The organism is Nostoc sp. CALU 546 (assembly GCF_048836525.1).
In genome coordinates this window covers 1-42215 of sequence record NZ_JAWJTF010000086.1, presented here as the reverse complement: position 1 = coordinate 42215, position 42215 = coordinate 1, and the positions used below count along the sequence as shown (strand labels likewise).

The 42215-nt window shown below is 39.8% G+C and carries 17 protein-coding genes and 2 pseudogenes; 15 read left to right on the top strand and 4 right to left on the bottom strand.

Annotation, left to right across the window (positions count from 1 at the left end):
- The first annotated feature begins 634 nt into the window (after nucleotides 1-634).
- The 6 genes from RRG12_RS31115 (at nucleotide 635) to RRG12_RS31090 (ending at nucleotide 10761) form a co-directional block, all read left to right on the top strand.
- Nucleotides 635-1834 carry a response regulator gene (locus RRG12_RS31115; protein WP_420761865.1) on the top strand — a complete coding sequence of 400 codons (1200 nt, stop codon included), beginning with the start codon at nucleotides 635-637 and terminating at the stop codon, nucleotides 1832-1834.
- A 499-nt stretch (nucleotides 1835-2333) separates the two neighbouring features.
- Entirely contained in the window at nucleotides 2334-2696 is a 363-nt protein-coding gene (locus RRG12_RS31110) for a response regulator transcription factor (protein WP_069069929.1), read from the top strand.
- 125 nt (nucleotides 2697-2821) lie between these two features.
- Entirely contained in the window at nucleotides 2822-3295 is a 474-nt protein-coding gene (locus RRG12_RS31105; protein ID WP_420761864.1) for a chemotaxis protein CheW, read from the top strand.
- Nucleotides 3296-3421: 126 nt separating this feature from the next.
- Entirely contained in the window at nucleotides 3422-6730 is a 3309-nt protein-coding gene (locus tag RRG12_RS31100) for a GAF domain-containing protein (protein ID WP_420761863.1), read from the top strand.
- A gap of 31 nt (nucleotides 6731-6761) precedes the next feature.
- Entirely contained in the window at nucleotides 6762-7121 is a 360-nt protein-coding gene (locus RRG12_RS31095; protein ID WP_420761862.1) for a four helix bundle protein, read from the top strand.
- A 10-nt stretch (nucleotides 7122-7131) separates the two neighbouring features.
- Nucleotides 7132-10761: a response regulator gene (locus tag RRG12_RS31090; protein ID WP_420761861.1), complete on the top strand. Its 3630-nt coding sequence runs from the start codon at nucleotides 7132-7134 to the stop codon at nucleotides 10759-10761.
- A gap of 128 nt (nucleotides 10762-10889) precedes the next feature.
- Here the strand turns inward: RRG12_RS31090 and RRG12_RS31085 are convergent, their stop codons facing one another.
- The 3 genes from RRG12_RS31085 to RRG12_RS31075 are packed head-to-tail and all read right to left on the bottom strand — an operon-like array spanning nucleotide 10890 to nucleotide 13656.
- Complete coding sequence (locus RRG12_RS31085) at nucleotides 10890-11594, bottom strand: Uma2 family endonuclease (RefSeq protein WP_420761860.1); 705 nt, start codon at nucleotides 11592-11594, stop codon at nucleotides 10890-10892.
- A 54-nt stretch (nucleotides 11595-11648) separates the two neighbouring features.
- Entirely contained in the window at nucleotides 11649-12542 is an 894-nt protein-coding gene (locus RRG12_RS31080; RefSeq protein WP_420761866.1) for an ABC transporter permease, read from the bottom strand.
- A gap of 28 nt (nucleotides 12543-12570) precedes the next feature.
- Nucleotides 12571-13656: an ABC transporter substrate-binding protein gene (locus tag RRG12_RS31075; RefSeq protein ID WP_420761859.1), complete on the bottom strand. Its 1086-nt coding sequence runs from the start codon at nucleotides 13654-13656 to the stop codon at nucleotides 12571-12573.
- Between the two features lie 498 nt (nucleotides 13657-14154).
- On the opposite strand from RRG12_RS31075, the gene RRG12_RS31070 reads away from it, so the two are divergent.
- The 6 genes and pseudogenes from RRG12_RS31070 to RRG12_RS31045 form a co-directional block, all read left to right on the top strand.
- Nucleotides 14155-15714 (top strand): ABC transporter substrate-binding protein, encoded by a 1560-nt coding sequence (locus RRG12_RS31070; protein ID WP_420761858.1) that lies wholly within the window; start codon nucleotides 14155-14157, stop codon nucleotides 15712-15714.
- 188 nt (nucleotides 15715-15902) lie between these two features.
- On the top strand, nucleotides 15903-16268 hold the full coding sequence (locus tag RRG12_RS31065) for a hypothetical protein (protein WP_420761857.1): 366 nt from the start codon (nucleotides 15903-15905) through the stop codon (nucleotides 16266-16268).
- A 5-nt stretch (nucleotides 16269-16273) separates the two neighbouring features.
- Nucleotides 16274-17938 carry an ATP-binding protein gene (locus RRG12_RS31060; protein ID WP_420761856.1) on the top strand — a complete coding sequence of 555 codons (1665 nt, stop codon included), beginning with the start codon at nucleotides 16274-16276 and terminating at the stop codon, nucleotides 17936-17938.
- Nucleotides 17939-18014: 76 nt separating this feature from the next.
- Entirely contained in the window at nucleotides 18015-18185 is a 171-nt protein-coding gene (locus RRG12_RS31055; protein ID WP_176726978.1) for a hypothetical protein, read from the top strand.
- Between the two features lie 185 nt (nucleotides 18186-18370).
- Nucleotides 18371-23827, top strand: coding sequence for a trifunctional serine/threonine-protein kinase/ATP-binding protein/sensor histidine kinase (locus RRG12_RS31050; RefSeq protein WP_420761855.1), 5457 nt, complete (start codon nucleotides 18371-18373; stop codon nucleotides 23825-23827).
- 87 nt (nucleotides 23828-23914) lie between these two features.
- A pseudogene (locus tag RRG12_RS31045) lies at nucleotides 23915-27833 on the top strand (ATP-binding protein); the annotation flags it as partial.
- 329 nt (nucleotides 27834-28162) lie between these two features.
- On the opposite strand, the gene RRG12_RS31040 reads toward RRG12_RS31045, so the two are convergent.
- Entirely contained in the window at nucleotides 28163-29302 is a 1140-nt protein-coding gene (locus RRG12_RS31040; RefSeq protein ID WP_420761854.1) for an ISH3 family transposase, read from the bottom strand.
- Nucleotides 29303-29560: 258 nt separating this feature from the next.
- Here RRG12_RS31040 and RRG12_RS31035 point away from each other — a divergent pair.
- The 3 genes and pseudogenes from RRG12_RS31035 to RRG12_RS31025 form a co-directional block, all read left to right on the top strand.
- A pseudogene (locus tag RRG12_RS31035) lies at nucleotides 29561-30538 on the top strand (sensor histidine kinase); the annotation flags it as partial.
- Nucleotides 30539-30611: 73 nt separating this feature from the next.
- Complete coding sequence (locus tag RRG12_RS31030; protein WP_420761853.1) at nucleotides 30612-36065, top strand: trifunctional serine/threonine-protein kinase/ATP-binding protein/sensor histidine kinase; 5454 nt, start codon at nucleotides 30612-30614, stop codon at nucleotides 36063-36065.
- 119 nt (nucleotides 36066-36184) lie between these two features.
- The gene (locus tag RRG12_RS31025) at nucleotides 36185-41986 is read left to right on the top strand and encodes an AAA family ATPase (RefSeq protein ID WP_420761852.1); all 5802 of its coding nucleotides are present in this window, start codon (nucleotides 36185-36187) and stop codon (nucleotides 41984-41986) included.
- Nucleotides 41987-42215: the final 229 nt, after the last annotated feature.

Below are 42215 nucleotides of genomic sequence, written 5' to 3'. Positions count from 1 at the left end.
ACCAATCCCATCCAAGTCTCGAGATTTATCCATGGGCTTTCTTCTCTGAATTTTATGTTTTAACTGTGCTACTTCTCTTAGTAGCACGCCTTTTTTTAGAAAATATTCCCTATAAAACCTGATATAGCAGGAGGTAAAAGTATTACTATTCCTAGCCTTGGGGTTTTTAAAATGTCCTAACCTATGTGGCTACGGCTATATTAGCTATGGATAATTAAGAATAGTAAACTTAAATAACTATTTTTAATATTTATTGTCAATCTCAATAATGAAAGTAGAACTCTCTAGAGGATGCTAATCTTTTTTAAACAAAAATTCAGAACTTATACGGATATGATTCAGTATGAAAATTCTTAAAATGATATATCAATACTGCTTACATCACGATGAGGACTATGGCAACCCCCTTAAGTCATAAATATTAGCAGAAAACTAAAGTCTGCCAATAAAACTCTATGCTAAATAAATTATTTCATAGCATAGTTTTGCTATCTTCTCATCTTCCTTGCTTTTAATAATCTTGATTTAGACTGCTATATACCAAATGTATTTCCACTTATTCACATATCTGCTGACCACTATATAGCTAGCGTGGGTTTTTTGAGGGTTGGCTTTTTTACAAAAGGAACAAACTATGTCCCATCGGGAACTTATTTCAAATAATCTTGTAAATGAATTTAAAACTTGTACTCAGTTACAATATAATGGCAAATTAAATATTAAGAGTTCAAAGGGCAGCCAATGGACTTTTTACTATCGGCTGGGACGAATAGTTTGGGCAACAGGGGGAACTCATCCCTTTAGACGCTGGCGCAGGCATATAGCTCAAAATTGTCCCCAAATTGATGTTGATAAGTTGCAGTTACGTTTGCAAGACCTATCAATCGATTACTGGGATTATCGCCTTCTAGAAATCTTGTATAAAAAACAGAAAATCCAGCGAGATCAAATCAACACTATTGTCGATAATACGATAGCAGAACTATTATTTGACCTCGCTCTGCAAGGAAACTTTGCATCTATAAGTTGCAATCGCAGCCAAGAAGTTATCTTAGAAACTCCAATGAGTTTCACGAGTGCAGAAATGTCTGTAAAGCACATGCAAGACTCATGGAAAATTTGGTCAGAAGCTGGTTTAGCAAATTTTTCTCCTGACTTAGCACCAATTCTGCGGCGACCAGAGCAACTTGAGCAGATGGTAAGTCCATCTGTTTACAAAAACTTTGTGAATTTAATCAATGGCAAGTTCACTCTGCGAGATTTAGCCATGAAAATGAAGCAGAGTGTATTACCACTGACGCGTTCGTTGCTTCCCTATATCCTGAAAGGAATTATTGAATTGGTAGAAGTACCTGACTTGCCTTTAGGAATTACTGAAGTCAACAATAACTCTACCACCACACAAGGAAAAAAGCGGATTGCTCCATTAGTGGCTTGCGTTGATGATAGCCCTCAAGTATGTAAAATGCTAGAGGATATTCTCACTTCCAATGGATTGAGGTTTGTCAAGATTCAAGATGCTGTACAAGCTCTACCAATTCTCATTCAGGATAAACCAGACTTGATTTTCTTAGATTTGATTATGCCAGTTGCTAGTGGTTACGAAATTTGCACTCAGTTGCGACGAATATCTACCTTTTCCAATACGCCAATAATTATATTAACGGGCAGTGATGGTCTTTTAGATAGAGTTCGTGCCAAAGTAGTTGGCTCTACAGATTTTCTTACCAAACCTGTAGTGGCTGATAAGGTAATGGGTATAGTACGTAAATATTTACCTACACCGACTGTATCCACCGATAATAGTAAATCTAATTTAGAGGTTTGTAATTAGGAACAATTAGAGGCTATTTTTGTTCTGAATCCTTCTGCAAAATTTATAGTTTTTTCCACCTCAGTAAAAAATAACTTATTGAGGCAAAACTATTTTAGATTTACCCCAGTAATCAAGTCAGTGGCTCTGTTAATTATTTTAAAATTTGGATTTTAGATTGATTATCGCACTTAAATTCGCTTGCTTTCAGGTATTTTTAAATTTTTAATATTCAATCCTAAATCCAGAATTTTTTGATACAACTATTTGGTGATTCAAATATATATTAATTTATGTTGATTACGTACTTTTTCTGAGGTTGATACATAAAGATTGAACCAAAATTAGACAAATACAAAATTTTGTATTTATAACAGTCCTATTTGATTTGTGAAATATTGGTTAGGGCAAAGGGGTTAGGGCTAGTCTCTAGTCCCTTCCATGTCTTGTTTAGGAAATCATTTAGGATTTGTATATCTAATTTGTTTACATTTTGATAAAAATTTAACGAGTAATTAGCATGAATACTGTTTTAGTTGTTGAAGATGGCTTAACAGATATGGAAATAATCAGCCGTTACTTACAACAGGCAGGTTATTCTGTGATGAGCGCTACTAGCAGTGAAGAGGCTCAAGATAAAATAGATAAAAATAAGCCAGACCTAATATTTCTCGACGTAATTTTACCGGGTAAAAGTGGCTTTGAAATTTGCAGAGAACTGAAAAACAATCCCAACACTAGCAAAATACCTGTAGTTTTTTGCTCTACCAAAAATAGTGATGTAGATAAAATTTGGGGTAATATGTTAGGCGCTGATGGTTATCTCTCAAAACCAATTGATCGAGACGAGCTAGTGGTAATTTTAAAGCGATTACTTAATTAGCAAATAATGTCATAAATCAATAATCACTAGAAGTTACTATTTCTCAGGTATAACCTATATAAGAACAAACCATAACTGTAAATAGTGGCTAAAGATAAATAATCAAGGACAAAGGATTAATAACTTTGGAAACCAAGGAAAAGTTTTTAAGTTTTAATTTGGGAGTAAGTGATACAGCCGTAATTTCGTTACAACACATCACAGAGGTTTTGCAAGTGCCATTACCTGAAATATGTGCCGTTCCTCAAATGCCTAGTAGCGTTTTGGGTATTTATAACTGGCGTGGTGAAATGCTTTGGTTAGTGGATTTGGAGGCAATGTTAGGTTATCCTCCAATTTCGCAAGGATCAAATTTACTTTCAAGAATGATGGCGATTGTTCTGGAAAACAAGGGTAAATATTTGGGCTTATTGGTGCGACAGCTTATAGATATTGAATGGCTGGATACTAAGGAAATGAAACCCGCAACTGCTGAATTATTTTATCCGAAAATATCACCTTTTTTACAGGGATACTTTATTAATGATTCGGAGGACATGATTTTTAATTTAGATGCCACAACTATTATGCAAGCTCCCATCTGGGGGATTCATAATTGAACATTTGGCAATGGTTAATTAGGTAGAGGATTTTGACAATACTTAATCTTTAATGACCAAATACCAAATCATTTTTAGCTGTCACATATCAAATTATTATCCATCACAAGTTTTGAGGTTAATCAAATGACATTCTTGTATAACAGTAGCCAGGAAAATGAGCATCTAATCTCTGAATTAGAAAATCAGAATGGTAACGCTAATATAGCGAATATTGCTAGCAATGAAATAACTTTATTAAATGCGATCGCTCAGGAATTTAAAACTTGGCGGCGACAGTTGCAAGACATTGCTACTCACATGCGCCAAGCGCCAGACCTTGATACACTACTCAAAATCACTGTAGCGCAAATTAGAGAAAAGATTGGCTGCGATCGCGCCTTAATTTATCAGTTTACTTCGCGTGAATCAGGTAATGTTTTAGCCGAATCGAGAACACTAGGTTGGACACCAACTTTAGGTGAAAATATTCCCGGAATTATTTTTGGCTTATATACCAATCAAGACTATATAGAATCTGTAGTTATTGACGATATCAATCAAATACAACTTACACCTTATCAAAAGCAACTACTAGATAAATTTCAAATTAAAGCTAGTTTGAGTTTGCCGATTTTAGTAGAAGGTAAAGTATGGGGATTACTGTCAGTAAATAATTGCTACTCAATCCGGCAGTGGCAAGAAGTAGAAATTAGTCTACTATCTCAAATTACAACAGAACTGACTTACAAATTGCAGAGCTTTGAATTCCAAAAAGAACAGCAACAGCGGATACTAGCAAAAAAATCGGTAGCTAAAGTCATCGACAAAATTCTGCGAGTCTCAAATGTCGATAAGCTTTTTCAAACAACCACTCAAGAAGTACGTCAATTACTAAAATGCGATCGCGTCGGTGTTTATCGCTTCAAATCTGACTGGAGTGGCGAGTTTGTCGCTGAGTCTGTAGGTAATGGTTGGGTAAAAATGGTAGGCCCTGATTTTTACATGGTCTGGGAAGATAGCCACTTACAAGAAACTCAAGGAGGACGTTATGCCAAGGGTGAAAGTTTTGTGGTCGATGACATTTATCAAACGGGCCATGCTCAATGTCACATTGACATTTTAGAGCAGTATGAAATGAAGGCTTACATCATTGCACCGATATTTTCTGGAGAAAAATTATGGGGTTTGCTAGCAGCTTACCAAAATTCTGGGCCTCGTGATTGGCAACCTTGGGAAGAAACTTTTGTAACTCAAATTGGCCTGCAATTTGGTGTGGCTATCTCACAAGGGGAATATCTCGAACAAGTGCAGATGAAATCTGATCAACTAGCTCAAATAGTTGAACAAGAGAAAGTTTTCACTAAGATAGTCAACCGCATCCGACAATCTTCAGATGTAGAGAGTGTCTTCAAAACAACCACTCAAGAAGTGCGTCAATCACTACAATGCGATCGCGTCGCTGTCTATCGCTTTAACCCTGACTGGGGTGGCGAATTTGTGGCTGAGTCTGTGAGTACTGGTTGGACAAAACTGGTAGGCCCTGATATTAAAACCGTTTTGGATGATACCTACTTGCAAGAAACTAAGGGAGGTCGGTATGTCAGAGGTGAAAACTTTATCGTTAATAATATCTATGAAGTAGGTTTAGCTCCTTGTCATATTGAGATTTTAGAGCAGTTTGAAGCCAAAGCTTACATGATTGTTCCGATATTTTTCGGGGATAAATTGTGGGGATTGCTGGCAGCTTATCAAAATTCTAGCTCCCGTGAATGGCAAAGCTGGGAAGTAAACTTTTTGGTTCAGACTAGCTTGCAATTTAGCCTAGCTAAATCCCAAATAGATTATTTAGAATTAGTCCGGGTGAAATCTGAAAAATTAGCTCAGATAGCGGAACAAGAGAAAGCTGTCACCAAGATCAGTAACCGCATTCGGCAATCTCTAGATGTAGAAGAAATCTTCAAAACCACCACTCAAGAAGTAAGACAATTACTGCGGTGCGATCGCGTCGCTGTCTATCGTTTCAACCCTAACTGGAGTGGGGAATTTGTAGCGGAATCAGCAGGTCATCTTTGGGTAAAACTGGTAGGCCCCGACATCAAAACTGTCTGGGAAGATACCCACTTACAAGAAACTCAGGGAGGTCGATATGTCGAGGGTGAAAACTTTGTTGTAAATGACATCTATCAGGTAGGTCATTCTCCTTGCCACATTGAAATTTTAGAGCAATTTGAAGTCAAAGCTTATGTAATTGTTCCTGTATTTGCTGGGGAACAATTGTGGGGCTTGCTGGCAGCTTATCAAAATTCGGGAACTCGTGATTGGGAAGAATCGGAAGTCACTTTGTTATCACGCATTGGTAGCCAGTTAGGACTGGCATTACAACATACCGAGTATTTGCAACAAGTACAAGCGCAGTCAGCAAAATTAGCAGAAGCAGCAGCACGGGAAAAGGCAGCTAAGGAGTTACTACAACAACGATCTATTCAACTCCTAACAGCCCTTAGACCCGCTCTCAACGGCGACTTAACGGTACGCGCACCAATTACAGAAGACGAGCTAGGCACCATCGCAGATGCTTACAATAATACTCTGCAAGCGCTGCGGCAAATCGTTATTCAGGTACAGGGGGCTGCTCAACAAGTTGCCCAAACTTCTAGTAATAGCGACGCTTCACTGGCTGGACTAACCAATCTGGCGCAACAACAATCTGAGGAAATTACCGCAGCTTTAGGTGACATTCAACAGATGGTAGACTCCACTCAAGCTGTGGTGGCGAACGCAGAGTTAGTGCAACTAGCAGTGCAACAAGCCAATCAAACTGTAGAGTCTGGTGATACTGCGATGAACCTGACTGTAAAAGCAATCCAAGGAATTCGTGAAACCGTTGCTCAAACCAGCAAAAAGATTAAACGCCTCAGCGAATCTTCGCAAAAAATCTCCAAAGTGGTGAATTTGATTGGTAATTTTGCCACACAAACAAACGTACTGGCTCTGAATGCAGCCATTGAAGCCACCCGTGCAGGTGAATATGGCAAAGGCTTTGCAGTTGTAGCTGATGAAGTCCGTTCTTTATCTCGCCAATCAGCAGCAGCAACCATCGAAATAGAAAAATTAGTTCAGGAGATTCAAGCAGAAACCGGGGAAGTTGCAGTAGCAATGGAAACTGGTATTCAGCAGGTAGTGGAAGGTACGAATCTTGTTAGCGACACTCGCCAGAACTTAAATGCGATCGTTTCTGCAACCGCCGAAATTAGTCAGCTAATCGAGCGCATTACCGCCGCAACTCAAAAACAAATGGCGCAATCTGTAACAGTAACTAAATCAATGCAAGATGTAGCAGAAATTGCTAATAAAACCTTTGCTGAATCTCAAGAAATTGCTACTGTGTTCCAAGATTTATCAGGAATGGCGCAAGAGTTGTTAACAACTGCTAGCAAGTTTAAAGTCAAATGAATTTTAGATTTTAGATTTTAGATTTTGGATTATGAATGAGGAGGATTTTAAGCGGAGAACAAAGCAGCTAGCATTGCGAGTAATCCGCTTAGTAGAAGCTCTTCCGCAGAGCCGAACGGCAGATGTAATTGGCAAGCAACTAATCCGTTCAGCAACATCTGTGGGAGTTAACTATCGGTCAGCTTGTCGTGGTAAGTCAACCGCCGATGTCATTGCTAAACTCAGCTTGGTAGAGGAAGAAGCCGATGAAAGTCTTTATTGGATGGAACTTATTGTTGAAGTTGGTTTATTACCACTGGAAAAAGTTAGCAATTTGATGTCAGAAAACACCGAAATTATTGCAATGACAGTTGCATCAATTAAAACTTTACGTAACAAATCCAAAATTTAAAATCCAAAATATGATTACAGATAACGAAATTCGCGAACAAGGATACATCTACTTTCTGGCTGAAGCCCCGGAATTAGTCCAAATTATTGAACAAGAACTATTTAGCTTATCGGAAGGTTATAGCACTGCCAAAATTCACAACTTAATGCGGGCTACTCATACACTTAAAGGTGGTGCTGCTAATGTTGGATTAGAAGTAATTAAGATGATAGCCCATTTTTTAGAAGATGTATTTAAGGCTCTCTATAATCCAAATGTAGTAGTCGATGCTGAATTACAAACACTTTTGTTACAAGCTTATGAATGCCTGAGTATAGCATTAAATACTGAGCTAATCGGCAGTACTGTTAATGATGAAGAATTGCTTCATCGAGCAACTTCCGTCTTTGCACAGTTACAAGAAAAATTGGGTGATGCTTTTGGTGCTGAGTCTCATATTCCCACCTCTGAAGAATTGGGATTTGATATTGTGCAGTCAGTTTTTGAAGTGGGAGTAGAACAACGTCTAAACAGTATTGCTGATGCTGTTAATAATCCACCAAATGATGCCGAATTAATTGAATTTTTAAAATCTCAATCTGAAGTGTTTTTCGGATTGGCAGAATCTCTAAACTTACCTGGTTTAGGAGAAATTTCCCAAACGATTCTGTTGGCTTTGAAAACAAATCCCACCCAGGTGCAGAAAATTGCAGAAATTGCCCTTGCAGATTTACAACAAGCACAAAAATTAGTATTAGATGGCGATCGCACATCTGGTGGAAAACCTTCTCCAGGTTTACTAAAACTCACAATTGTGGAAAATCATGAGTTATTTGAAGAATTGCAAAATAATTCATCTACTGGCAGTTGTTTCACCCATGAAGAACAATTTTACCAGTTTATCACTACATCTGAGCACAATAAAAATGAATCGGTCAATCCAAAAACTGCCAAGTTTTATTTAAAGGTAATTCGCTATATTTTTGGCTGGTTCAATCACCAGATGCAAATACCGGAAGCAGAACTAAGTTTGAATTTACTAGTTCCCACATTAGAAAGAAAAAGTCTAATTAAGTATATCGAAAACTGGCTGAAAAAGTTTCTTGATTTTGTTCAAGATGAAGAAGATAGTCCAAGTCTTTATATTTATAGACGTGGTATGATCTTAATCATTCTATTTGCAGTTGCAAAATTTCAATATTCTCTTAAATCATCTGATACCTATCTCTCAGTAATTAAAATTCTACAAAACCAAATTTATAAATTAGCAAAAGAATATAAAAATTATCCTCCTGTTACTGGCGAAGAGAAAAATTGGCTTGATAGTCCCAGACTACAAACACTCTTAGTTATTAAAGAGATATCTGTATCACCCCAAACAACTGATAACTTCCTAGAAGCAATATGGGGAGAAGAAGCTAGTCAAAATATTGCTGCTGAAATCGTGACTTTCCAAACTGATGATGATTTTTCAGAAAAGCTTGATTCATTAACTGTCAGTGAACAGGTAGTTATCAATGTTTCTGAAACAGCTATTGAAGTCATGCCTGATTTAGCTACACAAATCAACAAAGAAATAGAAGATAAATCACAGTATGTTCAAACTAAAAACTTTCGCCAACCTTCATTTATTCGAGTAGATACAGAGAGACTGCAACACCTTAATTATCTAGCAGGAGAATTGCTGATTTACCAAAAACGGCGTGGATTGCAAGATGAACAAGTCAAAGAAATAATTGAGCAATTAATACAGCAACTCACTAGACACCAAATAACTTTAAATGAATTACGCGATTTACCATTACAAATACAAAATATAAGCTCACAACAAACGCAAAGTTTTGCAGTGGATTTTGACTCTCTAGAAATGGATGTATATACAGAATTTCAGATGACATTGCATGAAGCAATAGAAGAGACATTGCAACTACAAGAAACCACAGAGTCTCTTGACTTGCTGCTGACCCAAGCTGCTCAAATTAGTGACAAACAAGAGAATTTAACTCTTAATATTATAGATAGCTTAGTAGAAGCACGAATGTCGCCTTTGGGCAATATCCTGAATCGCTTCCCCCACATGGTAGATAAGTTGGGGAATGTTCATGCCAAACTTGTAGAATTGAAACTTATTGGTAGTGAAGTACTAGTAGATAAAGCGATCGCAGAAAAGCTGTACGATCCCTTGTTACACTTAGTGCGTAATGCTTTTGACCACGGTATTGAAGCTCCGCAATTTCGTCGAGAGCTTGGTAAACCAGAACAAGGTTTAATCGAAATCTGCGCCTATCATCAGGGTAGCCAAACTGTTATTGAGGTTCGGGATGATGGTCAGGGATTAAATTTAGACAGAATTCGGAGAAAAGCTGCTGAACTTTATCCCATACAAACTCAAGAAAAAACTAGAGCTTATGCTTCTAATCTGCCTGAATCTGAACTTTTAGATTTGATATTTGCGCCTGGGTTTTCTACTGCTAATAAAGTGAGTGATATTTCTGGGCGCGGTATGGGTTTAGATATTGTGCGTACTCAGATGCACGCACTCAACGGCTCAATTTCAGTTCAATCCTTACCCAATCAAGGAACAATATTCATACTCAAAATTCCTTTTTCTATGACTACAGAAAAATTAATGCTAGTTCAAGCCAAAGGTGTTGTTTATGCTCTCCTTTTGGACAGTGTAGAAAAAATATTGATTCCCTCCGATCAACAAATTAAAGAAATTGAAGGGAATAAAGTCTTGCATTTGCACACAGACAATGATGAGACTATGGTCAGCCTTCGTCAGCTTTCAAAGTTGATTGATTATAATGGTTCATTCTTTAATAGTGCTACTTCATACAACACATCAAATACTCAAGATCCAAGTTTAACGAAGAATCCGGTGCTTTTACTACGACGAAATCAGGGAAAAATTGCTTTAGAAGTTGACCAAATAATTGGTGAACAAGAACTGGTAATTAGACCTTTAGGAAATGCGATCGCACCGCCAAAATATATTTATGGTTGTAGTAGTTTAGCCAATGGTAATCTCATCTTAGTGATTGATGCTTCACTGCTGGTAAAGTCTAGCGAGATCCAACAGACAACACTTGATATCAGAGCGCTACCAGTAGCTTCAGCTTCTTCCTCAAATAAAAAAGCCTTGCCGATATCGGGGCAGACTATTTCATCTACACCATTACTTGCTGCATCTACTTCCACAACAATTATAGAAAGCAAACCCAGTTATTCTCAAGAGCCAAATAAATCACCAAAAGTTATTTTAGTAGTAGATGACGCAATTAGTCTCCGCCAAACTCTTTCTCTCACTCTGCAAAAATCTGGCTATCAAGTAATACAAGCTCAAAATGGTGTAGAAGCTCTAGAGAAGTTGCACTTACATCCAGAAATTCAAGTTGTTGTCTCCGATTTAGAGATGCCACGAATGAATGGTTTCGAGTTGTTGAGTAATTTCCGTCAATACCCCAATTTAAGCAAAATACCTGTAGTGATTCTCACTTCTCGTAGCGCTGAAAAACACCGCCAGCTTGCCCAAGAATTGGGTGCAAAAGCTTACTTAACTAAGCCTTATTTAGAGCATGAATTTTTGTCTACAATTAAAAGTTTAATTAATAGCAATACAGATGATTTAAATCATTTGCTCATGGTGACAAATCATTAAAATTAATCTGAATTTTAGTTGAGTGCTATCGGTAAGTTATCTGTGAGAGTTTAAGTTCAGTGATACCACACTGGTGAAAGAAGCATGGTGTAGTTATGTGGTGTCTCAATCCTTGGGACGCGATCGCCTTAATTACCAGGTAGATTATTTGGATCTACACCTAGAGAACGTAAATACTGCGCTAACTGTTCAGTCTTTTGCCGCTCCTGTTCTACCTGTTCTGCATCTGTCAAATAGCGATTTCCTTGCTCGTCATACCAACATAAAAACTCCTGTTGTATCCCAGCAATTACAGCTTGGTTTCGTCCTATACCTAAACCCACCTCTGGCATCAAATAAGGTTCACCTATTTGTAGTTGGTAGTTTCCATCTATCAACTTATACACTTCAAAGGGTTGATGTTGGTCGCGTCGCCAAAATTCAGGGTTATAAATTACGTAGTACAATACACCGAGTTTTCTGTAGATATCTAGCTTCTCGTCATATTCACCGCCTGGGGTATGAGATACCATTTCTAATGTGAATATTGGAACTATCCCATTTTCTTCCCAAACCGCGTAACTTTTGCGTGATTTACCACCCTTTTTCCGTTCTACTCCCAGACTTAAAAAAGCATCTGGGACTACAGGTACTCTAGGATTTACTCCTGTGGTGTGATACAGTCCCATATCTACTCCGAAGTACCAATCCATGCGATTTGCCCAAATGGAGTTAAGTAAAAAGAGTAAAATATTGGGCAAAAAGTTTTGATCTTCGTTATCCACTGGTGTATCGTCTGAACAGGGAAGTTCATCAGTAGTTGGTAACGCATTTTTGAGATCAGGTGAGAGCATAACCGTTGTCTCGCTGGCGTTTAATGCCTTTATTATAAATGAGCGAACAAAAGTTTAACGTTTGGGTGTAGCTTCACCAAACTTAATTAAAAATGCGATCGCAATACTAACAAGCAAAATTAACGTCATACTTAAGGCTGAACCAAATCCCCAATTTTGCGTTGCTCCAAGAAACTGGTTATAAACTAACCGCGCCGCCGTCATACTAGAAGCACCACCGAGTAATTCTGGATCAACAAAATCCCCCAAGCCTGTGATGAATACAAGCATGGAAGCAGCTGCAATTCCCGGCAAAATTTGCGGTACGGTTACTTGGAAAAAAGTTTCTACAGGATTTGCACCTAAATCAGCTGCGGCTTCTAGCAACTGCTTGTCTAACTTTTCGAGAGAAGCATATAAAATCAAAACCATGTAGGGTAACAAGCTGTAACTCATCCCAATCAATACAGCTTGACTCTGATTAAGTAATTGCAAAGTAGGCAAGCCTAAATTGCTGAGTAAACTATTTAATAAACCAGTAGGACGAAGAATTGTAATCCAAGCATAGGAGCGAAGTAAAGAGGAAGTCCACAAAGGCAAGACAAAGCTTAATAACAGCAAATTTCGCCAACGCTGCGGTGCTATCTGAGCAATCCAATAAGCGACTGGGAAGCCCAAAATTAAACAAATTATTGTGGTACCAAAGGCAAAAAATAGCGATCGCCCAATTACTTGCACATAAAGAGAGTCAAATATTCGGATGTAGTTTTTGAATCCGTTGGGATTGACCAAATCTCCCGGTCGGATGTCTGCAACTAAACTTAACTCGAAAATTATCAAAGTTGGCAACACCAACAAAAGCAATAACCAAATGCCAGATGGTGCAAGCAATACTAAGGGTTGGAGCCAATTTCTAATGGGGTGCTGCAATTCTTCTATTTTAGAAATCTCATTTTTTTCCAAATTAATCACTCCTAACTCCTAGTTACTAACTGTTTTAACTGCTAGTTAATTGAGTCCAATAACGATCATAAACTTCTTCAAAATCTCCTACAGGAGTAACACGTTCACAATTTTGTAAAAGTGACTCTGGCGGAAACAAATTAAAATTGTTTTGGATTATTTTTGGCAATTGTTCAAATCCAGCGCTATTAGGTGTAGAAATATTCAGACGTTGAGTGATTTGGGCTGCTATTTCTGGTTGCAAAATCATGTTAATCCAAGCATAAGCTCCATCTTGGTTGGGGGCTGTTTTGGGAATCACAATAGTGTCTGTCCATAATGAAGAACCACTGCGAGGAACCACATATTTGAGTTTAGGGTTTTCTTGAGAGATTTTCACTGCATCTGCTGAATAACACATTGCTAATAGTAAATCTCCTGCCAGAATTTGATTTTGCCAAGCGTCGGTGTCAAAACGTGCGATCGCAGGTTTTAGTTCCTTCAACTTTTCATAAGCTTGTTTGATTTCTTGTTCATTTTTTGAGTTGTAAGAATAACCTAGCATTCTTAACGTCGCACCCATCACCTCTCGAACATCATTGAGCAAGGTCATCCGCTGATTAAGTTGCTCTTGATTTTGCCAAAGGTAATCCCAGTCTTGTGGTGGATTGTTTATTTTTTCGGAATTGTAAAGTAAACCTGTTGTTCCCCAGTTAAAAGGGATACTGTAGCGGTTATTAGGGTCATAACTAGGATTCTGGAACCGGGGAAATAAATTCTCTAGACCGATTAAGCGATCGTGATTTATTTCTGTTAGTAAACCTTTGTCTACCATCTTTTGCACCATATAATCAGATGGGTTGATGATGCTATAAGTGCCACCGCCTCCAGCTTGGAATTTAGCTAGCATGACATCATTGGAATCATATACATCCGCCAGCACTTTTATACCAGTTTGGGTGCTAAAATTTTTCAGTAATTGGTTGTCAGTATATTGGGTCCAGGTAAAGATATAAAGTTGGTCACGCTGACCATTCGTATTAGGATTAGCACGTACTTCAGCCAGCCTCCAGCCACAACCAGCTAAAGATAAGCTAGAAAGTGATGCCACCCCTTTTAAAAATTGGCGTCTGTTAGTCATTAAGTTAATAGTTAATCATCTTCTGTGTTGTTGTCGATTGATTTTAGATATAGGACTCATATTTGATTTCTGAAAAAACTCAGTACAACTAAGAAGCCTTCTTTCCTGTTGCCTGTTGCCTGTTGCCTATTGCCTGTTGCCTATTGCCTGTCTACGCAAATTCGTTCAGAAATCAAAGCGGATTCCTATATGCCTTTAATTAGAGTGCTCATAGCCAGTTTAAACATTAACTTAAGTGTATCTACCTGTGCAACTGTTAATAAGTTACGGCTATCAGCTAGTTTGAGGAAAGATTTTTAATCTATTTAAACAAGCTTGAGCTATAAGAATTAACAAGGTGAGCGATCGTCAAACTATCAGGGGAACCCAGGGTTGTCAGCTGAACTGCACTTCTGTAGTAGCAAAAAGAACAGGGTTTGTCATTACCTTACCAGTTAAAACTGTGACAGGAGTTTTGGATTCATAACTGTAAGGAAACTGTAAGGAGGACTCATACAAATGTCTAATTGGCAAAACTTTCGCTTGCAGTTTCAGGGAATTCGATATTATCTGATTTTCCTGGCTGCCCTCTGGTTGACTTTAGGGGTTCCAGGTTGCAGTTTCTCCCCATCCAATTCTCAAACAACTTCATCTCTTAGTCCCACCCAGATCAAGCCAACAGTAGAACGCTTTGACGGTGTGACGGTTAATGTCATTACCCATGATGAAGCAATTTATACGGGAACTAAGCGACATATTGCTGAGTTTGAATCGATGACTGGAGCGAAGATCAATCTAACGGGTATTCCCTTTAAAAATCTCTACACCACATTACAAAAGAACTGGTCTGGTAACAATTCAAAGTACGATATGGCAGTGATCTTACCTCAATGGCTGATTGACTTTATCAATGCTGGCTATTTGGAAGATTTAACTGCACGAGTCAATACTGATACTGGTTTGCAGTGGTCAGATATTGCTCCGATCTTTCGGAATGTGAGTGCGACTTATAAAGGGCGGATTTATAGCATTCCCTTGGATGGCGATTTTCACATGGTTTATTACCGTACCGATCTGTTAAAGGAAGCTGGTTTAACGCCTCCAGCAACATGGGATGAGTATTTGGCGATCGCTAAACGGTTTCATGGCAAAGACCTAAATGGCGACGGTAAACCAGACTATGGCTCTTGTATTTCAAAGCGTGCTAATGAAAATAGCACAAGTATGTTGATTTCCATTGCCACTCCTTTTTTGCAATCTCAGGGAACAGCACAAGGAGCATTTTTTGACCCAGATACGATGAAACCTTTGGTCAACAATCCAGCTTTTGCCAAAGCACTGGATATTTACAAACAAACTATGGACTATGGAATTCCCCAAGATCAAAATCTGGGTGGTTCTAAAGCTAGAGAATTATTTATCACTGGCAGGTGTGCTATGACCATTGATTGGGGCGATGTCGGGCCTCTAGCTATAGATTTGTCTGTGTCTAAAGTGATGGATAAAGTCGGTGCTGTCATCACTCCAGGTACTACTCAAGTCCTCGATCGCAAGACCAACAAATTGGTCGCCTGCAATAAATTTACCTGTCCATACTCCATTGGTGGCGTCAATCACGCGCCTTATGCAGCTAATGTTGGTTGGACTGGTGTGATTCATACTAAGGCAGCATCAAGGGTACAGGATGCCGCATACTCGTTTCTCTCATATATCAGTCAACCTGCTCAGTCCAGTATAGATGTGACTATCGGCACAACGGGCTTCAATCCCTATCGAATTTCTCAATTTCAAAACTCAGATCCCTGGATAAAAGCAGGGCTGTCGTCTAAAGCTGCTAACAACTATCTGGCAGCGATTGGGGTCAGCTTGAACAGCCCCAACATCGTTTTGAATTTGAGCATTCCCCATAATCAGCAATATCAATTTGAAGTCCTCGATGCCGCTGTATCTAATTTTTTAGCAAACAAACTCACCACAGAGACAACCATGCAGCAGATTGAACAGGGATGGGAGCAGATTACTAACACAGTCGGGCGTGATTCTCAACGCGCCGCTTACCGCGCCAGCATCGGGCTATGACAGAATGAAAAACTCTACGCCACTTGCGGGATGGAGTTTCCCGTCGCTTTCAATAAAAGGGGGCAATAAGGCAATACAGTTCAAAATGAGCAACAAAACTCTCATAATGATAATGATATCGAAATCATTTATGACTTGTAATACACAGGCAATATCAGTAGCTTGAGACTGTAACAGGAGGCACGCAAGTGCGAAATTGGAACCTCAGCACCAAAATTATTGCTTCCTATTCAGTGCTAATCGCAGTGATGGCTGGGACAATAGCTTCGGGGATGTACTGGCAGTTTTACTCTAGTCAACGGCAGGCAATTCGTAATCGTCTTTTGGCGATCGTCAGTCTGGCAGTTCCCCAAATCGATAGCGATTATCACGGATTGGTTCTCTCGCGTAGCGATCGCACTTCCGCCTTTTATAAAATTAATCAAGATAGACTTGTAGCCATTCAAGCAACCAGTCCAGATATTAAGCGTATTTATACGGTACGCCAGCAACCAAATAAAAAATTTGTCTATGTCTTAAACTACACCCTGCCGATCAAGGCAAAACTGTATTGATTGGCATGGATTACACCAAGTCATTAGATAATTTGTATGCAGCCGTTGCTAGAAATACACCCTTCGTTGAGCCGGAATTTCACCAAACTGCAAATGGCGAAACTATTCTTTACGGCTATGCCCCAATTACCAATCTCCAGGGTCGTGTGAATGGATTCTTGGTGGTTGAACTGGATGCAAGTTCTGTGTTGCGCCAGGAATATTCAGTAGCCGCATTTGCTTTGGTAACTTTTTTGGGTGTATTGTTGCTGACTGTAGTTTTAGTGCGTTGGCTATCGCGATCGCTTGTCGTGCTACCAATTTTACAACTCAATAGCGCCGCCAAGCAATTAGAAAGGGGAAATTGGGATGCAACTCTACCGAGCGATGTCTACGACGGGCTACGCCTACGCACCGATGAGCTTGGAGAACTCTCCGCATCTTTTAATAGCATGGCTAAACAGTTGCAAACCTCCTTTGCCACTTTAGAACAAAAAGTAGAAGAACGAACGCTACAACTAGCAGAGGCCAAAGAAAAAGCCGATACTGCTAACCTTGCCAAGAGTGAGTTTCTGGCTAACATGAGCCATGAACTGCGAACACCGCTTAATGGCATCCTAGGCTATGCCCAAATTCTCCAAAACAGTGAACCATTAACAGAACGAGCTAAAAAAGGTGTAGATATCATCTATCAGTGCGGCAATCATTTGCTGAATCTAATTAATGATGTCCTTGACCTTGCTAAAATCGAAGCCCATAAGCTGGAATTGTACCCCAGCGATGTCTATTTACCGGCACTTCTGGAAGGCGTTGCGGAGATGATGCGCGTGCGTGCTGGTCAAAAAGGAATTCCTTTCACCTATCAACCTGATTCTAATTTACCCATTGGCATTACAGTCGATGAAAAACGGCTACGCCAAGTGTTGATTAACTTATTAGGCAATGCCATTAAGTTTACTGACGAAGGCGGGGTGACGTTTCGCGTTAAAACTCAAAAACTGGAAACTGGAACCTATCAAATTCGCTTTCAGGTCGAAGATACAGGGGTGGGGATATCGCCATCTGGACTCACGAAAATCTTCCAACCCTTTGAACAAGTGGGTGATGTGAAGAAACAAGGAGAAGGTACTGGACTAGGACTAGCAATTAGTCAGCAAATCGTTTCTCTGATGCATAGCACCCTAAATGTGGAAAGCCAGTTGGGAAAAGGTAGCACCTTCTGGTTTGAGGTCGAACTTGCCGAAGCTAAAGAATGGGCAGCAAGTCTGCGAACAACTAAGCAAGAGAAGATTACAGGATTTCAAGGCAGCAAGCGCCAAGTGCTGGTAATCGATGACCGTTGGGAGAATCGGTCAGTTTTGGTCAATTTACTCAAACCTTTAGGTTTTGTAGTGACTGCCGTCAGCAACGGTAGAGAAGGATTGGACAAGGCCAAAGAGATTCATCCTGACCTAATTATTACAGACTTGATGATGCCAGAAATGGATGGCTACGAGATGCTGCGACAGTTGCGACAGATTCCTGAGTTGAAGAATATTCCAGCGATCGCTTCTTCAGCTAGTGTATTTGAAAGTAACCAAAATGAGAGTATCACAGCCGGAGCCGATGCTTTTTTACCCAAGCCTGTAGAAGCCCCAGCACTGCTGAAGTTGTTGGAAAAATACCTGAGTCTGCAATGGATTTATGAGTAAAATTCCATTAGGGTAAAGGTTAAAGGTTTTTTCTTTCCCCTTTCCCCTTACCCTTTTCCCCAAAACCCGACAAGTATTGACCCCAGATGAGATCATTCCCCCGACCGATGAGGTTTTGTCGAAATTGCACACATTGGCGTTGCAGGGACGCTTGATGGCGATCGAGCAACAGCTAAAAACTTTGGAAAAAACAGATGATCAGAGGTTGAATGAACAAGTTTTTCGCTGTGACTTTCGGCACTTTTAGATCCCCTTAAAAAGAAGGGAATCGGAATCAAAGTCCCCCTTTTTAAGGGGGATTTAGGGGGATATAAAATTTTTTATACTGACAAGAGGACTTTTCAAACATCCTCTCAGATACCCGACTTCGCGCAAGTTGTCAGGGATCTTTTTTGGGAATACTAAATCTGGAAGTTTCACAGATTTAGCAGCATGGTTAGCACTATTGTCAATATTCCCGGATACAAGATTAGCGAAGAACTCTACAATGGTTCGAGAACCCTAGTTTATCGAGGGTATCGAGAGACTGACTCGTTACCTGTAGTGATTAAACTGCTGAAAAATCCTTATCCCAGCTTCTCTGAACTCTTGTCGTTTCGCAATCAATACACCATCGCCAAAAATCTTAACCATCCGGGAATTATTCAAACTTATAGCCTAGAACCATACCAAAATGGCTATACGTTGGTGATGGAAGACTTTGGGGGCATATCTCTTAAGGATTTTGTCAAGGTAGAGAGGTTACATATAACCTCTCTAAAGGAATTTTTGCTCCCCGCTATATCTCTGTGTAACACATTAGATATTCTCATTCGTCATCGTATTATTCATAAAGATATTAAACCCAGTAATATTTTAATTAATCCCGAAACCAAACAAGTTAAATTAATTGACTTCAGTATTGCATCTTTGCTACCAAGAGAAACCCAAGAAATTAAAAATGCCAATGCTCTAGAAGGCACACTTGCTTATCTTTCGCCAGAGCAAACTGGAAGGATGAACCGGGGAATTGACTATCGCAGTGACTTCTACTCATTAGGTGTCACATTTTATGAATTACTCACTGGAGTTTTACCATTTGTCTCAAACGATCCGATGGAGTTGGTGCATTGTCATCTTGCCAAAAATCCCATTGCCGTACATCATCACAATCCCAATATTCCCTTAGTTTTATCTGAAATCGTCAGTAAGTTAATGGCGAAGAATGCCGAAGAACGCTATCAGAGTGCCTTGGGAATCAAGCATGATTTAGAAATTTGTCTAAGTCAATTACAAGCCACCGATAATATTGAATATTTTACATTAGGAGAACGAGATATTAGCGATCGCTTCCTCATTCCCGAAAAACTCTACGGCAGAGAAATCGAAGTATTAACCCTGCTCCAAGCATTTGAAAAAGTCAGCCTTGGGACAACAGAAATGATGTTGGTAGCAGGTTTTTCTGGAATTGGAAAAACTGCCGTTGTCAATGAAGTTCATAAACCCATTGTCCGGCAACGCGGTTATTTTATTAAAGGGAAATATGACCAATTCCAGCGCAATATTCCCTTTTCGGCATTTGTGCAAGCATTCCGAGATTTAATGGGGCAATTGCTTTCAGAATCAGATGCACAATTACAAGCCTGGAAAACCAAAATTCTCGAAGCCGTTGGCGACAATGGACAAGTCTTAATTGATGTAATTCCAGAGCTAGAACTTATTATTGGTACTCAACCTCCAGCTATAGAACTATTAGGGAGTGCTGCCGAAACCCGCTTTAATCTGCTGATGCAGAAATTTGTGCAAATCTTCACAAGTGTTGAACATCCTTTAGTGATGTTTTTAGATGATTTGCAATGGGCAGATTCCGCATCGCTGAAATTGCTGGAATTATTAATGTCAGAAACAGGACATTTATTAATCTTGGGTGCATATCGAGATAATGAGGTTTCGCCGGTTCACCCATTCATCCTGACTGTAGATGAAATTGTCAAAACTGGGGCAGTGGTCAATACGATTGTTCTGCAACCGTTAAGCGAACCAGATATGAATCAGTTGGTGGCAGATACCCTAAATTGCAAATTATTGCTAGCCCAACCTTTGACAAAATTAGTCTATCAAAAAACTCATGGTAATCCTTTTTTTGCTACCCAGTTTCTCAAAGCATTAAATGACGATAATCTAATTACTTTTGACCCCCCTCAGTCCCCCCTTAGCAAGGGGGGAAGACAAGGGGGGTGGCAGTGTAATATTGCCCAAGTCAGAGCCTTAGCAATTACTGATGATGTGGTGGAGTTTTTGTCACTGCAATTGCAGAAGTTGCCGAACCAGACTCAGAATGTTCTCAAACTAGCAGCTTGTATTGGAGCGCAGTTTGATTTGAATACGCTGGCGATCGTTTCAGAACAATCCCTAGAAACAACGGCGGCTGATTTATGGAAAGCTTTGCAAGAAGGGCTGATTATTCCGAATACGGAAATCTATAAGTTCTTTATTCAATCAGATGGTACCTCGGTTTCTAATGCCGCAGCTAATCCGATTTATCGGTTTTTGCATGACCGAGTTCAACAAGCAGCTTATTCCTTAATTCCTGATGACCAAAAAAAAGCAACCCATGTCAAAATTGGGCAGTTACTTCAGCAAAACTTTTCAGAAATAGAACGAGAAGAAAAACTGTTTGATATTGCCCTTCATTTGAATTTAGGAATTGAATTAATTAATCAACAACAGGAACGAGAAGCCTTAGCGCAACTTAACTTCAAAGCTGGCAGTAAAGCCAGAAGTTCAACTGCATACACTGCCGCCAAAGTGTATCTACAAACTGGAATTGATTTACTAGAGGTCGATTGTTGGCAACATCAATATGAACTAACTCTAAATTTGTATGTGACGGCTGCGGAAGTTGCGTATTTGAATGGTGACTTTGAGGGTATGGAACAGCTAGCCGCAGTGGTATTGCGACAAGCACAGACTATTTTCGACAAAGTGAAAATCTACGAAATTCAAATCGTGGCACAGACGGCTCAGATCCAAATATTAACGGCGCTGGCAGTGGGAACAGAGGCTTTAGCACAATTTGGGGTGGATTTCCCGACGGAAGTAGACGAAGCTTTGATTGACAAAGCCTTACAAGAACTTAACCAGCAACTAAATGGTAGAGAGATTGCTGGGTTAATCGATCTGCCCGTGATGAGCGATCGCACAGCCCAAGCCGCAATGCAATTGTTAAGAATGTTGGTTGCACCTGTGTTCCAGGGAATGCCAGGTTTACTGCCCCTGTTGAGCGCGACGATGGTGCGGTTATCGCTCCAGTTTGGCAATGACAAAGCCTCGACAGTCGGCTATGTGATTCATGGCATGGTGCTATGTTCAATTCTTGGCGAAGTCGAAACAGGCTACGAGTTTGGTAAATTATCACTCTCCTTGCTGGAGAGGTTGAATGCTCAGTCCATGAAATGCAGCACTCTCAACCTGTTTGGGAATTTCATTCAGCATCACCAGCAATCATTCTTGGCAACGCTACCAACCATGAAAGATAGTTACATCATTGGTATGGAAACAGGTGATTTTCTCTTTGCTGGCTACGGCATAGCAAATTACGCCTATGTTGCGCTTTTTGCAGGTGTAGACCTAGACACGTTGGCACCGGAATTGACTGGTTACAGTGCTGCCCTGGCTCAATTGAAACAAGATTCAGCGCGGATTATTTTGGGTATGGTGCGGCAAACAGTGCAGCAGTTCAGAGAAACGGTGAGCCAGCCCGATTGCTTAATAGGCACTGCCTACGATGAAACGGTGATGATTCCTAAGCACCACGAGGATAAGAATCTCACAATGATCGCCTTTGTTTCTACTTACAAACTGCTGCTTGCCTACTACTTTGGCAATTATCAGGCTGCTCTCGACTATATCACCCAAGGCAAATCCTATTTGATGGCAGCATCGGGAATGGTGCATATTCCCACTTTCCATTTCTATGCAGCCCTGACGTACTTGGCACTTGTTCCCACAAAGTCAGAAATTGAGCTTTCGGTAATTTTCGCCGAGTTTAAAACCTATGAAACTATTCTGCATCAGTGGGCGCACAATGCCCCGATGAATCATCAGCATAAATGGCATCTCTTGGAGGCCGAAAAGTGTCGAGTTCTCGGTAACAAATTGGAAGCAATGGAGCAGTACGATCGCGCCATTCAACTCGCCAAAGAAAATCAATACCCCAACGAAGAAGCATTAGCCAATGAACTAGCTGCTAAATTCTATCTGGATTGGGGCAAAGAAAAAATCGCTCAAACCTATATGAATGAAGCTTATTATTGTTACACCCGTTGGGGAGCAAAAGCTAAAGTTGTTGATTTAGAAACCCGCTATCCCCAACTACTCGCCACAATTTGCCAAAAACAGCAATCATCTTTCACATCTACGGAAACGATGATTGCGATCTCTTCTCACACGATTCAGACTTCTAGCTTCAATAATGCTAGCCTCTCCCAAGCCCTGGATCTGGCGACCATTCTCAAAGCTTCTCAATCTCTGTCGAGTGAAATTGAGTTGGATAAATTACTCTCAACTCTACTTGAGGTGATACTGGAAAGTGCGGGAGCGGATAAATGTGCGTTGCTGATGCCTTCAGGCTCGCGCTGGGTAATTGAGGCATTATCCCAATTGGAACAGCCTAATATTATCTTGCGAAGGCTGCCCTTTGACGATGGTCAAACAGTACCCGTTACCCTAATCAATCGGGTCAAAAATACCCTCACCTTGACAGTAATTGAGAATGCAGTAGTTGAGCCAACCCTAGTAGCTGACCCTTATATTATTCGCCATTCACCTAAGAGTATTCTCTGTGCGCCAATTCTCAACCAAGGCAAATTGATTGGCATTTTGTACCTAGAAAATAATTTGACAGTGGGAGCATTTACGAGCGATCGCCTACAAGTTCTCAAACTCCTCACGACTCAAGCAGCGATCTCTCTAGAAAATGCCCAACTTTATCGCCAATTAGAGGAATATTCCCATACTTTGGAGCAAAAAGTCGAAGAACGCACCCAGGAAATCACACGTTCTTACACTCAGCTAGAATCAACCTTAGAAAAACTATACTCGACTCAAGCCAAGCTAATTCAAGCTGAAAAAATGTCAGGTTTGGGACAGCTAGTTGCTGGAATTGCTCATGAAATTAATAATCCGATTAATTTCATCTATGGCAACTTAGAGCCAGCCAGTGAATATGTTGCTTCCTTAATTGAATTAAATAACTTATATCAGAAATATTATCCCCAACCGTTGCCAGAGATTGCCGCAAAAATCACCGAGATAGAACTAGAATTTCTGGTGAATGATTTACAAAAGCTACTCTCGTCGATGAGGGTAGGAGCAGATCGTATCCGTCAAATTGTGCTGTCGCTGCGAAATTTTTCCCGTTTGGATGAATCAGAAATAAAATCAGTAGATATTCACTCTGGTATTGATAGCACGCTGTTAATTTTGCAACATCGACTTAAAAACAATAGCAAGCATTCCGAAATTACAGTTATTCGAGAATATGCAAACCTACCTTTAGTTAATTGTTATGCTTCAGCGTTAAATCAGGTATTTATACATCTGATAAATAATGCTATTGATGCTATACAAGAATCAAAGATAAATCGCACACCTACTATTAGAATTCGGACGGAATTTTTAGAACCTAAAAAGGTAATAATCCGCATTGCAGACAACGGTGTAGGGATGAGCGAGTCTGTGCAAAATAAGATGTTTAATCCATTTTTTACTACAAAGCCGATTGGTAGTGCGACAGGTTTGGGATTGTCAACTAGCTATTCGATTGTAGTAGAAAAACATGGAGGTCAGTTAAGCTGCATTTCTAAACTAGGAGAGGGAACAGAATTTTCCATTGAAATTCCGTTATAGTTTAGTCCTCAGATCCTCGACTTCGCGCAAGTTGTCGGGGATCTTTTTTGGGAATACTAAACCTGGAAGTTTCACAGATTTAGCAGTATGGTGAGCATCTTAGCCAGTATTCCCGGATATCGCATTAGTGAAGAACTCTACAATGGTTCAAGAACTTTAGTTTATCGAGGGTATCGAGAAACGGACTTATTACCTGTAGTCATTAAACTGCTAAAAAATCCTTATCCCAGTTTCTCTGAACTCTTGTCATTTCGCAATCAATACACCATTGCCAAAAATCTTAACTCACCTCTAATCGTTCAAACCTATAGCCTAGAACCTTACCAAAATGGCTATGCGCTGGTGATGGAAGACTTTGGGGGGATTTCTCTGGTGGAATGGAGAATGAGGGGAAGTGTAGAATCTCTGATAGAGTTTTTGGAGATAGCGATCGCACTTTGCAACACTTTAGATATACTCTACCGCCATCGGATTATTCATAAAGATATCAAACCCGCCAATATTTTAATTAATCCTGAAACCAAACAAGTCAAATTAATTGACTTTAGTATTGCATCTTTATTGCCACGAGAAACCCAAACACTGATAAATCCAAATGTACTGGAAGGAACACTCGCTTATATTTCCCCAGAACAAACAGGAAGGATGAATCGCGGGATTGACTACCGCACTGATTTTTATTCTTTGGGCGTAACTTTTTACGAATTACTGACGGGAGTTTTACCATTTCAGTCAGAGGATGCGATGGAGTTGCTACACTGTCATATTGCGAAATCAGCAACCTTAGTACATGAAATTAATTCAGCAATTCCATCTGTACTCTCTGCAATTGTTAGTAAGTTAATGGCGAAAAATGCCGAAGACCGTTATCAGAGTGCATTAGGGCTGAAATATGACTTAGAAAACTGCTTGGTTCAATTAAAGGAAACAAGCAAAATAGAAGACTTCCCCATTGCTCAACGGGATGTGTGCGATCGCTTCATCATCCCCGACAAACTTTATGGACGGAAAAATGAAGTTCAGTCTTTACTGAAAGCCTTCGATCGTGTTGCTAGTGGTAGTTCTGAACTGATACTGGTGGCTGGTTTTTCTGGTATTGGCAAAACAGCAGTCGTGAATGAAGTCCACAAACCCATCACCCGACAGCACGGCTATTTCATCAAAGGCAAATATGATCAGTTCAATCGCAACATTCCGTTTTCTGCCTTTGTCCAAGCTTTCCGCAGCTTGATGGGACAACTCTTGAGCGCATCTGATGTAGAACTAGCTCGTTGGAAAAAGCAAATTCTGGCTGCTGTTGGTGAAAATGGACAAGTTCTGATTGAAGTCATTCCCGAACTAGAACACATTATTGGTTCCCAACCCCCGGTAGTTGAGCTAGTTGGTAGTGCTTCTCAGAATCGGTTTAATCTGCTGTTTGGCAAATTTATTCAGGTATTTACCAAGAAAGAACATCCTTTAGTGATTTTCCTCGATGATTTACAGTGGGCTGATTCTGCTTCTTTGAACTTGTTGAAATTGTTGATGAGCGAGTCGGAAGCAGGCTATTTATTAGTACTTGGAACTTATCGGGATAATGAAGTTTTTCCGGCTCATCCATTGATGTTAACCCTGAATGAGATGAGACAACGAGGTGTCAATCTTAATACTTTAATCTTGGCTCCTTTGAAGGAATCAGATATTACTTGTTTAGTTGCCGATACATTGCTGTGTTCCAATGATATCGCTGCATCACTTTCGCAGTTGGTCTACCAAAAAACTCAGGGAAACGCATTTTTTACAATCCAGTTTTTATCCGCACTGTATGAGGAAGAATGTATTATTTTCAATCGTTTATCCGGTTATTGGCAGTGCAACTTAAGCCAGGTGACACAATTAGCATTGACAGATGATGTAGTTGCATTTACTACCCAACGATTGCGGAGGCTACCAGTAGCAACACAAGAAGTATTAAAGTTAGCGGCTTGCATTGGTAATCGATTTGATTTAGAAACATTAGCAATAGTCTGCGAAGCTGGTCAAGATAGTGTAGCAGTAGACTTGTGGCGATCGCTTCAAGAGGGGTTAGTTATCCCAGAAAACTCAACCTACAAGTTTTTCCAAGGGAATGAACATGATATTGAAGATATAGAAGCGATGAATAACCTCAATGTGAGTTATCTCTTTATCCACGATCGCGTTCAGCAAGCGGCTTACTCTCTTATTCCTGACGGTTTAAAACAAGCAACTCACTTCAAAATTGGCAACCTTCTGCTGGCTAATGTTTCACCGGAAGAACAAGGGAGCAAAATTTTTGCGATCGTTAATCACTTAAATCAGGGTTTTGAACTGCATCAAAGCCAGGAAGAACGTTTAGAACTTTTGCGGCTAAACTGTATTGCAGGGATAAGGGCTAAAGAGTCTACTGCCTATGGAGTTGCCGTAAACTATTTTACGGTAGCTCAACGCTTGTTACCTCCAAATAGTTGGCAGCAAGACTACGAAAAGTCCCTAGAAGTTTATTTCTATCTCGCAGAAGTTAAGTATTTGTCTGGAGATTTTCAATCTTCTCTAGCCATTATTGAAACAATCTCTAACTTTGCCAAACGACAACTTGAAAGAGCCGAAGCCTTTAACCTGGCAATTTTGATGTTCACATTACAAGGTCATTATCTGCAAGCACTTCAGTATGGACAAAAGGCATTATCTTGCTTGAATTTTGATTTATCAGAAATAGATTTACCAGAGAAACTTGAATCATCCCAAAATGAGATTCAACTAAAATTAGCCAATCGCCAGCCAGAGGAGCTAGTCAATGAACCAGAAGCTACCGATCTAGAGAAGCGCTTGATTATCAAAATCCTCAATAATTTAATCGTACCAGTTTATGTTCTACAAAAGGGAGAGCTATACTTTCTCGTTGCGTTATCAATGGTTTCAGTATCTCTCAATTTTGGCGTAATAGCTGAATCAGGAAACGGATTTTCAGCCTATGGGATGTACTTGGGATATTATCAGCGTGACTATCAATTGGGCTATGAATTTGGAGTCTTGGCAGAGAATTTAGCCAAACGATTTAAGCAAGCAGATAATCTCTGCAAAGCTTGCTATATGCTAGGCAACAATCTCCTTTCTTGGGTGCGTCCTCTGCGTAGCTCCGGTTCGATTTTTGATGAAGGATTAATCGCTGGACTCCAGTCTGGGGAGATGGTTTTCTCAGGTAATCTTTTGATGTACAAGTTGCTCAATTCATTTTATGCAGGAGACAGTGTATTAGAAGTTCAGCAAAATCTTCCTGAATATTTAGAATTTTGTGCTAAGAAACTTAACTATCAACTGGCTGTGGATGTGATAGCGGGATTAAATATTTGGTTGCCTGAACTTACAGCTTTTCCTGCGGAGAATCTCCCAACTGAGCAGCAGCATCTTGAGTCCTGTAGAGTCAACAATAGCGACTATGCAATTTGCCATTATTTACTCCTGAAAACTAAAGTCCTATGCTTTTACGGGCGCTATGAAGAGGCTATAGAAGCAGCACAGGGGGCTGAAGAACTTGTTGGGACTATTATTGGAAAATACCAAGTTGCAGCCATCAATTTCTATCAATCTATTGCGATAGCAGAATACTGTCGAACTCATGCTCTAGGCTTAGACAATAGTTACATTCAAAAAGTTAAGTCAAACCAAGCTCAACTTAGTCTCTGGGCAATTAGTTGCCCAGAAAACTTTGCTCATAAATACGATTTAGTTAATGCTACTTTAAGTATTTTATCAGGACAGAAAGCAGAAGCAATTGAACTGTTCGATCGCGCCATAACTCTAGCCAAAGCCAACGAATATATCCAAGAAGAAGCCTTAGCAAACGAACTTGCTGCTAAATTTTACCTCGATTGGGGTAAAGAGAAAGTTGCCGCCAGCTATATGCAAGAAGCCTATTACTGTTATTCCCGTTGGGAAGCTAAAGCTAAAACTGATGACTTAGAAACTCGTTATCCAGACTTGCTTTGTCCGATTTTGCAACAGTCCGATTTCTCGGTGACAATGTTAGGCACGCTAGCAACGATCGCTACTCCCAACTATTCACTTCATTCCAACACCCGCAAAACTTCTAGCGGTTCCAGGATCAATACAACCCTTGATTTTGCTGCCATTATCAAAGCCTCTCAAGCACTTTCGAGGACGATTCAATTAGACGATCTGCTCCACCAACTTACCCAAATTCAGTAGACCTAAAAGTTCTGCGATCGCTAAAAAATAGTAGTGTATGATACCGTTTTCTTAGGGAATATAAAAAAGCTGACTGCTCTGGATAATAAATAAGTAAAACTTATTAAATATCTCGGTAATCAACCAAAATCACCCAGATGGTAAACAAACTTCGCTCTTTACTCCATAGTTGCGGTCTACTACTTGACGTAAAAACTCAAGCATCTGTTTGAGGGTAAATAAATGAGAAAAAACTTGTCGTCTGCTTCTTTTTAAACGGCTAAGATAATGCCATACGAGGTAAATCCAAATATTAATAATTAAAAATGATAAAGCTACAAATAGAAGCCTAATGGTAGGATTTTTAATAGTAGTTTTAATGCGACATTGATTTTTCATCCGATAGCTACTTTCAATTCCGAAACGAAGACGGTAGTCATCATGTATTGAATGTAATGACAGCTTAACTTTATAAACAGCGTAAATAAAAAACTCCCGCCCATGCGCTCGTCTTTTACCATTTTTATATGTACAAACTATCCACACATTAAAAGTAACTGAGCCATATTTATCACTGTTTAAAGTATAACAAGTCTTATAACTACGCCGCCCTCTAATTAATTGTCTAGTTCCGCCATGTTTGCCCCGAATAATCACTGGCATTTCAAAAGGAATATCAAGAGCTTGCAACCATCTGATGACTGGCACACAGAAGAATTCTCGGTCTAAATACAATCTTTCGATTTGAAGATTTAAAGGCTCAATCAGTGCTAAAAGATAAGTGATAATTGCTACTTTTGTATTTTGTTGTTGAACAGCTTTAATAGCTAAGGTGACTCGCTTATTCTTTTTAATTACATAGACAGTAGCATAAGCATAAAAAGAGCAAGTGCCATTTTTAGCTTGACTTCTGTAAATATATGGCGCTTCTAATAGTGTCGGTTCACCATAATAAGGAATTAAGTTAAAGTCAATGGCTATTTTTTGTTTTCCCTGTCGAATCCCATCTGGCAAGCGACTTTGTAGTGCTGTATTTAAGTCTAATTCCAGAGATTTTAGGTCTGAATATTTCTCTAAATGGTAACGTATGTCATTACTTGTAGGAACATTTTTTAAGACTTTGGTAGTATTTTCAATACTATCTTTTTGGGTGGCTGCTCGAATTAAAATTTCAAAGATATTTTGTTGTTCACACTTGCCTTGAGTCTGAATTGGAATATGTTCTGTTAAACAGTTAACTACTTCATTTAAGGTTTTACTATCAGTTAAAACTGGTTGTGTTGCAGTCATAGCCAAACTCAATCATCCTCAGAATCAAAAAATTTTTATCTTTACCCCTATACTTTACAAAAATTGCATACCACAGTACCAGAACTATATTCTGGTGCAAAATCTACCCTTACCTTTTTGGTTAATTGATTAATTTTACTTATGTTATATTTCTCAATTACTTTTCCAAAAAGCGTATCAATAAACACAGTTTATTAGGCAAGAATCAGATACCCAGGTATCGATCACAGAGCGATCGCAGAACTTTTAGGTCTACTGATTTTGTATCTCAAAAATCGCTTAACCAGTGGTGTGTTTACTAGCGAACGCATCATTATTCTCGACTTTCTCTGCACTCAAGTGGCTATTTCTCTAGAAAATGCCCGACTTTATAATCAAGTCCAGCAGACTCTCACCGACTTGCAACAAGCTCAATTACAAATAGTCCAAAGTGAAAAAATGTCTGCACTGGGTAACTTAGTCGCCGGAGTTGCCCACGAAATCAACAATCCTGTCGGCTGTATTATTGGCAATGTTGATGCTGTCCAAAATTCCATTAATGACCTATTTGGGTTGATTGACCTCTACAACGATAAATTTCCCCAACCTGGGACGGAGATTGAAGAAGAATTAGAGACAATCGACCTGGAATATTTACGGGATGATTTACCCAAGTTAATTAGAGCCATGAAGGATGGTGGCGATCGCATCACAAGCATTAGCAAGAGTCTCCGCACCTTCTCCCGTGCTGATACCGATCAAAAGCAGAAATTTAACCTGCATGAAGGCATTGATAGCACCATCTTGATTTTACGCCATCGCCTCAAGGCTTCGGAGACTCGTCCGGCTATTGAAGTTGTCACCAAATACGGTAATTTACCTCAAGTAGAATGTTTTCCTGGGCAATTAAATCAGGTATTTATGAATCTTCTTGCTAATGCTATTGATGCCTTGGATGAATCTAATCAGGGACGCAATTTTACAGAAATTAAAGCGAATCCCAACTACATCAAGATTCAAACATCGGTCGAAAATGAAAAGGTAAAAATTGCCATTGCTGATAATGGTAAAGGGATAAGTGAAGAAATTCAACAAAAGATTTTTGACCATTTATTTACTACCAAAGCTGTTGGAAAAGGTACGGGATTAGGATTAGCGATCGCTCGTCAAATTGTGGAAGAAACCCACGGCGGAAAATTAAGTTTTAACTCTGTTCTAGATGAAGGTACTGAATTTATCATTGAAATTCCAGTATAAGTTTTGTATGTAATGTTAAACACGCTTCAGATATCTGGGAATACTAAACCTGGAAATTTAAGGATTTAGCAGTATGGTTAGCACTCTTGTCAATATTCCCGGATATCGCATCAGCGAAGAACTCTACAATGGTTCGAGAACCGTAGTTTATCGAGGGTATCGGGAGGCTGACTCATTACCTGTAGCCATTAAATTGCTGAAAAATCCATATCCAGATTTCAACGAACTCTTGTCGTTTCGGAATCAATACACCATTGCTAAAAATCTCAACTCTCCTCTGATCGTCCAAACCTACAGCCTCCAACCATACCAAAATGGCTACGCGCTGGTGATGGAAGACTTTGGGGGAATTTCTCTCAAGGATTGGGAAGTTAAGGGAAGGGGGCAATCTCTACAGGAGTTTTTAGAAATTGCGATCGCACTCTGCAATACCTTAGATATACTCTACCGAGAGCGGATTATTCATAAAGATATCAAACCCGCCAATATTTTAATTAATCTCGAAACAAAACAAATTAAATTAATCGACTTTAGTATTGCATCTTTACTACCACGAGAAACGCAAACTTTAATCAATCCCAATGGATTAGAAGGGACACTCGCTTATATTTCCCCGGAACAAACAGGTCGAATGAATCGGGGGATTGACTATCGAAGTGACTTTTATTCTTTGGGAGTAACTTTATACGAATTACTGGGAGGAAAGTTACCTTTTGAATCCAAAGAGCCGATGGAGTTAGTCCATTGTCATATTGCCAAAAATCCCCCGAATTTAAGTGAAATAAAGGAGACAAAAATTCCGCAAGTTTTGTGCGATATCGTGATGAAACTGATGGCGAAGAATGCAGAATCCAGATATCAAAGTGCCTTGGGACTGAAATTGGATTTAGAAAAATGTTTATATCAGCTACAAGTTTCTGGTGAAATTCAAAGCTTTGATATTGGACAACGGGATGTGTGCGATCGCTTCATCATTCCCGACAAACTCTATGGACGAGAAACCGAAGCAGAAACTTTACTGCAAGCATTTGAAAGAGTCAGCCTTGGTGCAACAGAAATGATGCTCGTTGCAGGTTTCTCTGGTATTGGGAAAACCGCCGTTGTCAACGAAGTTCATAAACCAATTGTTCGGCAACGCGGTTATTTTATCAAAGGAAAATTTGACCAATTTCAACGCAATATTCCCTTCTCTGCTTTTGTACAAGCATTTCGGGATTTAATGGGGCAATTGTTAACCGAAAGTGATGTCCAACTAGAGCAATGGAAACATCAAATATTAGAAACTGTTGGAGAGAATGGTCAGGTAATTATTGAAGTCATTCCCGAATTAGAAAAAATTATTGGCGAACAACCACCAGCAGTAGAATTATCAGGAACGGCAGCCCAAAATCGCTTTAATTTATTGTTTCAAAAATTCACCCAAATCTTTACTAGCGCCGAACATCCATTAGTGATGTTTTTAGATGATTTACAATGGGCTGATTCAGCATCATTAAAGTTGATGCAGCTATTAATGGCTGATACAGGTCATCTTTTCATCATTGGTGCTTATCGGGATAATGAAGTCAATCCAGCCCATCCATTAATGTTGACTTTGAGTGAAATCCAAAAAAACCAAGCAACCATTAATACTATTACTTTAACACCCCTGAGTCAATCCCAAATCAATCAATTAGTCGCTGATACCCTAAAAAGTACAGAAAATTTGGCATTACCCCTTTCACAATTAGTCTATCAAAAAACTAAAGGCAACCCATTTTTTGCCACCCAATTTCTCAAAGCCCTACACGAAGAAAATCTCATTCAATTTAACTTGGAGTTAGGCTGTTGGCAATGCGATCTATCCAAAATTAATCAACAAGCCTTGACCGATGATGTTGTAGAATTTATGGCGTTGCAGTTAGAGAAGTTACCCTTAGCAACACAGAATATTCTGAAGTTAGCCGCTTGTATTGGCAATCAGTTCGAGCTAACAACATTAGCAATTGTTTCAGAACACTCAGAAGTAGAAACCGCAGCCAATTTATGGAAAGCATTGCAAGAAGGTTTGATTTTACCGATTGGTGATGTTTATAAGTTTTATCAACAAGAGTCATTAGTCACTTGTACTGAGCGTAGTCGAAGTATTAGTCATCTGTCATTAGTAGATAGTCAAAAACAAATGACCAATGACAATGGACAAATGACAGTTTCTTATAAATTTTTACACGATCGCGTTCAACAAGCAGCCTATTCCCTAATTCCCGATGACCAAAAACAAACGACTCATTACCAAATCGGACAACTGTTGCTGCAACAGATTTCCGCACAAGCTAGAGTTGACCGGATTTTTGAAATCGTCAATCAATTAAATCACGGAACTGTTTTAATTACCCAACCAACTCAACGAGAAGAATTAGCTAGCCTCAATTTAATTGCCTGTCGCAAAGCTAAAACTTCAACCGCCTATCAAGCAGCGCGTGAATATGCCACAGTGGGATTGTCTTTGTTGTCAGAAAATGCTTGGCAGCAGCAGTATGAAATGACCCTCGCCTTATATGAATTAGCTGCGGAAGTAGCAATGCTAAACGGTAATTTTGAGGCGATGGAACAGCTTATTGATGTTGTCATTCAACAGGCACGCTCCTTACCTGAAAAAGTCAATGTTTACTGCATTAGAATTCAATCTCATATTTCCCAAAGTAAACTGACATCAGCGATCGCGATCGCCCAACCAATCTTACAACAGCTTGGTGTCACCTTTCCTGAAACACCGACACCATCAGATATTCAACGGGAAATCCAACAGATTGAGGAACTCATTGGAGATCGGGAAATCGCTGATTTGGTTCACTTGCCTGAAATGACAGATGGAGAAAAACTCGCTATTCTTAAGATTGTCAATATCATCAGCCCAGCAGCTTACCTCACTGGCTCAACGTTGTACCCATTGCTGAATACTTTGTCCATTAAACTCTCGATTCAGTACGGTAACACATCGACTTCTGCTTTCGGCTATGCGAACTATGGCAATATTCTCTGCAATTTCTTCCAAGTCGTGGATACAGGAACACAGTTTGGTTCTCTGGCACTCCAGATTATCTCAAAACTCGATGCCAAAGCCAGTAAAACAGAGATTTTGATGCTCTTGGGGTTGTTTATTGTACACCGCAACTCTCACATTCAAGAAACACTACCCCTGTTGCAAGAAGGTTACACCACTGCCATAGAATTTGGGAACTTGGTACTTGCTGGGTACAATGGCCACAGTTTTTGTCTTAATTCTTTTTGGAGCAGTAAACCCCTGGCTACCTTAGAGCAGGATATTAGCGCTTACTGCCATAGTTTGACGCAATTAAATCAATTAACAACCGCAAATTATTGCCGGATTTATTGGCAACCTGTTTTAAATCTGCTAGGTTTTGCAGAACACACCACCCTTTTGTCTGGAAAAGCCCTTGAAGAAATAGAATTTCTCCAGCAGCTACAATTCGCCAAAGATGGATATGGATCGTATATTTTCCATTTGTATAAACTAATGCTTTGTTTCTTGTTTGGAGAAATTGAGCCAGCGAAAAATCATGCTATTGAAGTCAGACACTATTTTATGGCTGGTGCGGGATTAGTCAGCGAACCAGTATTTTATCTTTATGATTCTCTGCTAACTCTGGCACAATTAAATCCACAGTTAGATGAAACATCAGAAGCATTGCAGGGTGTCATAGAAAATCAAACCAAATTACAGCAATGGGCGGATCATGCACCCATGAATTATCAACATAAAGTTGATTTGGTAGCGGCAGAAAAATGTCGAGTGTTAGGGCAAAAAGCCGAAGCAATTGAGTTTTACGACAAGGCGATAACTCTAGCCAAAGCCAACGAATATACCCAAGAAGAAGCACTTGCTAACGAACTGGCAGCAAAATTCTACCTAGATTGGGGCAAAGAGCGCATAGCCGGGGAATACATGGTTGCAGCCTACTATGCCTATGCTCATTGGGGTGCAAAAGCCAAAGTCGCTGACCTAGAAGCTCGCTATCCGCAACTACTTAGACCTATATTAGAGCAAACCCGTTCTCCTCTCTCCACTCACGAAACTCTGTTCACATTGGGTAGTGTCACCTCCACCAGTTCGGCCATATCCAGTAATAATGTTTCTCTGGCTTTAGATTTAGCTACTATTCTCAAAGCTTCTCATACTATTTCCGCTGAAATCGAACTGGAAAATCTACTTTCATCGTTGCTGACGATCGTCATCGAAAATGCGGGGGCTGATAAATGCGTGTTCATGCTCTTGCGAGACTCGCGCCTGTTAATCAAAGGGTCAATTACCACAGGTTCAAAGCCAGTTGTCTTGCAGCGTATTCCCATTGAAGATAGCCAGGACATTCCCCACAGACTGATTTACAAAGTCAAGCATGACAAGCAAACTGCTGTAATAGTTGATGCAAGTGCCGATCGCACCTTAGCCAATGACCCCTATATCATCCGTCAGCAGCCCAAAAGTATCTTGTGTAGCCCGATTTTGCATCAAGGGAAGTTGATGGGGATTTTATATCTAGAAAATAATCTAGCAACGGGGGCGTTTACAAGCGATCGCGTCGAACTTCTCAACTTACTTTGCGCCCAAGCCGCGATTTCTTTGGAAAATGCTCGACTTTATGAGCGATCGCTAGAAGCTGCTCAACAGCTAGAAGCAGCTTTACAAGAACTCCAGGGCGCTCAATTACAAATCGTGCAAAGTGAAAAGATGTCTGCATTGGGTAATTTAGTCGCCGGGGTGGCTCACGAAATGAATAATCCCCTCGGTTTTATTGCTGCTAGTCTAAAACAAGCCAAACCTACCTTTGGCGATTGTATCAAACACTTGAAACTATATCAAGAAAGGTTTCCTGCGCCCGGAGATGAAATTCTTGAACACGCTGAAGAAATCGACTTGGATTATACTGTAGAAGACTTGCCCAAGATGATTGATTCCATGTCTATGGCGTGCGATCGCCTGAAAAATATCAGCACTAGTTTAAGAACTTTCTCTCGTGCCGATAAAGACTACAAAGTGCCATTTAACATTCATGATGGCATTGATAGCACAATTTTAATTTTGAAACATCGTCTCAAGGGCAATGAACAACGTCCCGCTATTGAAGTGATAACTAACTATGGAAAACTGCCTCAAGTTGAATGTTTTCCTGGTCAATTAAATCAGGTATTTATGAATCTTCTGGCAAATGGTATTGATGCATTAGATGAATCTAACATTGGACGCAGTTTTGAAGAGTTTAAAGCCAATCCTAACTGCATTATAATTACAACTTCAGTCGCAAATAATCTAGTTAAAATTGCCATTGCGGATAATGGTAATGGGATGAGTGAACAAGTCAAATCAAAAATATTTGACCATTTATTTACTACGAAAGCTGTTGGTAAAGGTACAGGATTGGGGTTAGCGATCGCGCGTCAAATTGTTGAAGAAACTCACGGCGGAAAATTGAGTTTTAACTCTGTTCTAGGTGAGGGTACAGAATTTATCATTGAAATTCCGGTATGATTTTTGGCGACTTTCATTTGCTCTCAAGCCTTGGCTTTAGATCCCCGACTTCGCGAAGTCGGGGATCTTTTGGTCTTTTTTGGGAATACTAAATCTGGAAGTTTCACAGATTTAGCAACATGGTGAGTATCTTTATCAATATTCCCGGATATCGAATTAGCGAAGAACTCTACAATGGTTCTAGAACTCTGGTTTATCGAGGGTATCGAGAGACTGACTCAATACCAGTAGTAATTAAACTGCTAAAAAATCCTTATCCTAGTTTCAGCGAACTAGTGCAGTTTCGTAATCAGTACACCATTGCCAAAAATCTTAACTCACCTCTAATCATCCAAACTTACAGCCTGGAACCCTACGAAAATGGCTATGCGTTGGTGATGGAAGACTTTGGGGGGATTTCTCTCAAGGATTGGGGAGTAAGGGGAAGGCTAGAATCTTTGATGGAGTTTTTACAGATAGCGATCGCACTGTGCAATACCTTAGATTTACTCTACCGCGATCGGATTATTCATAAAGATATCAAACCCGCCAATATCCTGATTAATCCCAAAACCAAACAAGTTAAATTAATTGACTTTAGTATTGCATCTCTGCTACCACGAGAAACTCAAACTCTGATGAATCCCAATGTGTTGGAAGGAACACTTAGTTATATTTCTCCAGAACAAACAGGAAGAATGAATCGGGGGATTGACTATCGTACTGACTTATATTCTTTAGGTGTAACTTTTTACGAACTACTCGCAGGAGAATTACCGTTTAAATCAAACGATCCGATGGAGTTGGTACATTGTCATTTAGCAAAACTTCCACCTCTTTTAGGAGATAGGGAAGAGATTCCCAAAGTTCTCTGTGATATCGTGATGAAATTGATGGAGAAAAATGCTGAAGACCGTTATCAGAGTGCATTAGGACTAAAATTTGATTTAGAAAATTGTTTATTTCAACTCCAAGAAACTGGTGAAATTAAGCGTTTCCCAATTGCTCAACGGGATGTGTGCGATCGCTTTATTATTCCCGACAAACTTTATGGAAGAGAAAACGAAGTATCAACCCTACTCGAAGCATTTGAAAGAGTTAGTCTTGGTGCAACAGAAATGATGTTGGTAGCTGGTTTTTCTGGTATTGGTAAAACTGTTGTAGTTAACGAAGTTCATAAACCAATCGTCAAACAACGTGGTTATTTTATCAAAGGGAAATATGACCAATTTAAACGAAATATTCCCTTTTCGGCATTTGTCCAAGCCTTCCGGGATTTAATGGGGCAATTATTAACAGAAAGCGATACTCAAATCCAGCAATTTAAAACCAAGATTTTAGCGGCTGTAGGTGATAACGGACAAGTAATTATTGAAGTTATCCCCGAATTGGAAAGAATTATTGGCAAACAACCGCCAGCGCCAGAATTATCAGGAACGGCGGCACAAAATAGATTTAATTTACTATTCCAGAAATTTACCCAAGTCTTTACTAGTGATGCACATCCATTAGTGATGTTTTTAGATGATTTGCAATGGGCTGATTCGGCATCACTGATGTTAATGCAGTTATTAATGGCTGATACAAAATATCTTTTCTTAATTGGTGCTTATCGTGATAACGAAGTCAACCCAGCACATCCGTTAATGTTGACTTTGAATGATATCCAAAAAACAGACGCAACGATTAATACGATTACTTTAGCACCTCTTAGTCAAGGGCAAGTGAATAAATTAGTTGCTGATACACTTAAATGTACAGAAAATTTGGCATTACCTCTTTCTCTACTAGTATCTCAGAAAACTCAGGGTAATCCGTTTTTCGCTATCCAGTTTCTCAAAGCATTACATCAAGATGGCTTAATTGAATTTAATTTTTACTCAGGGTTTTGGCAATGTGATATTACTCAAATAAATCAGCAAGCTGTTACAGATGATGTTGTTAAGTTCATGGTATTTCAATTACAAAGACTGCATCAATCAACTCAACAGGTATTGCAACTAGCGGCTTGCATTGGCAATAAATTTGATTTAGCCACTTTGGCAATTGTTTCGGAAGAATCAGAAATTGAAACGGCTGCTAGTTTATGGAAAGCTTTACAAGAAGGGTTGATTCTAGCAATTAGTGATGTTTATAAGTTTTATCAAGATTCATCATTAATTGATGGTCATTTATTATTAGAAAATAGCAAGCCAAGGACAGTTTCTTATAGATTTTTACATGACAGAGTGCAACAAGCGGCTTATTCTCTAATTCCTGATAACCAAAAACAAGCAACTCATCTCAAAATTGGCCAATTACTTCTAGAAAATTCCTCTCAAATAGAACAAGAGGAAAAACTGTTTGATATTGTTGGGCATTTGAATTTAGGACAAGAATTAATCACTCAATCAAACGAGCGAGAAGCCTTAGCTCAACTTAACTTGCTAGCAGGAAGTAAGGCAAAAAGTTCTACTGCATACACTGCGGCCAGAGTCTATTTACAGACTGGGATTGAGCTACTGACAGTCAACTGCTGGCAAGATCAATATAAATTGACTCTGAGTCTCTACGTTGCCGCCACCGAAGCCGCCTACTTGAATGCTGACTTTGATGGCATGGAACAGATAGCAGCACAAGTGTTGCAATCAGCCCAGACGATTTTAGACAAAGTTAAAATTTACGAAATTCAAATTGCTGCCCAGACAGCCCAGAGCAAAATATTAGAAGCGATCGCAATCGGAAGAGATGCACTCTTTCAATTGGGGGTTGAACTCCCCACTGCACCTGACGAAGCCAAAATTGGTAAAGCACTACAAACCGTAGCCAGTCTTCAAGGTGACAGAGAGATTGAGGAATTAGTCGATCTACCTGTAATGAGCGAGCGCCACACTCAGGCAGCCATGCAACTGTTAGGAATATTATTCTCACCGATTCTACAGGCAATGCCAGGATTACTGCCCATACTGAGCGCAACAATGGTGAGTTTATCAATCCAGTTTGGGAATGCACCAGGATCAACGGTGGGGTATGCGATTCACAGTATGGTGTTGTGTGCCTTTTTGGGAGAAGTGAAAACAGGCTATAGCTTTGGGCGATTAGCAATGAACTTGCTCGATCGATTTAATGTCGGGGAATTTAAGTGTAAAGTTCTACTTCTGTTTGCGGCTTGGGTTCAACATCATCAGGAACCTCTTAGGGCAACGATGCTGACGATGAAAGATGGCTATGCAACTGGTATAGAAACTGGTGATTTTCTCAACGCTGGCTATAACTCCCTCAATTACTTCATTGCCAAACTTTTTGGTGGGGTAGAACTGGACATTTGGGAACCGGAAATAGCAGATTACAGGGCTGTCTTAGTGCAGGTAAAACAACATTCTGCCCAGACTTATTTAGATATGATGCAGCAGACTGTGCAGAACTTGAGGGAAGCCCGTATTCTGTCGGATTGCTTAATTGGCACTGCCTACGATGAAACGGTGATGCTTCCTAAGCACCATCAGGATAAGGATCTCACAGCGATCGCTATTGCTTATACTTACAAACTGATGCTTGCCTACTTTTTTGGTAACTACACGGCTGCCCTAAACTATAGCGCCCAAGCCAAACAGTATTTGATGGCAGTATCAGGGATGATTTTTGTTCCCATTTTTCATTTCTATGCAGCCCTGACGCATTTGGCACTATTTCCCACACAGTCAGAAGTTGAACAAGCCGAAATTCTCGCCCAGGTAAAACTCCATCAAACCACTTTGCACCAATCGGCACAAAATGCTCCCACGAATCATCTGCATAAATGGCATTTAGTTGAAGCTGAAAAACAACGAGTGTTGGGCAATAAAGCAGAAGCACTTGAACATTACGATCGCGCCATCTCCATCGCCCAAAAAAACGAATACGTTAACGAAGAAGCACTTAGCAATGAACTAGCAACCAAATTCTACCTTGATTGGGGTAAAGAAAAACTTGCCCAAGGATATATGCACCAAGCATACTACTGCTACGCTCGTTGGGGCGCAAAAGCCAAAATAGAAAACCTCGAAAAACGCTATCCCCAACTACTCCAATCCATTCTGCGACACCAACGAATCAACCTCAACCCTTTAGAAACTGTTAACTTTCGTGGGATTTCCTCATCTACTCGCACTTCTAGCACTGACAGCAGCAGTATTTCCGATGTTCTGGATTTTACCTCTGTCCTCAAAGCCGCTCAAGCTATTTCCAGTTCTCTGGAATTAGATCAACTAATTACCAGCCTCACCCGCATTATCCTAGAAAACTCCGGCGCGAAAAAAGTTGCGCTCATTCTTCCCCAAAATGATACTTGGCAAGTTAGGGCAATTACCTCGATCAATCATCAGGAAATACAAACCATTTTTGCACCACAATCACTAGATACTTGTCAAGATATTCCTGTAAATATGATCAATTATGTCAAAAATACCAAGCAAACAGTCGTTATAGACAATTGCCAAACAGATATTATTGGCTTAGTTGGGGAATATATGCACCGAACCCAACCCCAGAGTGTATTGTGTACCCCAATTATTAATCAAGGGCGTTTGCTAGGGATTCTTTACTTAGAAAATCAACTGACTCAAGGGGTATTTACTAGCGATCGCCTTTCTGTTGTCAACTTCCTCTGCACTCAAGCGGCAATTTCTTTAGAAAATGCCCAATTATATAATCATCTCCACGAGCGAGAAAAGTTTCTCAGTAGCATTTACGAAGGTATTGGCTGTCTGATTTTTGTGTTTGATATCCGGGATAATGGTAAGTTTGAGTACACAGGATGGAGTAAATCTTGCGAACTTGCAGTTGGTATACCTGCTTCCCAAGTGCTAGGTAAAACTCCGCAAGAATTATATGGTCATCAAGGTACAGGAGTATATCAAAATTATCTGCGTTGTTTACAAACCCAAATACCTCTCACCTATGAAGAATGTCTCACATTTAATGACCAGAAAGCTTGGTGGTTAACTACACTAAGTCCATTAAAAGATGAGACGGGCAAAGTTTATCGCATAGTTGGGACAACTATTAATATTAGCGATCGCAAACAAGCTGAGTCAGTGATCACAGAAAAATCTCAAGCACTCGGAACAGCCTTAGAAGATTTACAACAAGCCCAATTACAAATTGTTCAGAGTGAGAAAATGTCTGCGCTGGGTAATTTGGTTGCTGGGGTAGCTCATGAAATGAATAATCCTTTGGGCTTTATTTCTGCAAGTCTCAAACAGGCTAAACCCACTATTGCTGATGTTGTTAAACACTTGAAACTTTATCAAAAAAGTTTACCTAATGCGGGTGATGAAATTCTTGATCATGCTGAGGAAATCGACTTAGATTATACCTTAGAAGATTTACCCAAAGCAATTGATGCAATGGTGATGGCGTGCGATCGCCTGAAAAACATCAGCACTAGTTTAAGAACCTTCTCCCGTGCAGATAAAGATTACAAAGTGCCATTTAATATCCACGAAGGTATTGACAGTACGATTTTAATTCTCAAACATCGCCTCAAAGCTAACGAACAACGCCCTGCGATTGAAGTAATAACTGAGTATGGCAAGTTACCGCAAGTTGAATGTTTTCCTGGACAATTAAATCAGGTCTTTATGAACATCCTTGCCAATGCCATTGATGCCTTAGATGAGTCGAATTCTGGGCGGAGCTTTTTAGATATTCAAAAAAATCCTCACAAGATTACAATTCAAACCTCATTGAAAGATAACCAGGTTCAAATAACAATTGCTGATAATGCTAAGGGAATGAGTGAAGAAGTTAAGCAAAAGATATTTGACCATTTATTCACCACGAAATCTGTAGGAAAAGGCACGGGGTTGGGGTTGGCGATCGCTCGTCAAATTGTCGTGGAAAAACACGGAGGTTTGATACACTGCAACTCCTGCCTAGGACAAGGCACAGAGTTTGTGATTACAATTCCAGTGCGGCAATGATGAGTGTTGAGTGCTGAGTGCTGAGTAAATTAAGAAGTACTCAGTAGTTATATTGTTGGGTTTGAGTAAGGCCCCTTGTGGGTGGTCTTTCTTTTAACTCAGCACGAGCTAAACGCCCCGCTACCGCTATAGGAATCCGCTTTGATTTCTGAACGAATTTGCGTAGGCAGGCAATAGGCAACAGTCAAGAAGGCTTCTTAGTTGTACTGAGTTTTTTCAGAAATCCAAA

What these genes read in the sequence shown, in the direction of transcription:
- RRG12_RS31115 (WP_420761865.1), top strand. Translation starts at nt 635, where the DNA reads ATGTCCCATCGGGAACTTATTTCAAATAATCTTGTAAATGAATTTAAA.
- RRG12_RS31110 (WP_069069929.1), top strand. Translation starts at nt 2,334, where the DNA reads ATGAATACTGTTTTAGTTGTTGAAGATGGCTTAACAGATATGGAAATA.
- RRG12_RS31100 (WP_420761863.1), top strand. Translation starts at nt 3,422, where the DNA reads ATGACATTCTTGTATAACAGTAGCCAGGAAAATGAGCATCTAATCTCT.
- RRG12_RS31095 (WP_420761862.1), top strand. Translation starts at nt 6,762, where the DNA reads ATGAATGAGGAGGATTTTAAGCGGAGAACAAAGCAGCTAGCATTGCGA.
- RRG12_RS31090 (WP_420761861.1), top strand. Translation starts at nt 7,132, where the DNA reads ATGATTACAGATAACGAAATTCGCGAACAAGGATACATCTACTTTCTG.
- RRG12_RS31085 (WP_420761860.1), bottom strand. Translation starts at nt 11,594, where the DNA reads ATGCTCTCACCTGATCTCAAAAATGCGTTACCAACTACTGATGAACTT.
- RRG12_RS31075 (WP_420761859.1), bottom strand. Translation starts at nt 13,656, where the DNA reads ATGACTAACAGACGCCAATTTTTAAAAGGGGTGGCATCACTTTCTAGC.
- RRG12_RS31070 (WP_420761858.1), top strand. Translation starts at nt 14,155, where the DNA reads ATGTCTAATTGGCAAAACTTTCGCTTGCAGTTTCAGGGAATTCGATAT.
- RRG12_RS31060 (WP_420761856.1), top strand. Translation starts at nt 16,274, where the DNA reads ATGGATTACACCAAGTCATTAGATAATTTGTATGCAGCCGTTGCTAGA.
- RRG12_RS31050 (WP_420761855.1), top strand. Translation starts at nt 18,371, where the DNA reads ATGGTTAGCACTATTGTCAATATTCCCGGATACAAGATTAGCGAAGAA.
- RRG12_RS31040 (WP_420761854.1), bottom strand. Translation starts at nt 29,302, where the DNA reads ATGACTGCAACACAACCAGTTTTAACTGATAGTAAAACCTTAAATGAA.
- RRG12_RS31030 (WP_420761853.1), top strand. Translation starts at nt 30,612, where the DNA reads ATGGTTAGCACTCTTGTCAATATTCCCGGATATCGCATCAGCGAAGAA.
- RRG12_RS31025 (WP_420761852.1), top strand. Translation starts at nt 36,185, where the DNA reads ATGGTGAGTATCTTTATCAATATTCCCGGATATCGAATTAGCGAAGAA.